Annotated in this window: 56 protein-coding genes, 1 tRNA gene, 2 pseudogenes and 1 riboswitch (2 of these 60 only partly in view); of the genes and pseudogenes, 30 read left to right on the top strand and 29 right to left on the bottom strand. The window is 59.6% G+C overall.

Going from position 1 to position 55,630, the window contains the following annotated elements; genetic code table 11:
* The 5 genes in view from HB780_RS16300 to HB780_RS16280 are tightly spaced (at most 7 nt apart) and all read left to right on the top strand, a layout consistent with a single transcriptional unit that may run on beyond the window.
* Positions 1 to 343, top strand: the 3' portion of a protein-coding gene (locus HB780_RS16300) for a vWA domain-containing protein (protein ID WP_183693612.1). 905 nt of this gene lie to the left of the window's left edge; the window shows 343 of its 1,248 coding nt (coding positions 906-1,248); the start codon falls outside the window, past its left edge; it ends in the stop codon at positions 341 to 343.
* A 7-nt stretch (positions 344 to 350) separates the two neighbouring features.
* On the top strand, positions 351 to 680 hold the full coding sequence (locus HB780_RS16295; protein WP_183693609.1) for an XdhC family protein: 330 nt from the start codon (positions 351 to 353) through the stop codon (positions 678 to 680).
* Complete coding sequence (locus HB780_RS16290; RefSeq protein ID WP_183693607.1) at positions 680 to 1,387, top strand: XdhC family protein; 708 nt, start codon at positions 680 to 682, stop codon at positions 1,385 to 1,387. The genes HB780_RS16295 and HB780_RS16290 overlap by 1 nt, the downstream gene beginning before the upstream one ends.
* A complete protein-coding gene (locus HB780_RS16285; RefSeq protein ID WP_183693604.1) occupies positions 1,384 to 3,021 on the top strand; it encodes an NTP transferase domain-containing protein in 1,638 nt (545 codons plus the stop codon). The genes HB780_RS16290 and HB780_RS16285 overlap by 4 nt, the downstream gene beginning before the upstream one ends.
* Before the next feature lie 3 nt (positions 3,022 to 3,024).
* Positions 3,025 to 3,345 carry a TfoX/Sxy family protein gene (locus HB780_RS16280; protein ID WP_183693601.1) on the top strand — a complete coding sequence of 107 codons (321 nt, stop codon included), beginning with the start codon at positions 3,025 to 3,027 and terminating at the stop codon, positions 3,343 to 3,345.
* Positions 3,346 to 3,351: 6 nt separating this feature from the next.
* Here the strand turns inward: HB780_RS16280 and HB780_RS16275 are convergent, their stop codons facing one another.
* From HB780_RS16275 to HB780_RS16255, 5 genes and pseudogenes are all read right to left on the bottom strand, one after another.
* The gene (locus HB780_RS16275; RefSeq protein ID WP_183693598.1) at positions 3,352 to 3,771 is read right to left on the bottom strand and encodes an NUDIX domain-containing protein; all 420 of its coding nucleotides are present in this window, start codon (positions 3,769 to 3,771) and stop codon (positions 3,352 to 3,354) included.
* Positions 3,772 to 3,785: 14 nt separating this feature from the next.
* Positions 3,786 to 5,309: a DEAD/DEAH box helicase gene (locus tag HB780_RS16270; RefSeq protein ID WP_183693595.1), complete on the bottom strand. Its 1,524-nt coding sequence runs from the start codon at positions 5,307 to 5,309 to the stop codon at positions 3,786 to 3,788.
* Positions 5,310 to 5,492: 183 nt separating this feature from the next.
* Positions 5,493 to 6,831, bottom strand: a pseudogene (locus HB780_RS16265) (peptidoglycan DD-metalloendopeptidase family protein).
* A gap of 117 nt (positions 6,832 to 6,948) precedes the next feature.
* Positions 6,949 to 7,791 carry a ferritin-like domain-containing protein gene (locus HB780_RS16260; RefSeq protein ID WP_183693593.1) on the bottom strand — a complete coding sequence of 281 codons (843 nt, stop codon included), beginning with the start codon at positions 7,789 to 7,791 and terminating at the stop codon, positions 6,949 to 6,951.
* Positions 7,791 to 8,273 (bottom strand): peroxiredoxin, encoded by a 483-nt coding sequence (locus tag HB780_RS16255; protein ID WP_183693590.1) that lies wholly within the window; start codon positions 8,271 to 8,273, stop codon positions 7,791 to 7,793. Before HB780_RS16255 ends, HB780_RS16260 begins: the two co-directional genes overlap by 1 nt.
* 131 nt (positions 8,274 to 8,404) lie before the next feature.
* Here HB780_RS16255 and HB780_RS16250 point away from each other — a divergent pair, with 131 nt between their 5' ends.
* Both HB780_RS16250 and HB780_RS16245 read left to right on the top strand, forming a co-directional pair.
* Positions 8,405 to 11,824 (top strand): YhdP family protein, encoded by a 3,420-nt coding sequence (locus tag HB780_RS16250; RefSeq protein ID WP_183693587.1) that lies wholly within the window; start codon positions 8,405 to 8,407, stop codon positions 11,822 to 11,824.
* Between the two features lie 43 nt (positions 11,825 to 11,867).
* Positions 11,868 to 12,272 carry a VOC family protein gene (locus tag HB780_RS16245; protein WP_183693584.1) on the top strand — a complete coding sequence of 135 codons (405 nt, stop codon included), beginning with the start codon at positions 11,868 to 11,870 and terminating at the stop codon, positions 12,270 to 12,272.
* Between the two features lie 79 nt (positions 12,273 to 12,351).
* Here HB780_RS16245 and tyrS read toward each other — a convergent pair whose 3' ends face one another.
* Entirely contained in the window at positions 12,352 to 13,608 is a 1,257-nt protein-coding gene (gene tyrS, locus HB780_RS16240) for a tyrosine--tRNA ligase (protein WP_183693580.1), read from the bottom strand.
* A gap of 155 nt (positions 13,609 to 13,763) precedes the next feature.
* On the opposite strand from tyrS, the gene HB780_RS16235 reads away from it, so the two are divergent.
* Positions 13,764 to 14,282 (top strand): GNAT family N-acetyltransferase, encoded by a 519-nt coding sequence (locus HB780_RS16235; RefSeq protein ID WP_183693577.1) that lies wholly within the window; start codon positions 13,764 to 13,766, stop codon positions 14,280 to 14,282.
* 12 nt (positions 14,283 to 14,294) lie between these two features.
* Here HB780_RS16235 and HB780_RS16230 read toward each other — a convergent pair whose 3' ends face one another.
* Entirely contained in the window at positions 14,295 to 14,972 is a 678-nt protein-coding gene (locus HB780_RS16230) for an alpha/beta hydrolase (RefSeq protein ID WP_007696254.1), read from the bottom strand.
* 233 nt (positions 14,973 to 15,205) lie between these two features.
* On the opposite strand from HB780_RS16230, the gene HB780_RS16225 reads away from it, so the two are divergent.
* The 8 genes from HB780_RS16225 to sufA all read left to right on the top strand — a co-directional run bounded on the left by HB780_RS16225 (position 15,206) and on the right by sufA (position 22,589).
* Positions 15,206 to 16,372 (top strand): cysteine desulfurase family protein, encoded by a 1,167-nt coding sequence (locus tag HB780_RS16225; RefSeq protein WP_183693574.1) that lies wholly within the window; start codon positions 15,206 to 15,208, stop codon positions 16,370 to 16,372.
* 147 nt (positions 16,373 to 16,519) lie between these two features.
* The gene (sufB, locus tag HB780_RS16220; RefSeq protein WP_183693571.1) at positions 16,520 to 17,989 is read left to right on the top strand and encodes a Fe-S cluster assembly protein SufB; all 1,470 of its coding nucleotides are present in this window, start codon (positions 16,520 to 16,522) and stop codon (positions 17,987 to 17,989) included.
* Entirely contained in the window at positions 17,989 to 18,357 is a 369-nt protein-coding gene (locus HB780_RS16215; RefSeq protein ID WP_183693568.1) for an ADP-ribosylation/crystallin J1, read from the top strand. Before sufB ends, HB780_RS16215 begins: the two co-directional genes overlap by 1 nt.
* Positions 18,358 to 18,422: 65 nt before the next feature.
* Positions 18,423 to 19,178: a Fe-S cluster assembly ATPase SufC gene (gene sufC, locus HB780_RS16210; protein WP_047455042.1), complete on the top strand. Its 756-nt coding sequence runs from the start codon at positions 18,423 to 18,425 to the stop codon at positions 19,176 to 19,178.
* Positions 19,179 to 19,200: 22 nt separating this feature from the next.
* On the top strand, positions 19,201 to 20,475 hold the full coding sequence (gene sufD, locus HB780_RS16205; RefSeq protein WP_183693565.1) for a Fe-S cluster assembly protein SufD: 1,275 nt from the start codon (positions 19,201 to 19,203) through the stop codon (positions 20,473 to 20,475).
* 14 nt (positions 20,476 to 20,489) lie between these two features.
* A complete protein-coding gene (locus HB780_RS16200) occupies positions 20,490 to 21,731 on the top strand; it encodes a cysteine desulfurase (protein ID WP_183693562.1) in 1,242 nt (413 codons plus the stop codon).
* 11 nt (positions 21,732 to 21,742) lie between these two features.
* A complete protein-coding gene (locus tag HB780_RS16195; RefSeq protein WP_183693559.1) occupies positions 21,743 to 22,123 on the top strand; it encodes an SUF system Fe-S cluster assembly protein in 381 nt (126 codons plus the stop codon).
* 76 nt (positions 22,124 to 22,199) lie between these two features.
* Positions 22,200 to 22,589, top strand: coding sequence for a Fe-S cluster assembly scaffold SufA (gene sufA / locus HB780_RS16190; protein ID WP_183693556.1), 390 nt, complete (start codon positions 22,200 to 22,202; stop codon positions 22,587 to 22,589).
* 2 nt (positions 22,590 to 22,591) lie between these two features.
* Here sufA and HB780_RS16185 read toward each other — a convergent pair whose 3' ends face one another.
* From HB780_RS16185 to gcvT, 5 genes are all read right to left on the bottom strand, one after another.
* On the bottom strand, positions 22,592 to 22,876 hold the full coding sequence (locus HB780_RS16185) for an addiction module antidote protein (protein WP_183693553.1): 285 nt from the start codon (positions 22,874 to 22,876) through the stop codon (positions 22,592 to 22,594).
* A 1-nt stretch (position 22,877) separates the two neighbouring features.
* Entirely contained in the window at positions 22,878 to 23,498 is a 621-nt protein-coding gene (locus tag HB780_RS16180) for an alpha/beta hydrolase (protein WP_183693549.1), read from the bottom strand.
* 151 nt (positions 23,499 to 23,649) lie between these two features.
* Positions 23,650 to 26,514, bottom strand: coding sequence for an aminomethyl-transferring glycine dehydrogenase (gcvP, locus tag HB780_RS16175; RefSeq protein ID WP_183693546.1), 2,865 nt, complete (start codon positions 26,512 to 26,514; stop codon positions 23,650 to 23,652).
* Positions 26,514 to 26,876 carry a glycine cleavage system protein GcvH gene (gene gcvH / locus HB780_RS16170; protein WP_183693543.1) on the bottom strand — a complete coding sequence of 121 codons (363 nt, stop codon included), beginning with the start codon at positions 26,874 to 26,876 and terminating at the stop codon, positions 26,514 to 26,516. Before gcvH ends, gcvP begins: the two co-directional genes overlap by 1 nt.
* Before the next feature lie 27 nt (positions 26,877 to 26,903).
* Positions 26,904 to 28,040, bottom strand: coding sequence for a glycine cleavage system aminomethyltransferase GcvT (gene gcvT, locus HB780_RS16165; RefSeq protein ID WP_183693540.1), 1,137 nt, complete (start codon positions 28,038 to 28,040; stop codon positions 26,904 to 26,906).
* 148 nt (positions 28,041 to 28,188) lie between these two features.
* Positions 28,189 to 28,276: riboswitch (glycine riboswitch) on the bottom strand.
* A gap of 180 nt (positions 28,277 to 28,456) precedes the next feature.
* Here gcvT and HB780_RS16160 point away from each other — a divergent pair.
* The 7 genes from HB780_RS16160 to HB780_RS16130 all read left to right on the top strand — a co-directional run bounded on the left by HB780_RS16160 (position 28,457) and on the right by HB780_RS16130 (position 34,318).
* The gene (locus HB780_RS16160) at positions 28,457 to 28,993 is read left to right on the top strand and encodes a copper chaperone PCu(A)C (RefSeq protein WP_286203121.1); all 537 of its coding nucleotides are present in this window, start codon (positions 28,457 to 28,459) and stop codon (positions 28,991 to 28,993) included.
* A gap of 218 nt (positions 28,994 to 29,211) precedes the next feature.
* Complete coding sequence (locus HB780_RS16155) at positions 29,212 to 30,210, top strand: RluA family pseudouridine synthase (protein ID WP_183693537.1); 999 nt, start codon at positions 29,212 to 29,214, stop codon at positions 30,208 to 30,210.
* Positions 30,207 to 30,860, top strand: a complete 654-nt coding sequence (locus tag HB780_RS16150) for an HAD-IA family hydrolase (protein WP_183693533.1) — start codon at positions 30,207 to 30,209, stop codon at positions 30,858 to 30,860. Before HB780_RS16155 ends, HB780_RS16150 begins: the two co-directional genes overlap by 4 nt.
* Before the next feature lie 9 nt (positions 30,861 to 30,869).
* Entirely contained in the window at positions 30,870 to 31,655 is a 786-nt protein-coding gene (locus HB780_RS16145) for an ATP12 family chaperone protein (protein ID WP_183693531.1), read from the top strand.
* Between the two features lie 70 nt (positions 31,656 to 31,725).
* A complete protein-coding gene (locus HB780_RS16140) occupies positions 31,726 to 32,202 on the top strand; it encodes a hypothetical protein (RefSeq protein ID WP_183693528.1) in 477 nt (158 codons plus the stop codon).
* A gap of 67 nt (positions 32,203 to 32,269) precedes the next feature.
* The gene (locus HB780_RS16135; protein ID WP_183693525.1) at positions 32,270 to 33,802 is read left to right on the top strand and encodes an acyl-CoA carboxylase subunit beta; all 1,533 of its coding nucleotides are present in this window, start codon (positions 32,270 to 32,272) and stop codon (positions 33,800 to 33,802) included.
* Between the two features lie 123 nt (positions 33,803 to 33,925).
* Positions 33,926 to 34,318 (top strand): DoxX family protein, encoded by a 393-nt coding sequence (locus HB780_RS16130; protein WP_047455013.1) that lies wholly within the window; start codon positions 33,926 to 33,928, stop codon positions 34,316 to 34,318.
* 147 nt (positions 34,319 to 34,465) lie between these two features.
* Here the strand turns inward: HB780_RS16130 and sugE are convergent, their stop codons facing one another.
* The 6 genes from sugE to HB780_RS16100 all read right to left on the bottom strand — a co-directional run bounded on the left by sugE (position 34,466) and on the right by HB780_RS16100 (position 40,555).
* Entirely contained in the window at positions 34,466 to 34,780 is a 315-nt protein-coding gene (sugE, locus tag HB780_RS16125) for a quaternary ammonium compound efflux SMR transporter SugE (protein ID WP_183693521.1), read from the bottom strand.
* 154 nt (positions 34,781 to 34,934) lie between these two features.
* A complete protein-coding gene (fghA, locus tag HB780_RS16120) occupies positions 34,935 to 35,768 on the bottom strand; it encodes an S-formylglutathione hydrolase (protein WP_183693518.1) in 834 nt (277 codons plus the stop codon).
* Positions 35,765 to 36,229 (bottom strand): YaiI/YqxD family protein, encoded by a 465-nt coding sequence (locus tag HB780_RS16115; protein WP_183693516.1) that lies wholly within the window; start codon positions 36,227 to 36,229, stop codon positions 35,765 to 35,767. The genes fghA and HB780_RS16115 overlap by 4 nt, the downstream gene beginning before the upstream one ends.
* A gap of 69 nt (positions 36,230 to 36,298) precedes the next feature.
* A complete protein-coding gene (locus tag HB780_RS16110; protein WP_183693513.1) occupies positions 36,299 to 37,426 on the bottom strand; it encodes an S-(hydroxymethyl)glutathione dehydrogenase/class III alcohol dehydrogenase in 1,128 nt (375 codons plus the stop codon).
* A gap of 102 nt (positions 37,427 to 37,528) precedes the next feature.
* On the bottom strand, positions 37,529 to 39,538 hold the full coding sequence (locus HB780_RS16105; RefSeq protein ID WP_183693510.1) for an acetyl-CoA carboxylase biotin carboxylase subunit: 2,010 nt from the start codon (positions 39,536 to 39,538) through the stop codon (positions 37,529 to 37,531).
* Between the two features lie 81 nt (positions 39,539 to 39,619).
* On the bottom strand, positions 39,620 to 40,555 hold the full coding sequence (locus HB780_RS16100) for a DMT family transporter (RefSeq protein ID WP_183693507.1): 936 nt from the start codon (positions 40,553 to 40,555) through the stop codon (positions 39,620 to 39,622).
* A 226-nt stretch (positions 40,556 to 40,781) separates the two neighbouring features.
* Here HB780_RS16100 and HB780_RS16095 point away from each other — a divergent pair, with 226 nt between their 5' ends.
* Positions 40,782 to 41,204: a helix-turn-helix domain-containing protein gene (locus HB780_RS16095; protein ID WP_183693504.1), complete on the top strand. Its 423-nt coding sequence runs from the start codon at positions 40,782 to 40,784 to the stop codon at positions 41,202 to 41,204.
* On the opposite strand, the gene lipB is transcribed toward HB780_RS16095, so the two are convergent.
* Positions 41,201 to 41,917, bottom strand: coding sequence for a lipoyl(octanoyl) transferase LipB (gene lipB / locus HB780_RS16090; RefSeq protein WP_183693501.1), 717 nt, complete (start codon positions 41,915 to 41,917; stop codon positions 41,201 to 41,203). The genes HB780_RS16095 and lipB overlap by 4 nt on opposite strands.
* Before the next feature lie 201 nt (positions 41,918 to 42,118).
* On the opposite strand from lipB, the gene HB780_RS16085 reads away from it, so the two are divergent.
* Together HB780_RS16085 and HB780_RS16080 are read left to right on the top strand one after the other, a co-directional pair.
* Positions 42,119 to 42,203, top strand: a tRNA-Leu gene (locus tag HB780_RS16085).
* Between the two features lie 241 nt (positions 42,204 to 42,444).
* On the top strand, positions 42,445 to 42,957 hold the full coding sequence (locus HB780_RS16080; RefSeq protein ID WP_183693498.1) for a hypothetical protein: 513 nt from the start codon (positions 42,445 to 42,447) through the stop codon (positions 42,955 to 42,957).
* A 69-nt stretch (positions 42,958 to 43,026) separates the two neighbouring features.
* Here the strand turns inward: HB780_RS16080 and HB780_RS16075 are convergent, their stop codons facing one another.
* The gene (locus tag HB780_RS16075) at positions 43,027 to 43,521 is read right to left on the bottom strand and encodes a peptide deformylase (protein WP_183693496.1); all 495 of its coding nucleotides are present in this window, start codon (positions 43,519 to 43,521) and stop codon (positions 43,027 to 43,029) included.
* A gap of 194 nt (positions 43,522 to 43,715) precedes the next feature.
* On the opposite strand from HB780_RS16075, the gene mgtE reads away from it, so the two are divergent.
* Positions 43,716 to 45,140, top strand: coding sequence for a magnesium transporter (mgtE, locus tag HB780_RS16070; protein WP_183693493.1), 1,425 nt, complete (start codon positions 43,716 to 43,718; stop codon positions 45,138 to 45,140).
* A gap of 93 nt (positions 45,141 to 45,233) precedes the next feature.
* The gene (locus HB780_RS16065) at positions 45,234 to 45,620 is read left to right on the top strand and encodes a MerR family transcriptional regulator (protein WP_047454991.1); all 387 of its coding nucleotides are present in this window, start codon (positions 45,234 to 45,236) and stop codon (positions 45,618 to 45,620) included.
* 5 nt (positions 45,621 to 45,625) lie between these two features.
* On the opposite strand, the gene HB780_RS16060 is transcribed toward HB780_RS16065, so the two are convergent.
* The 3 genes and pseudogenes from HB780_RS16060 to HB780_RS16050 all read right to left on the bottom strand — a co-directional run bounded on the left by HB780_RS16060 (position 45,626) and on the right by HB780_RS16050 (position 47,860).
* Positions 45,626 to 46,099, bottom strand: a complete 474-nt coding sequence (locus tag HB780_RS16060) for a methyltransferase family protein (protein WP_183693490.1) — start codon at positions 46,097 to 46,099, stop codon at positions 45,626 to 45,628.
* 12 nt (positions 46,100 to 46,111) lie between these two features.
* Positions 46,112 to 47,100: pseudogene (locus HB780_RS16055) on the bottom strand (DUF1624 domain-containing protein).
* A gap of 67 nt (positions 47,101 to 47,167) precedes the next feature.
* On the bottom strand, positions 47,168 to 47,860 hold the full coding sequence (locus HB780_RS16050) for a DUF599 domain-containing protein (RefSeq protein ID WP_183693487.1): 693 nt from the start codon (positions 47,858 to 47,860) through the stop codon (positions 47,168 to 47,170).
* Between the two features lie 199 nt (positions 47,861 to 48,059).
* On the opposite strand from HB780_RS16050, the gene HB780_RS16045 reads away from it, so the two are divergent.
* Positions 48,060 to 49,466: an L-serine ammonia-lyase gene (locus tag HB780_RS16045; protein WP_183693484.1), complete on the top strand. Its 1,407-nt coding sequence runs from the start codon at positions 48,060 to 48,062 to the stop codon at positions 49,464 to 49,466.
* Between the two features lie 59 nt (positions 49,467 to 49,525).
* Positions 49,526 to 49,960: a DUF1489 family protein gene (locus HB780_RS16040; RefSeq protein ID WP_183693481.1), complete on the top strand. Its 435-nt coding sequence runs from the start codon at positions 49,526 to 49,528 to the stop codon at positions 49,958 to 49,960.
* Between the two features lie 9 nt (positions 49,961 to 49,969).
* Here HB780_RS16040 and HB780_RS16035 read toward each other — a convergent pair whose 3' ends face one another.
* From HB780_RS16035 to HB780_RS16010, 6 genes are all read right to left on the bottom strand, one after another.
* Complete coding sequence (locus HB780_RS16035) at positions 49,970 to 50,245, bottom strand: hypothetical protein (protein ID WP_183693478.1); 276 nt, start codon at positions 50,243 to 50,245, stop codon at positions 49,970 to 49,972.
* A gap of 129 nt (positions 50,246 to 50,374) precedes the next feature.
* Entirely contained in the window at positions 50,375 to 51,889 is a 1,515-nt protein-coding gene (locus HB780_RS16030) for an SPOR domain-containing protein (RefSeq protein ID WP_183693475.1), read from the bottom strand.
* A 117-nt stretch (positions 51,890 to 52,006) separates the two neighbouring features.
* Entirely contained in the window at positions 52,007 to 52,813 is an 807-nt protein-coding gene (locus tag HB780_RS16025) for a hypothetical protein (RefSeq protein WP_183697163.1), read from the bottom strand.
* 302 nt (positions 52,814 to 53,115) lie between these two features.
* The gene (locus tag HB780_RS16020; protein WP_183693472.1) at positions 53,116 to 53,727 is read right to left on the bottom strand and encodes a transglutaminase-like cysteine peptidase; all 612 of its coding nucleotides are present in this window, start codon (positions 53,725 to 53,727) and stop codon (positions 53,116 to 53,118) included.
* Positions 53,728 to 54,134: 407 nt separating this feature from the next.
* Entirely contained in the window at positions 54,135 to 55,097 is a 963-nt protein-coding gene (gene pip, locus HB780_RS16015; RefSeq protein WP_183693469.1) for a prolyl aminopeptidase, read from the bottom strand.
* A gap of 69 nt (positions 55,098 to 55,166) precedes the next feature.
* Positions 55,167 to 55,630, bottom strand: the 3' portion of a protein-coding gene (locus HB780_RS16010) for a PilZ domain-containing protein (protein WP_183693465.1). It continues 166 nt past the right edge of the window; only the last 464 of its 630 coding nucleotides appear in the window; the start codon falls outside the window, past its right edge; it ends in the stop codon at positions 55,167 to 55,169.

Raw genomic sequence — 55,630 nt, 5'->3', positions numbered from 1 at the left:
CGGTGAAACGCTGAAGGAGTTCAATCGGCTCTGGGCGCGTCGCGTGCTCGGGCAGGGCGCGATCGTGCTTCTCATCACCGATGGATTGGAGCGGGACGGCGTCGAGCTTCTGGAAACCGAGATGGATCGGCTGCATCGCTCTTGCCGGCGGCTGATCTGGCTCAACCCGCTGCTGCGCTTCGAAGGGTTTGAACCTCGTGCCCGAGGTGTGCGAACCATGCTGCCGCATGTTGACGAATTCCGTCCGGTTCACAATCTATTATCTCTTGCCGATCTCGTGTCGGCCCTCAGCGCCGGTCGCGCCGGCGCCTATGATCCACGCCGTTTTCTCGCCAAGCTGTGAGGCACTGATGACGAACACATCCGAAAGCCTGGATCCACTTGTGATCGCGGAGGAATGGGCAGCTGCCGGCCGCAGCGTGGCGCTGGCGACCGTCATCGATACCTGGGGCTCCGCACCTCGCCCGACCGGCAGCCATCTCGTCATCGACGGCGATGGCAATTTTCATGGCTCGGTGTCCGGTGGCTGCGTCGAGGGCGCCGTGATTACAGAGGCGCTGGATGTGATCGAAAGCGGCAAGGCTCGCATGCTGGACTTCGGGGTGGCCGATGAAACCGCCTGGCGGGTCGGCCTGTCTTGCGGTGGCCGCATTCGCGTCTATGTCGAGAGGCTCATTTGATGGACCGTCAGATACTGACGAAGCTGAATGCATTGAGGCGGGCGCGGCAGGCGGTGATCTTGGTCAGCGATCTTTCCGGTGGCGCGGATCGGCTGATTGTGGAGGGGGATCCGGTTGATGGTCCGCTTGCCGATGCCGTCGCTTTCGCCCTCCGCTCGGGAAAGTCTTCCGCAGTGGATATTGAGGGCCAGAGCCTCTTTCTCAACGTTCACTTGCCGCCAGCGCAGATCGTCGTCATCGGCGCCGTGCATATCAGCCAGGCCTTGGCGCAGATGGCTGTGCTTGCCGGTTTCGATATTCGTATTATCGACCCGCGCACCGCCTTTGCGACGCCGGAGCGCTTCGATGGCGTCGACCTCGTTGCCGACTGGCCGGTGGAAGCGCTGAAGGAGCGTCCGCTCGATGCCTATACGGCGCTGGTGGCGGTGACCCATGATCCGAAGATCGACGATTTTGCGATTGGCGAAGCGTTGAAAGCTGGCTGTTTCTATGTGGGCGCTCTTGGCAGTCGTAAGACACATGCGGGCCGGCTAGAACGATTAACGCGGGAAGGGCAGACGGAAGGCGATCTCGCCAGGATTCGCGCGCCCATTGGTTTGCCTATCGGCGCGTCCAGCCCGGCGGAAATTGCTGTTGCCATTCTGGCCGAGATTATCGGAGCATTGCACGGCCGCGATATCTTGTCGCCGAAGGGTGACAAGCAATGATCTTCGGCGATTTTCCGACGAGAGAGGCGGTTGGCGCGGTCCTGGCGCATTCCATTCGCTTGCCCGATGGCAGCTTTGCCAAGGGGCATGTTCTTGAGCTGGCAGATATTCATCGTCTCGCCGCTGCCGGGATCGATCGGGTCATCGCCGCGCGGATCGAACCGGGCGATCTGATGGAGGACGAGGCTGCGGAGCGGTTGGCGCGGGCGATTGCGCCGGATCATCTAACCTTTTCCGAGGCGGCCACGGGGCGCGTCAATGTTCATAGCGCGGTCGACGGCCTGTTCGTTGCAAACCGTGCCGTCGTGGACAGCCTCAACAGCGTCGATCCGGCCATCACGCTTGCCTGCCTTGCCGACCACATCCCGGTGCGTCGCGGCGATATGGTGGCGACATTCAAGATCATACCGCTCGCGGTCTCTGTCACGAAAATTGCCGCCGGTGTCGATATCCTGCGGCGGATGACGACGGCGTTCGAGGTCAAGCCGTTCCTGCCGCATGCGATATCGCTGGTCGCCACCGAACTGCCATCCCTGAAGACCTCCGTGATGGACAAGACGGCGCGCATCCTGTCGCAACGGCTGCAGCTCGCTGGCAGTGCGCTGGCGCGTGAGGAGCGCGTGGCGCATCAGGCGCCTGCGGTTGCGGAGGCGATCAATGAGGCGTTACGGGCCGGCGACCAATCGCCAAAGCTGGTGATCGTCTTTGGAGCATCCGCCGTGATCGACGCTGGCGATGTCATCCCGGAAGCGATCCGGCTGGCGGGTGGCGACGTCATTCAGGTCGGTATGCCGGTCGATCCCGGCAATCTGCTGGTGCTCGGCAAGGTGGGTGATGTCTATGTCGTCGGCGCCCCCGGCTGCGCCCGCAGTCCGAAGGAAAATGGTTTCGACTGGGTGCTGGACCGCATTCTTGCCGGCGAACAGCCGACACCGCAGGAAATCAGCGGCATGGGCGTCGGAGGGCTCCTCATGGAAATACAATCGCGGCCACGGCCGCGCGATATCGCAACCAAGCCGGAAGCGCAGATTTCGGTTGCCGTCATTCTGCTTGCAGCCGGCAAGGCGAGCCGCATGGGCGAGGGTGGACCACACAAGCTGTTGGCTGAGTTCGACGGTATCCCGCTGGCGCGGCGTTCTGCGCTGACGGCCTTCTCAAGCGGCGTTGTCTCCGTGATTGCGGTCACCGGTCATCGTCGTAGAGAGATCGAGAGTGCACTTACCGGGCTGGCGGTCGAACTGGTGCACAATCCAGACTATGCCTCCGGCATGGCAAGCTCACTGGTCGCTGGCATCGGTACGCCGGCGGCGCAACGGTCTGATGGCGTGCTGGTCATGCTGGCCGATATGCCGGGCGTCACGAGTGACGACCTGAAGGTGCTGATTGCTGCCTTTCGCAAGGCGGCCGGTCAGGCTATCGTGCGTGCCGTGTCGCGCGGCAAGCGTGGCAATCCGGTCATCCTGCCGCGAGCGGTCTACGACGCCGTGATGCGTCTGGAGGGGGATGTCGGCGCCAGACATATCATCGAGACTTCGGGGCTTGCCGTCGTCGATGTGGATATCGGCGATGCCGCCCATCTCGATGTCGATACGCCCGAAGCCGTGCTTGCAGCCGGCGGAATTTTGAAAGGGTAGGGAATGGATAATATCGAGATCGAAGAGATGTTTCAGGGGCTCGGCCCGGTGACGATCAAGCGCATGTTCGGCGGCAAGGGCATCTATCATATGGGCCGCATCCTTGCCATCGAGCTGGATAGCGAGATGCTGCTGAAGGCTGATCAAATCAGCGCCCCGGAATTCGAGGAGGCGGGCGCCAGGCGCTGGGCTTACGAGGGCAAGAAGGGCAAACCCGTCAACATGCCCTACTGGTCGATCCCCGACGATGCGTTCGACGATCCGGACATCATGGCGCACTGGGTGAGGCTCGCCTACGAGGCGGCTGTGCGGGCGGATAAATAGTTTTAGCTAAAAATCGTCTTCGCTCAGATGGGCGATTGTCGCCTTTGCAAAAGCGGAAAGTGGCTGCGGCAACTCGTTGCGGCCGAACCAGCCGAAATCGGAGAGCTTGTCCGGCTCTACCAGACTTGCTTCGCCGGAAAAATCCTTGGTGACATAGATCAGCGAGATCCAGTGCTGCTGGTCGGCTTCTACGAGGACTTCGATGGCGCAGAGATAGTCGATTTGTCCGATGGAGAGGCCGCTCTCCTCTTCGGCCTCGCGGATGGTGGCATTTGCCGCCGGCTCCATATGGTCGACCTTGCCGCCGACGATGCTCCAGAAACCGGCTTCCGGCGCCTTGAGGCGCTTATAGAGCAACAGTTTCCGATCCCGCAAAATTGCGAGACCGGTTCCTAATCCTGGGAAATCGATGCCGGGTTTCCCCATGCCGCGCGACCCTGTTAGCCCTTGGCGTTAGCAACGATCAGCATGAAAGCGGGGATGTCGTCGCCGAAGCCGACCGGAGTCGGGCCGTCATCATGGTCGCGGTAACGATTGCGACGTTCGCGACTATCGTCGTTGGCAGCGGGGAGGGGGCGATTGTTGTTACGAGAACCGTTGTGGGACTTGTTGTTGTTGTTCTCAGACTTGCGCTCGTTTCTCACGCTCTCGGCCTTTACTGGTGCTGCTTCGATCACTTCAACCACGACATTATCTGTGACGTCGATATCAGATTTATGACTCGAGGCACTCCGGCCTCTGGGGCTGCGATCACGCTCGCGGCCTCTGCCTTTCGGCTCGCGGCGGCGCGGGGAACGAGTGTCGTCTCCACCTTCTTCTGCTGGCGGCAGCGCGGACAGGTCACCGTTCAGCCACTGCACATCTTCGCCGATCAGCTTTTCGATCGAGTCGATATGCTTGGTGTCGCGCTTGGTCACCAGGGTGAAGGCGGCGCCGGAACGGCCAGCACGACCGGTACGGCCGATGCGGTGGACATAATCTTCCGAATGGATCGGAACATCGAAATTGAAGACGTGACCGACATCGGGAAGGTCGAGACCGCGAGCTGCGACGTCGGAGGCGACCAGAAGCTGGATCTGGCCGTCACGGAAGTTCTGCAACATCGTCGTGCGCGAGCGCTGGTCCATGTCACCATGCAACGCGCCGACCGAGAAACCGTGGCGTTCGAGCGAACGGAAGAGGTCGGCCACATCTACCTTGCGATTGCAGAAGATGATGGCGTTCTTCAGGTCGGTCTGGGCGCGGATGAGATCACGCAGCGTGGCACGCTTCTCGTAATCCTTGCCATGCGAGGCGACGAAACGCTGTGTGACGGTCTTCGCCGTTGACGCAGGCGCCGAGACTTCAACACGTTCCGGGTTCTGCAGGAAGCGGTCGGCCAGCTTCTGGATTTCCGCCGGCATGGTAGCCGAGAAGAACAGCGTCTGGCGGGTAAAGGGAATAAGCTTGGCGATGCGCTCGATATCCGGGATGAAGCCCATGTCGAGCATGCGGTCGGCTTCGTCGATGACGAAGATTTCGACGGCGCTCATCAGGAGCTTGCCGCGCTCAAAATGGTCAAGCAGGCGACCGGGCGTGCAGATCAGCACATCGGCGCCGCGCTCCAGCTTGCGGTCCTGCTCGTCGAACGATACGCCGCCGATCAGCAGCGCGATGTTCAAGCGATGATTCTTACCGTACTTTTCGAAATTCTCGGCGACCTGCGCAGCGAGTTCGCGCGTTGGTTCGAGGATAAGCGTGCGCGGCATGCGAGCGCGGGCGCGGCCCTTTTCAAGGAGGGTCAGCATCGGCAGAACGAAGGAGGCGGTCTTGCCGGTGCCCGTCTGGGCGATGCCGCAGATGTCGCGGCGCTGCAGCGCAAGAGGAATAGCGCCGGCCTGGATCGGGGTCGGCGTGGTGTAACCAGCGTCTGTTACAGCGGATAGGACTTTTTGGCTCAAGCCAAGGTCAGCAAATGTTGTCAAAGGGAAAACTATTTCCGTTCCGGTTCGGTCGAACACTCATGAGTCGACACGTACTAGCGTGCCGCAATGCTGGGCGACATAGAACCAAATACCCGCGAAGTCAAGGAAAGCGGGCGCTTCAGAAAGCTTGATGGCCATTGATAACGCAATTTTTAGATTAGCGCCATCTTTGTTGCCAGTTTGTCACAATTCTCGCGCGGAAATTGTCCCGATCCCATTGATATAACTTGCCAGCTTCATGCCGGCATTGATGAAATACATCGGGTCGATGGCGTGGCCATTCTCGCGGACTTCGTAGTGGAGATGTGTACCGGTCGAGCGCCCTGTACTACCGGCGAGACCAATGGCGTCGCCGCTCTTCACCATATCGCCGGCCTTGACCAGCAGCTCCTCCATATGGCCATAGCGCGTCGAGATGCCATCGCCGTGATCGATCTCCACCATGTTGCCGTAGCCACCCGTCCAGCCGGCGGAAACGACCTTGCCTGGTGCCGTTGCCCTGACCCTCTCGCCTGGGCTGAAATGGAAATCCGTACCGGTGTGCAGCGCCAGCTTGCCGAAGAAAGGATCCTTGCGGTTGCCGAAAGGGCTGGTGATCAGCTTGCCCGGCGCGGGATTGCGGAATGGCAGGCTCTCGACCGCGCCGCGCACCGTCTCAAGACGCGTCAGGGCCGTATCGAGATCTACCATGGACTGTTCGAACTGATCGACATTTTCAGGTGCGACATAGGGGCCACCTACGCCTTCATCATCCTTGTTCGCCACACTGGCCGTTACAGTCGGAACCTTGATGCCGACATTCTGCATGATCGACTGGATGTTGTCGGCGGTATCGGCGGCTCCGGTTGTCAGGCGCTGCACGCGAGTCAATTGATCCTGCTCGATATGCTTTAGCGACAGCGTCACCCTGGAAAACACGCGATCGGCGCGATCAGCGACGGTTTCGGGGGGCGGGAACGTAGGCGAGGGTGGAATTGTCGGGAGTGGCATCGGCGGGCTTGCTGCTCGACAGAAGCGTCTCGATCGTCTTGAGGCCGCCGGTCAATTCCGCGCGATCGCCTCTGCCGCCGTGATTGCTGGTCGTCGTCGGCGCATCTGCGCTCTTGTCCGTCAGGCCGGAATTCTCGGCCCGGTCGAGCAGTGCATCGAGCTTGCCGTGGCGCGAGGACAGAGCCTGCTGCTGCTCCATCAGCTTGTCGACCTTCTTCTCGACGACCTGCTGGTCGAGAAGCTGGCGCGAGGTGACCCGGTCGACCTGTGAGCGCAACGCAGCGATGCGGTCCTCATAATCATATTGCATGCGCGCCTGCCGGGCCATGGTAGCACCGATCAGGTCGTCGCGCAGCACCAGATAGGAGGTCGCCAGAAGATAGCCGATCGAAAAAATGCCGATGACACACACGGCAAGCGCTGCCATCCATGGGCGCACGGTCATGTGACGCACGGTATCGCCGCTTGCCACGATGATGGTGTGACACCGCTTCTGCTTGCCGAAAACCCGGTTCTGAGGTTTGGCTGTCACCGAGAATCTCCCAATCGATGCATTCTCGCATCCATTGAGGAAGTAGACGGACTTATGGTTAATAATTGCTTTATGTCGAACTATTAAAAAATAGAAAAACTCTTGTATTTTAGTATGTTATGCATTGCTTGTGGATGTAAGTGAGCGATAAAACGAGGGCGTCAGGCCAGCCTCGGCGCGGGCGATGTCATTGAACGGCGCCTTCAGCGAACCACGAAAATTTGAGCGCACCAGCTCCTGGAATGTACGGGCGGGATCGCGCTTTTCGCGAGCGCAGAGAAAACGAAACCATTTGGCGCCAACGGCCACATGGCCTTTCTCGTCATTGTAGATGACATCGAGCACAGCGGCACTTTCCAAGTCGCCGGTCTCGCGCATCTTCGCCTGCAGCGCCGGCGTCACGTCGAGGCCGCGAGCCTCCAGAATGAGCGGCACGACGGCGAGGCGGGCGGTGAGATCGGTGCGGGTCGCGTGCGCGGCCTGCCACAGGCCGTCATGGGCGGGCAGGTCGCCATAATCGGCACCAAGATCGCGCAGCCGGGCGCGCACCATCTTGAAATGCTTGGCTTCCTCGAATGCGACCTGCATCCAGCCATCGAAAAAGGAACTGGGCACCGGTCCGGTGGCAAAGCGCGCGACAATATCGAGCGCCAGGTCGACAGCATTTAGCTCGATATGCGCAATGGCGTGCAGCAACGCGATTCGGCCCTGAAGCGTGTGCAGCGACCGCTTTTTCATGTGCTTCGGCGGCACCAGCTCCGGCTTTTCCGGCCGGCCGGGACGATCGGCAAGCGGTGGATCGAGCGGTGAGCGCAGCGACAGGGTGCGCGCGAACCAGCGGGTGGCCGTCTCCTGGGCAAGAGTCGTCTTGCGGTCGAGATCGACTGCGCGGATGGCGGCGATTGCGCCGCCGCGCAGCGACGTGATCGTCTCGATTTCCACCGGCCCTGGTATTGTCATCAAAGCTCCTTGACGGCGGCGAGGACATCTTCGACGTGGCCGGCCACTTTGACCTTATCCCAGATACGCGCGATTCGGCCGTCCGCTCCGATCAGAAAGGTCGAACGGACGACGCCCATGTAGCTCCGGCCATACATGCTCTTCTCCCGCCAGACGCCATAGGCCTCGGCCGCCGTCTTCTCTTCATCGGCGGCAAGGGGAACGGACAGGTCGTATTTTTTTACGAACTTATCATGGCTCTTGACTGAATCCGGCGACATGCCGAGGATCAAGGCGCCAGCCTTTTCGAACTCGGCTTTGAAAGCGGTGAAGGCTATCGATTCGGCGGTGCAGGCGCTCGTGCTGTCCTTGGGATAAAAGAAGATTACAAGCGCCTTGCCGGCAAAGTCCGCAAGGCGCACGCGGCCGCCGCCGTCGCGCGGAAGATCGAAATCCGGTGCTTTGTCGCCGATTGCTAATTCAACCACTGGGATTTTGGTCAAGGGAAAACCTTTCTTTCGCCGGTATTTTGGATGACACTCAGCCTCAGCCATATATACTGCAACGGTATGCCGTCCACATCGGACGCAACGTCACCAACAAAATTGCAAAAAAACGAAAGGGACGCAGGGGAGTGATCCGAGGCGAAAAGATTATATTCCGCAAGAAGGATCTCGTCTCGCTGGACCACTTGCCTTCCGCCCAGGTCGACGATCCCATGATCGTGCATGTGCCGGAGCCTGCCCGCCGTAACCGCTCGCATGTCTGGCATGTCTGCCGCATCACTCTCGTCTTCGTAGCTTTCCTCGTTCTGATCGGTGGCGCGCTTGTCGCCACCATCGAGAGCGGCATCTTCGACCAGCCTCTCTCGCAGAAGGCACAGTCGGCACTCGATGAGGCGATCGGGCCGCGCTATAAGGCGGAGGTCGGCTCGACCGTCGTCCGTTTCACGCCGAGCCTGCGGCTCGCGCTCGAGGCTCACGACGTCAATGTGATCGACAAGGAAAGCGGCAAGCACCTGTCGACCATGTCCTCGGTCAGCATGGAGCTGGATCCCCTGGCGCTTGTCGAAGGTCGCGTCGCGGTAGCCAATGTTTCGGCCGAAGGCATTGCGCTCGATACCTCGTTGCTGCCGCAAGGCGATCCCGTCGATCTGACAGCGCTGCGTGTCGACGCTCTGCCGCAGGCGCTGAACTCAGCCTTCGACAATCTCGATTTCCTGGAGCGTTTCGTTCAGCGCGGCGGCACGAACTCGGTGCGCATTTCCGGCTTTGCCGTCAAGCTTGCGCGTCAGGAAGGAGAGCCGATCTCGCTCGTGGTGGATAATCTCACCTTCGAACGCAGCGGGCCGACGGCGTTGCACCTCTATGGAGAGGTCGCCGTCAACGGCTCCCTCGCGACGCTGGATGTGATCGCCGATCAACAGGAGACCGGCCATAGCTCTTCGCTGACGGCCAAACTCGCCAATGTCGACCTGAAACCGTTGACCATGGCCTATGATCAGAACGGCACGCCGCGCCAGGGCCTCATGAGCTTCGCCGGCATGACGGTCACTGCGGTGCGCGGCGGCGAGGGCGTCGATCCGAAGCTCAGCGCTTCCATCGATGTCCAGCCCGGCACGCTGTATATGGACCGCGACAAGCAGGACCTGACGCAGGCCAATATCAATCTTGCTTACGACTTCACGCGCCAGACGCTTGAGATCGTGCAGTCGAAAGCCCAGTTCGTCGGCACCATCGTACCCTTCTCCGGCGCTCTTATCGATCTTGACCGCATTGATGCCAATGCCGGCAAGGGCTTCGGCATCGATTTCCTGATCCGCGGCGGTACCGCGGCGTCCTCGATTTCCGGCGAACAGCCGGTCAGCTTCGACGGGCAGGCGACCGGGCGCTTCCTGGCGGCGACCAAGGAACTTCAATTCGAGAATATCGGCATCTCGACACCGCTCGGCGCGTTGTTCGGCTCGCTGCATATGAAGCTCGGCGACAGCTCGCCGGAAATCAGCTTCGGCGGCCGCGCCGACAAGCTCGATACCACCGCGATCAAGCAGCTCTGGCCGTTCTGGATGGCTTCCAAGCCGCGCGTCTGGGTGGAGAGCAATCTCTTCGGCGGCACGGTGACCAACGCGGTCATCTCGGTTTTCATTCCCGCCGGACGGCTGAGGGAGGCTGCGCAAACGGGCAAGCTGCAACTCGGAAAGGACGAGCTGCATATCGCCTTCGATATCGACAACACCCGTCTCGACGTGCCCGGCGAAATTCCGCCGCTACGCGATACCAAGGCGCATTTCGACCTGACGGGTCCAACGATGAACGTCGACATCGCGCGCGCGACCTCCTATTTCTCCAGCGGCCGGTCGGTGACGCTGAACGACAGCAATTTCTCGATCCCGTCAGCCTATGACAAGCCGCTGATGGCGGAGCTTAATCTCGCAATATCGGGCACGGGCGATTCCATTGGAGAACTGCTGACCTATAAGCCGCTGGAAGTGCTGCAGAGAACCGAATTCAAGCCGGAGAACTTCAACGGCAAGATCGTCGCCAATGTCGATGCGACCATCGGTCTGCTCAGCGACCAGAAGCCGCCACCGCCCGTCTGGAAGGCGAATCTGCAGCTTAGCAATGTCGACGTGCTGAAACCGATGAACAATCGTAAGGTCACCAATCTTACCGGTAGCATTGATGCCGATCCTCAGTCCGTGCATCTGAATGCCCAGGCCCAGATAGATGGCATTCCCGCACAGATCGACATGGTCGAGCCCACGGACAGCAAATCGCCGGCCAAACGCAGCCGCGTGATCACGGCCACGCTCACGGATGCGCAACGTAATTCCGTCGTCCCGGGCCTAAGCGACATCATAGACGGCCCGATCAAGCTGGAGCTCACACGCATCGATGAGGATCGCCAGGCCGTCAAGATCGATCTCGGCAAGGCGGCCCTGACGGTGCCGTGGGTCGGCTGGTCGAAGGGTAGCGGCATTCCGGCCACCGCCCAGTTCGAGGCCTCCGGACCGGACAACCAGACGTCGCTGAAGAGTTTTGTCCTCAAGGGCGATGGTTTCGGAGCCAGTGGTGATCTCGTTGTCAGCAAGGGCGGTCTGTCGTCGGCCAATTTCAGCAGTGTCAAGCTTTCGGCGCTCGACGACTTCGCGCTATCGGTCAAGCATGGCAAGAGCGGTGCCTATGACATATCCGTTTCTGGCAACTCAGCAGACCTGCGCCCGGTTCTCTCGCGGCTGAAAGCATCGTCGAGCGGAGGAAATGGCGGCGGCGCTGACGATTCATCCAGCGCGACGGTCCGTGCCAATATCGACAAGGTTATCGGTTTCAACGACGAATCGATCCGTAATCTCAAGGGCGTCTATTCGGTCTCCGGCGGACACATCGTGGCGGCGGATTTTTCCGGGCTCACCGATAGCGGCGAAGCCGTGGTCAGCCAGATGAGCAAGGGGAGCGGCAGCGGCACCATTCGCATCACCAGCGGCGATGCCGGCGCGGTGGCGCGCTTTAGTGACCTCTATAAACACCTGAAGGGCGGCCTTCTCAATCTGTCGCTGCGCTCCACAGGCCCCGATGCGTGGGATGGTTCTCTGGATATCCGCAGCTTCGCCATCATCGATGAAAAGAAACTCTCGACCATCGTTTCGACCCCGAGCGGTAGGAATGGGCAGAGCCTGAATTCTGCTGTCAAACAGAATATCGACACGCGTTCGCAGAGTTTCGAGCGCGGTTTCGCGCGGCTGGTGTTCCGCAATGGTGCGCTTGCTGTGGAAAACGGCGTCGTGCGCGGCTCGCAGGTGGGTGCGACCTTCCAGGGGACGGTCAAGGACGCCAAGGGCAACATGGACCTGACAGGTACCTTCATGCCGGCCTATGGCCTCAACCGGCTGTTCGCGGAAGTTCCGATCGTCGGTTTCATCCTCGGCAACGGCAGCGACCGAGGCCTGATCGGCATCACCTTCCGAGTGACCGGCACGATCGAAAAATCGAGCATGCAGATCAACCCGCTATCGATCATCGCGCCGGGTGTTTTCAGGCAGATTTTTGAGTTTTGACGATGTCGGCGTCAACGCCGAAAGGGCCTGCAGGGGGAAGGGCATGAACCAGAACATTGCTCATATCGCCATCGTCGTTCGAGACTATGACGACGCGATCGACTTCTATGTGAGCAAGCTCGGGTTCATTCTGGTTGAGGACAGCTATCAGGCGGAGCAGGACAAGCGTTGGGTTGTGGTCAAGCCAAAGGGAGATGGAGCGGCCTCCCTGCTTCTGGCGCGCGCCTCGTCGTCCCATCAGGAGAGTTACATCGGCGATCAGGCCGGAGGGCGGGTATTCCTGTTTCTCCAGACCGATGATTTCTGGCGTGACTATGCTGTCTACCTTGAAAAAGGCATCGAATTCACGCGGGAACCGAAGCAGGCCGACTACGGAATTGTCGCGGTCTTCAAGGATCTTTACGGCAATCTATGGGATCTGGTGCAGTTCACGGATGGCCGGTCGTAAGCTCCCACCTCTACGGATATAGAACGAAAAAAGCCGGCTAATCGCGCCGGCTTTTTTCATGTTTTTGATGTTTGACTACTCAGCTAGCCGGGCGAACCAGGATGTGCTTCTTCTTGCCGAGCGACAGCTTGATGACGCCATCGGCGGTGATCTCGCCGCTGCCGATCAGCTTGCGTTCGTCGCTAACAGGCTGGTCGTTGATGCGCACGGCGCCGCCCTGTACATGGCGGCGAGCTTCGCCGTTCGATGCGGCCAGGCCGGCGCGCACGATCAGCGACAGCAGGCCGATGCCGGCATCGAGTTCGGAAGCGGGGACATCGACGGACGGCAGGTTCTCGGAAAGGCCGCCTTCCTCGAAGGTCTTGCGCGCGGTTTCTGCGGCAAGCTCCGCGGCCTCGCGGCCGTGCAAGATGGCGGTGACTTCCGTCGCCAGGATCTTCTTCACCTCGTTGAGCTCCGAGCCGGCAAGTGCTGAGAGGCGAGCGATCTCGGCCATCGGCAGCGTGGTGTAGAGTTTCAGGAAGCGGGAGACGTCCGCATCCTCGGTGTTGCGCCAGTACTGCCAAAAGTCATAGGCCGAGAGCAGATCAGAATTCAGCCAGACCGCGCCGTTGGCCGACTTGCCCATCTTGGCGCCCGACGATGTGGTCAGTAGCGGTGAGGTGAGGGCATAGAGCTGCGATGTCCCCATGCGGTGACCGAGGTCGATGCCGTTGATGATATTGCCCCACTGATCCGAACCGCCGATCTGCAGGCGGCAATCGTAGCGCTTGGCCAGCTCGACGAAATCGTAGGCTTGCAGGATCATGTAGTTGAATTCGAGGAAGGACAGCGACTGCTCACGGTCGAGCCGCGTCTTGACGCTGTCGAAGGACAGCATGCGGTTGACCGAGAAATGCCGGCCGACATCGCGCAGGAATTCGAGGTAGTTCAGCGAACGCAGCCATTCGGCGTTGTTGATCATCAACGCGTCCTTCGGGCCATCGCCATACGTCAGGTAGTTGGAGAAGCAGCGCTTGATCGAGGCGATGTTGCTTTCGATCGTATCCACCGTCATCAACTGGCGCGCCTCGTCCTTGAACGAGGGGTCGCCGACCATGCCTGTGCCGCCGCCCATCAGCGAGACGGCACGATGGCCGGTCGCCTGTAGCCAGTGCAGCATCATGATCTGCATCAGCGAGCCAACATGCAGGCTCGGCGCCGTTGGATCGAAACCGATATAGGCGGTCACGGTTTCCTTGGCGAAAAGGTCATCAAGGCCAGCTTCATCGGAAATCTGGTGGATGAAACCGCGCTCTTGCAGGGTGCGCAGGAAATCGGATTTGAACTCAGCCATGATCTTGGTCTCTCGGGCGCCACATCTCGATGCTCTGTGGCGAAATCGCTGTTGTTGAACTATCGCGGCGCGTTTAGCACTGATTTCGCGGCTCGTCACCAATTGGTTGGACGACGTACGGGACGTTCGCGCAATATCGAGAAGGCATCAGGCCAATGAGCGACACAATCATATTGGAAACACCTCGTCTTGTTCTAACGATGTGGGACAAAGGCGACGCAGCGCTGATTCGGCAGTTGCATTCGACCATCGACACGACCCGTTATCTCTCAGGCGCCGCGCCATGGACGCTGGAGAAGGCGGAGGAACGGCTGAAGAGCTGGTTCGGCGAGCAAGCGCGTGATGGCGTGACCAAATACAAGATGCTCAGGCGCGACGACGGCCGCTTTATCGGCCGGGCAGGCTTCTCACGCTTTCAGGAAGAGCGGGGGCGCGGTGAATTCGAGCTTGGTTATTCGCTCAGCCGGGAGGTCTGGGGCAATGGCTATGCGACCGAAATTGCGGGCGCCTTGGCGGACTGGTTTTTCACGCGCGGAATTGCCAAGCGGTTTATCGCGTTCACCCATCCGGAAAACGCCGCCTCGCAGCGGGTTCTGCGTAAAATCGGAATGCAAGAAAGCCCGTCGATTGTGATCGACGGGCTTTCTTGTCCAAGTTTTGGGATGTCGCGGTAAGAGGCGAACCTCTTACCTGATCCGCTTGGCCGCCGGTTCCGGCACCAGTTCGCCGTTCAGGCGACGATCGAGGTAGTCCTCGCATTCGCCCATGAGCGTGTCGACCTGGCCATTGAAGAAGTGGTTGGCGCCGGAGACGAGCTTATGGGTGATGAGAATGCCCTTTTGCGTCTTCAGCTTCTCGACGAGGCCGTTGACGTCCTTTTCCGGTGCGACCTTGTCGGCATCGCCGTTGATGATCAGGCCGGAGGACGGGCAGGGCGCCAGGAACGAGAAGTCGTAGATGTTCGGCTGCGGCGCGATCGACATGAAGCCTTCGATCTCGGGGCGGCGCATCAAAAGCTGCATGCCGATCCAGGCGCCGAAGGAATAGCCGGCAACCCAACAGCTCTTCGAATCGGGATGCAGGCTCTGCACCCAGTCGAGCGCCGAGGCGGCGTCGGAAAGCTCGCCGGCGCCATGGTCGAATTCGCCCTGGCTGCGGCCGATGCTGCGGAAGTTGAAGCGAAGCGTGGTGAAGCCGCGCTTCTGGAACATGTAGAAAAGCTGGTAGACGACCTGATTGTTCATCGTGCCGCCGAACTGCGGATGGGGGTGCAGGATGATCGCGATCGGGGCGCTCTTTTCCTTGGAGGGCTGATAGCGGCCTTCAAGGCGGCCTGCGGGGCCGTTGAAAATAACTTCGGGCATCGATACTCCGGCTCTTCTTTTTCTGCGTTCAAACCAGGTGGGACGCAGCAAGTTGACTTGACGAATGCGCTCATCTTTTCTAGAACGCAGTTTAGAACAATTCGAAACTTGGTACGGTCTTCCACGCGTTGCTTGTTCAACGGTTTGTGGAACGTGTCATAAGGCATGCCCGGTCGAAAATTCAAGGAAAATGAGCCGGGCGCTGCAAGGCTTCGTCAGGTAGGAAGAAGATTATGGCCGCAACGCGCCTTTATCTCGACTGGAATGCCACCGCTCCGCTCCATCCGGCGGCGCGCGATGCTATGTTGCATGCCTTGGATCTTTATGGAAACCCTAATTCCGTGCATGGCGAGGGCAGGGCAACGCGGGCGGCGATCGAGGCTGCGCGCCGGCAGGTTGCAAGCCTGACGGGTGCCGAGCCGGCGCATGTCGTTTTTACCAGCGGCGCGACCGAAGCCGCCAACATGGTGCTGACGCCGGAATTTCGCATGGGCCGCACGCCACTTGCGATTGGCCGTCTCTATATATCGGCGATCGAGCATCCGGCCGTTCGCGAAGGCGGTCGCTTTGCGAAGGATAAGATCAGCGAAATTCCGGTGACTCCGGAAGGGACTGTCGATCTGGCCGCGCTGGAAACGATGCTTGCCGCGCATGACAAGGCCGACGGCCTACCGATGGTGGCGATTATGCTTGCCAACAACGAGACCGGCATTCTTCAGCCTGTGTCCGAAGCGGCAAAAATCGTGCAGGCGTTCGGCGGCGTGTTTGTCGTCGATGCTGTACAGGCGGCGGGGCGTGTTCCGCTCGATATCAATGCGATCGGCGCGGATTTCCTCATCGTCTCGTCGCATAAGATCGGCGGGCCGAAGGGGGCTGGTGCATTGATCTCTCGCGGCGAAGTGCTGATGCCGAAGCCGTTGATCCACGGTGGCGGACAGGAGAAGGGCCATCGCTCCGGCACGGAAAACGCGCTTGGTGTCATCGGCTTTGGTGCTGCCGCCACTGCGGCGATCGCCGAACTCGACAGCCGCAATGCGGATGTGGCAAAGCTCCGCGACCAGTTGGAGCAGGGCATGAAGCTTGCCGCGCCCGACGTCATCATTCATGGCGAGGACGGTGCACGCGTGCCGAATACCAGCTTCTTCACCCTGCCTGGGCTGAAGTCCGAAACCGGGCAGATCGCTTTCGATCTTGAAGGTGTGGCGATCTCGGCAGGCTCGGCCTGCTCCTCCGGCAAAGTTGGCGAAAGCCATGTGCTGTCGGCGATGGGCTGCGATCCGAAGCTCGGGGCGCTGCGCATTTCACTCGGATTTACGACGACTGAAGAAGATGTCGAGCGCGCGATTGTGGCCTTCGCCAGAATTGCCGGACGACGCAAACCTGCGGGCGCTGCTGCCTGACGACTTACAATTTCGCGGAAACATAAATTTCCGCTTGCCAAGCGGGCTGAAAAGTCCCTTTTGGCCGACTACATAGAGGGTAGGCGAAAGTCTACTGAAACGTTGACAAGCTGCCGGACCTTGGATCCGGCGAGATTGGAGAACGACATGGCTGCCGTCCAAGAAACAATCGATCAGGTTCGTCTGATCGACGTGGACCAGTACAAGTATGGTTTTGAGACCATCATCGAAATGGACAAGGCTCCGAAAGGCCTGTCCGAGGATATTGTTCGCTTTATTTCCGCCAAGAAGCAGGAACCGGAGTGGATGCTGGAATGGCGCCTGGAGGCTTACCGCCGCTGGCTGACGCTGGACGAGCCTACCTGGGCGCGCGTCGATTATCCGAAGATCGACTTCAACGACATCTATTACTACGCCGCGCCGAAGACGACGCCCGGTCCGACCTCGCTTGAGGACGTCGACCCGGAACTGTTGAAGGTCTATGAGAAGCTCGGCATTCCCTTGCGCGAGCAGGAAATTCTCGCTGGTGTAGAACGGCCGAAGATCGCCGTCGATGCGGTGTTCGATTCGGTCTCTGTGGTCACCACCTTCAAGGAAGAGCTGAAGAAGGCCGGCGTGATCTTCATGTCGATCTCGGAAGCGGTCCGCGAACATCCCGATCTCGTGCGCAAATATCTCGGCACCGTCGTTCCGACATCAGACAATTACTATGCGACGCTGAATTCGGCCGTGTTCACCGACGGTTCCTTCGTCTTCGTGCCGAAGGGCGTTCGTTGCCCGATGGAACTGTCGACCTATTTCCGCATCAACGAGAAGAACACCGGCCAGTTCGAGCGCACGCTGATCATCGCCGAAGAGGGAGCCTATGTCTCCTATCTCGAAGGCTGCACGGCGCCGCAGCGCGACGAAAACCAGCTGCACGCGGCCGTGGTCGAGCTGGTTGCGCTGGATGATGCTCAGATCAAGTATTCGACGGTTCAGAACTGGTATCCGGGCGACAAGAACGGCAAGGGCGGCATCTACAACTTCGTCACCAAGCGTGGCGATTGCCGTGGCCATCGTTCCAAGATCTCCTGGACGCAGGTCGAGACCGGTTCCGCAATCACCTGGAAGTATCCGTCCTGCATCCTGCGCGGCGACGACAGCCGTGGCGAGTTCTACTCGATCGCCGTTTCCAACGGCCATCAGCAGGTCGACAGCGGCACCAAGATGATCCATCTCGGCAAGAACACGTCGAGCCGCATCGTGTCCAAGGGCATCGCTGCCGGCGTCTCGCAGAACACCTATCGCGGCCAGGTCTCGGCTCACCGCAAGGCGTCGAACGCGCGTAACTTCACGCAGTGCGATTCGCTGCTGATCGGCGACAAGTGCGGCGCGCATACGGTGCCTTACATCGAGGCGAAGAACTCGACGGCGCAGTTCGAGCATGAAGCCACGACGTCGAAGATCTCCGAAGATCAGCTGTTCTACTGCCTGCAACGCGGCATTCCGACCGAAGCGGCGATCGCGCTGATCGTCAATGGCTTCGTCAAGGAAGTCCTGCAGGAGCTGCCGATGGAATTTGCCGTTGAAGCGCAGAAGCTGATCGGCATCTCGCTGGAAGGCAGTGTGGGGTAATGGTGGCAGTAGAAACAGTCACACTTTTCCGTCCAGTTGGACTTGAAGAGTTGAAGCTGATCGAAGAGAGCGGCTGGAAAGCCTTTCCACCGCGACTTCCGGATCAGCCGATTTTCTACCCTGTGACGAACGAAGGTTACGCAGCTCAGATTGCAAGAGACTGGAATACCAAGGTCGGATCACAGCGCGGTTACGTGACACGTTTTGATGTAAATGCCGCTTATGCATCGCGTTTTGAACGCAAGATCGTTGGCGGACGGGAACATGAAGAGCTTTGGGTGCCAGCGGAAGAACTCGACGAATTCAATCGCAATATCATTGGCGCGATTGTTGTAACGCAGAGATTCATGCCGGCAGACGACCGCTAAACCTATAGAGACAAGCACCGTTGGTTCGATAACCAATCGCCAAGGGTGGGATGAAGGAAACGAATATGCTTGAAATCAAGAACCTGCATGCCCGCATCGCCGAAGATGGCACCGAGATCATCCGTGGTCTGAACCTGACGGTGAAGGCCGGCGAAGTTGCCGCCATCATGGGCCCGAACGGCTCCGGCAAGTCGACGCTCTCCTATATCCTGGCTGGCCGCGACGACTACGAAGTGACGGAGGGCGAGATCCTCTATAACGGCGAGAGCATTCTCGAGCTTGATGCTGCCGAGCGCGCCGCCAAGGGTATCTTCCTCGCCTTCCAGTACCCGGTCGAAATTCCGGGCGTTGCCACCATGCAGTTCCTGAAGGTGGCAATGAACGAGCAGCGCAAGGCGCGCGGCGAAGTTGAACTGACGACGCCGGACTTCATGCGTCGCGTCAAGGAAGCCGCTGGCAAGCTGCAGATCAACACCGAGATGCTGAAGCGTCCGCTGAACGTTGGTTTCTCCGGCGGCGAGAAGAAGCGCGCCGAGATCCTGCAGATGGCGTTGCTGGAGCCGCAGCTTTGCGTGCTTGATGAAACCGACTCCGGTCTCGACATCGACGCGTTGAAGATCGTCGCCGACGGCGTCAACGCCCTGCGTTCGCCAGACCGCGCCGTGATTGTCATCACTCACTATCAGCGCTTGCTCGACTACATCGTTCCGGACACCGTTCACGTCCTCTACAAGGGCCAGGTAATCAAGTCCGGCGACAAGACGCTGGCGCATGAACTCGAAGCCAACGGCTATGCCGACATCATCGGGGCTGCGGCCTGATCGGGGCGGAAAGGATACGTCGATGAACGTTCAGACGACGAACCGCCTGACTGCCGCGGAAACCGCGTTGATCGAGGCTTACAACAACCAGCTGGGCGATTTGCCGGGTGACGGCGAAGTCTTCGCCGTCCGCGACCGCCTGCTCGATGATCTCAAGACCGCCGGCCTGCCGACGCGACGCGTCGAAGCTTGGCACTATACCGATTTCAAGAACCTGCTGCGCACGGTTCCGACCGATCTCGGCAGTGGCAGCGTCGAGCCGCTGTCGCCGACCGCTGCCGGTTCGTCCGTTCTTTCGGTTCTGCAAGGTCACGCCGTCGGCAAGACCTCGGTCGATGGCCTGGTCGTCAGCCGTTATGTCGATAGCCTGACCGACGGCACGGCTGCTGCCGGTCTGGAGGCGCTCGACAAGGATGACGCGATCGGCCGCATCAATGCCAGCTTCGTGCGTGATGGCTATGTCATCGAATTTCCCGATGGCACAGAACTCGATGCACCGCTGGAAATTCAGTTCATCCATGCCGGTGGCCAGATCCATAGCCGTCTGCCTGTTACGTTCGGCGCTGACACCAAGGCAACTGTGATCGAACGCCACGAGGCTGTTCCGGGCGCTGCGGCGCTGGTGTCCTCGATCAGCGATATCACGGTCGGCAAGGGCGCCGAAGTGACCTGGATCATCCTGCAGGAGCAGGGTTCCGAGGACACGCATCTCGGCCAGATCCGCATCGATCTTGGTGCGGACGCCAAGCTGAAGCTGTTCGTGATCAATGCCGGCGGCAAATTGGTGCGCCAGGAACTGCATATCAAGGTTTCGGGCGAGGGCGCGGAGCTGGCGCTGCGCGGTGTCAACCTCCTCGGCGGCGATACGCATACCGACGTGACGATGGTGCTTGGCCATGACGTGCCGCACACCAGCTCGACGGAAGTCATCCGCAACGTGGTTTTCGACCGCGCCCGCGGTGTCTTCCAGGGCATGATCCGCGTCGCTCCGGATGCACAGAAGACCGACGCCAAAATGGCCTGCAACACGCTGCTGATGTCGGACGATGCCGAGTTCTCCGTCAAGCCGGAACTCGAAATCTTCGCCGACGACGTTCAGTGCGGCCATGGTGCTACCGTTGCCGATATCGACAGCAACCATCTCTACTACCTGATGGCGCGCGGCATCCCGAAGAACAAGGCCCGCGCCATGCTGGTCAATGCCTTCGTGGCCGAGATTGTCGAAGAGCTGGAAGACGAAGCACTGGTCGAGGCGCTGGAAGGCGTTATCTCTGCCTGGCTCGAAAAGCACGCCTGATTGGAGCAATGCTCGTGGACAAGATCGTACCAGCCACCGCCTATGACGTCGAAGCGATCCGCCGGGATTTTCCGATCCTGTCGACGACCGTTCACGGCAAGCCGCTGGTCTATCTCGACAACGGCGCATCGGCGCAGAAGCCGCAGGTTGTGATCGACGCCATATCGCATGCCTATTCGAGCGAATATGCCAATGTGCATCGTGGCTTGCATTTCCTCTCCAATGCCGCCACCGAGGCCTATGAAGCTGCGCGCGAAAAGGTGCGCCGCTTCCTGAATGCGCCCTCGGTGGACAATATCGTCTTCACCAAGAACTCGACCGAGGCGATCAATACGGTCGCCTATGGTTGGGGCATGCCGAAGATCGGCGAAGGCGACGAGATCGTCATCTCGATCCTGGAGCATCACTCCAATATCGTGCCTTGGCATTTCATCCGCGAACGGCAGGGTGCCAAGCTGGTCTGGGTGCCGGTGGACGACGAGGGCGCGTTCCATATCGAGGACTTCGAAAAGAGCCTGACGGAACGGACCAAGCTCGTCGCCATCACGCACATGTCGAATGCGCTCGGCACCGTCGTTCCGGTCAAGGAAATCTGCCGTATCGCGCATGAACGCGGTATTCCGGTGCTGATCGACGGTTCGCAGGGGGCAGTGCATATGCCCGTCGACGTGCAGGATATCGATTGCGACTGGTACGTCATGACCGGTCACAAGCTCTACGGCCCCTCGGGGATCGGCGTGCTCTACGGCAAGAAGGACAGGCTTGCCGAGATGCGGCCGTTCCAGGGCGGCGGCGAGATGATCTTCGACGTCACCGAGGAGAATGTCACCTACAACGATCCACCACATCGTTTTGAGGCCGGCACGCCGCCGATCGTCCAGGCAATTGGGCTCGGCTATGCGCTCGATTATATGGAGAGCGTTGGTCGTGAGGCGATTGCCCGGCACGAAGCCGATCTTTCGGCTTATGCGGCGGAGCGGCTCAGAGACATCAACTCGCTGCGGGTTTTCGGCACAGCGCCCGGTAAAGGTGGTATATTCTCCTTTGAACTCGCCGGCATTCATGCTCATGACGTGTCGATGGTGATCGATCGTCAGGGCGTTGCGGTGCGGGCGGGCACGCATTGCGCCCAGCCGCTCTTGAAACGCTTCGGCGTCACCTCCACATGCCGGGCATCGTTCGGCATGTACAATACCCGAGCCGAGGTAGACGCCCTGGCCGATGCGCTGGAATATGCGCGCAAATTCTTTGCTTAAGGAGGCACGCGATGTCACTCGACGAAACCGAACAGAAGATCGACGTGCGCGAAGGAATCGTGCATTCGAGCATCCCTGAGGACGAACTGGCGCGCCTCAGCGACGACGTCATCAGCGCACTGAAAACGGTTTATGACCCTGAAATTCCTGCCGATATCTTCGAACTCGGCCTGATCTATAAGATCGACATCGAAGACGACCGCATGGTGAAGATCGTCATGACGCTGACCGCGCCCGGTTGCCCAGTCGCCGGCGAGATGCCGGGCTGGGTCGAAAACGCTGTCAGCGCCGTCGAAGGCGTGTCGGGCGTCGAGGTCAGCATGACCTTCGACCCACCTTGGTCAGCAGACCGCATGTCGGAAGAAGCGCAGGTGGCGATCGGCTGGTATTGAAGCTTTAAGCCGCTCGCTTTACATTATGACTCGAAGCACCGGATCTTGACCCCGGTTGTGGAAGGAGAATAGGCCCATGGGCTTTGCTGTAATGACCATGACCGAGACCGCCGCAGCGCGCGTCAAGGCGATCGTCGAGAATTCCGGTCCCGATGCCAAGGGCGTTCGCGTCGGCATCAAGAAGGGCGGCTGCGCCGGGATGGAATATACCATCGATATGGTGACCGAGCCGAATGCCAAGGATGATCTGATCGAGCATGATGGTGCCAAGGTCTGGGTCGAGCCGTCAGCCGTGCTTTATCTGCTCGGCACCCAAATGGGCTTCGAGACCACGACGCTGCGCTCGGGCTTTACCTTCACCAATCCCAACCAGACATCGGCCTGCGGCTGCGGCGAATCCGTCGAGCTGAAGCCGGCTGATCTTGCTGCCTTGGCAGCACAGCGTCAGGCAGCGCCTGCCGCCTGATATCAGGCGGCGTCGGATTGACGGTCGTCCATTGAAACGGGCGTCAATTTCAGACCGAGCGCCTTGACGACCTTGAGGATCGTTGCAAATTCCGGATTTCCCTCGCCGCTGAGGGCGCGATAGAGCGCCGAGCGGTTCATGCCGACATCCTTGGCGAGTTTGCTCATATTGCGTGTGCGAGCCACATCACCCAACGCCCTGGCGATCGATGCTGGATCATCAGTCGCAAAAGCGGCTGCGATATAGCCGTCCAGATTGTCCGTGCCAAAGGGGTTCTCCCGATCCATTTTATAGGCCTTTCCGTATAAGCCAGTCGTGAATGAGCCCGGCTTCGCTTTCGTGCAAGCCATGGCCCCAGGGCAGTACATGCATGCTGACATCCGCGTGGCAGTTCTCGAATTGTCGTTTGATCAGCAGCGCATCGCCCGGTTCGCGGCGTTGGTCGTTTTCGCCAGCCGTAATCAATATGGGCAGGCCGGTCATCGATGGGAAGCTTGCGTCGGGAGCCGGAGACAAAGGGCGCATCAGAATTGCACCTGCTGCGAGGTCTGATCGGGCGCGCAGGACCGAGGCGGCCATGATGGCGCCATTGGAAAAGCCAAGGAGGATCGGAGGCTGTTTCAATATGCCTCGTTCGATCGCGTCCGCAATGAACCGACAGAGTAGATCAGTCTGCTCGTCGAGATCATCATAGTCGAGGCTGCGATTGGCATTACGACGGAAGAAGGCGAAGCCGCCTTCCCATTTCACACCGCCGCGCAAGGACATATAGGGCCGTTGCGGTGCTGTCTCATCTGCAAGGGAAATGAGATCAATCTCGCTTCCACCACTGCCATGCAACAGAAGAAGCGGTGGAGGGGAGCAGTCCTCCCGTCCAGCGATGAAATGAAATTCTGACAGTCCCGGCATGATATCCAGCTTCCAGTGCCGTCCTTCGCCGCGCTGTGAAAAGCGCCGCGCATCCGATCGGACACGCGGCGCAGTGATAGACATTTTTGACGATAGATTTATGTCGGGCAGGAGTGAAGCGGCTGAACCGTTTCACTTTTTCAGAGAAACCTTACTCAGCTGCCTCGGCATAGGATTCGACTGGCGGGCAGGAGCACACCAGATTTCGGTCGCCGTAGACGTTGTCGACGCGGTTGACGGGCGACCAATATTTATCCACACGGAAGGCACCGGGCGGGTAGCAGGCCTGTTCGCGGGAATAAGGACGATCCCATTCGCCGACAAGGTCCTCCACCGTATGCGGTGCGTTCTTGAGAGGATTGTTGGTTTTGTCCATCCGGCCTTCTTCGATGGCGCGGGCTTCCTCGCGGATCGCCAGCATCGCCTCGCAGAAACGGTCTAGTTCGGCCTTGGTTTCCGATTCGGTCGGCTCGATCATCAGCGTGCCGGCGACGGGCCAGCTCATGGTCGGTGCATGGAAGCCGCAATCGATCAGGCGCTTGGCGACGTCATCGACGGTGACGCCGGCGCTGTCGACCAGAGGGCGCGTATCGATGATGCATTCATGCGCCACACGCCCGGTCTTCGACTTGTAGAGCACGTCGTAAGCGCCCTTCAGCCGTGCCGCAATGTAGTTGGCGTTGAGGATCGCGACTTTGGTCGCCTGCGTCAGCCCTTCGCCGCCCATCATCAGGCAATAGCTCCAGGAGATCGGCAGGATGGACGCCGAGCCGAAGGCAGCTGCCGAGACCGCACCTGGACGTCCGTCCGTTTGCGGGTGGCCGGGCAGGTGTTCAGCCAGATGCGCCTTGACGCCGATCGGTCCCATGCCAGGACCGCCGCCGCCATGCGGGATGCAGAAGGTCTTGTGCAAATTCAGGTGGCTGACGTCGGAGCCGATGTCGCCGGGACGGGAAAGACCGACCATGGCGTTCATGTTGGCGCCGTCGAGATAGACCTGGCCGCCATGCTGATGAACGAGATCGCAAATCTCCTTCACCGTCTCCTCGAAGACGCCGTGCGTCGACGGGTAGGTGATCATGCAGCAGGAGAGGTTGGCCGCGTATTGCTCCGCCTTGGCGCGGAAATCGACCATGTCGATATCGCCGTCGTCGCTGACCTTGATGACGACCACTTTCATGCCTGCCATCTGCGCCGAGGCCGGGTTGGTGCCATGCGCCGAGGTCGGGATCAGGCAGATATCGCGGTGACCTTCGCCATTGGCGATATGGTAGTTGCGGATGGTCAGCAGGCCGGCATACTCGCCCTGCGCGCCGGAATTGGGCTGCATGGAAAAGGCGTCGTAGCCGGTGACTGCACAGAGCTTTTCCGTCAGATCGTCGATCATCTCGCGATAGCCGAGCGCCTGGTCGGCCGGTACGAAAGGATGAATATCCGAGAATTCAGGCCAACTTATCGGCAACATCTCAGCTGTTGCATTAAGTTTCATCGTGCAGGAACCGAGCGGGATCATCGAACGGTCGAGCGCTAGATCACGGTCCGAGAGTCGGCGGATATAGCGGGTCATCTCGCTTTCGGCACGGTTCATGTGGAAGATTGGATGCGTCAGATATTCGCTGGTGCGCAGCAGGGTCTTCGGCAGGCGATAGCCGGGCTCGAAATCGGCGAGACGGAAATTGCCGCCGAAGGCACGCCAGACGGCTTCCAGCGTTGCCGGGCGCGTGCGCTCGTCAAGGCTCATGCCGATCCTGGTTTCGCCAACCTTGCGGAGGTTGACACCCTCGGCGACGGCGGCGCGCAGGATCAGACCCTGCATATGGCCAACCTCGACCGTGATGGTATCGAAGAAGGTCTCCTGCTCGATGGTGTAGCCGAGCTTCTCCAGGCCCTTGGCCATCAGCACGGCCTTCTGGTGCACCTGCTGGGCGATTGCCTTCAGGCCCTGCGGGCCGTGGAAGACGGCATACATGGAGGCCATGACGGCGAGGAGAACCTGCGCGGTGCAGATGTTCGACGTCGCCTTTTCGCGGCGGATATGCTGTTCGCGGGTCTGCAATGACAGGCGATAGGCGCGGTTGCCGCGCGCATCGACCGAGACGCCGACCAGACGGCCCGGCATGGAGCGCTTGTAGGCATCCTTGACGGCCATATAGGCCGCGTGCGGACCGCCATAGCCGACCGGCACACCGAAGCGCTGCGAGCAGCCGACGGCAATATCCGCGCCCATTTCGCCGGGCGACTTCAGTAGCGTCAGCGCCAGCGGGTCGGCGGCGACGACGGCAATGGCGCCAGTCTGATGCAGCCTTGAGATCAGGCCGGTGAAATCATGGATGTGACCATGCGTGCCTGGATACTGGAAGATGGCGCCGAAGACATCGACCGGATCGAGATCGGTGAAGGGATTGCCGACGATGACCGTCCAGCCAAGCGGCTCTGCGCGGGTCTCGATCAGTGCAATCGTCTGCGGATGGCAATCGGCATCGACGAAGAAAGCCTTGGCCTTGGATTTTGCCACGCGCTCGGCCATCGCCATGCCTTCGGCGGCGGCGGTTGCTTCATCCAGCAGTGAGGCGTTGGCGACATCGAGGCCGGTGAGGTCACAGATCATCGTCTGGTAGTTCAGCAGCGCCTCAAGACGGCCTTGGCTGATTTCCGGTTGGTAGGGCGTATAGGCGGTATACCAGGCCGGGTTTTCCAGAATGGTGCGTTGGATGACCGGCGGCGTGATCGTGCCGTAATAGCCCTGGCCGATCAGCGAGACGAAAACCTTGTTCTTGTTGGCGGTCTCGCGCAGCTTGTCGAGCGCCTCGCGCTCCGTCATCGGCGCGCCCCAAACCAGCGGCGCCTTCTGGCGGATCGAGGGTGGGAGCGTCGCGTCGATCAGCTTGTCGAGGCTGCCGTAACCGATCACCTTCAGCATGTCGGTCATCTCGGAGGGGGACGGGCCGATGTGGCGGCGATTGGCGAAATCGTAAGGCTGGTAGTCGGTGAAGGTGAATTCGGTCGGTGTACTCATTATCCGATCAACTCCTTGTAACCGGATTCATCAAGTAAACCATCGGCATCGGCGACATTCTTCAATTTCAGTTTGAAGAACCAGCCGGCACCCGTCGGGTCGGAATTGACGAGCTCCGGGTCGGCGGTGATGGCTTCGTTGATTTCGGTGATCTCGCCATCAAGTGGACAATAGACTTCGGAAGCCGCCTTGACGGATTCGACGGTTGCCGCATCGTCGCCCTTCGAAAAGACGGCGCCGACGTCGGGCAGTTCCACAAATACGAGATCGCCGAGTTGTCCGGCAGCATGTGCTGTGATCCCGACAGTCGCGACGTCGCCTTCGATGTTCAGCCACTCATGTTCTTCGGTAAATTTCAGCATGGATAATCCTCTCTGGGCTATGACGTCTTAGCGTTTGTAGGTCGGGGTGATGAAAGGCAGGGCAGAAACCGTGACGGGCAGGAACTTGCCGCGCACTTCTGCGTAGACCGGCGTACCGGGCGCGGCGCAGCTGACGGGCACGTAGCCCATGGCCACAGGGCTCTCGACACTCGGGCCGAAGCCACCAGAGGTGACTTCGCCGATCTCGGTCTTGCCCTCGGCATCGGCATAAAGCTTTGCGTGACCGCGAACCGGGGCCTTGCCTTCCGGCTTCAGGCCGACGCGGCGGCGCGACGCGCCATTATCGAGTTCGTCAAGGATGCGCGCGCTGCCAGGAAAACCGCCGGCACGGACGCCACCGGTTTTGCGGGCTTTCTGCATACCCCATTCCAGGGCGGCTTCGACCGGTGTCGTCGTCTGGTCGATGTCGTTGCCGTACAGGCAGAGCCCGGCTTCGAGACGCAGGGAATCGCGGGCGCCCAGGCCAATCGGCTGGACATCGGGGTGCTCGAGCAGCCGTTTGGCAATGTCCTCGGCCTTGTCGGCCGGTACTGAAATTTCAAAACCATCTTCGCCGCTGTAGCCTGAGCGCGAGACCAGACAGGAAACGTCGTGCAGGCGGCAATGGCGCACATCCATGAATTTCATATAGGCGAGATCGGCCCATAGTTCGGCGAGGACGGAGACGGCACGCGGTCCCTGCAAGGCGATCAGGGCGCGATCCAATAAAGTGATTTCACAGGTATCGCCGATATGATCTTGAAGATGCTTGATATCTTCATCTTTGCAAGAAGCATTGACGACGACGAAGAGATAGTCGTCCATATGGGTGATCATCAGGTCGTCGAGGATGCCGCCATTGTCGTCGGTGAAGAAACCGTAGCGCTGACGGCCCTCGGCAAGGCCAAGAATATCGACCGGCACGAGGCTTTCCAGCGCCAGCGCCGCATCCTCATATTTGCCGGAGCGGGCGCGGATCGTCACCTGGCCCATATGCGAAACGTCGAACAGGCCAGCGGACGCGCGGGTCCAGAGATGCTCCTTCATCACGCCGGCGGGATATTGCACCGGCATGTCATAGCCGGCGAACGGCACCATGCGGGCTCCGAGCGACAGATGCAGGGCGTGAAGCGGGGTCTTCTTGGTGGCAGCGGTCTCGTCCAAATGACGCCTCCGGGGTTTGCGCTCGATTAAAAGCGCAGGGCTCAAAATTTCGGCGCGGCTGCGCCTTACGATGAGCCCCCTCTGTCCGTTTGCCTGAGATTGTTATCCCTTCGGCGAGTGCTTGCGCACTTCTCTCCAGAGTTCCGTCTGCCCCTTGCTGGTCCTTTGGCCTGAGAGTTTCCGGGGCGGTTGCTCCTTCGGCACCGGCTTTCACCGGATTCTCCCAACAAGGTTGAGTGCCATTATCTGGTAGTCGCGAGAGATGGCAAGGGGCAAATGTCGCCCTTGAACAAATTTTTGTCGTGCGGCCCGTTTAAGCACACGCGGAATTGCGCGCCCCGCGGATGCCGGGGACTTTGCAACGGCGTCTTCAGAGGCTATCGCATGAAGCCGTTAGAGGAGCAGGGCAGGAGACAATGATGAACCGTAATTATGCCGCCACATTGCTGATGTCGGCGTGTGTGCTTTCGTTTTCGGCTACGGCCGTCATGGCACAACAAAGCAACGATACCAATAGCATGCACGGGATGCACATGGATGCGGGCAAAGCGCCAGCCGGGTCGGCGACGGCCAAGCTCGGCGATCTGGACATCAGCGGCGGCTATGTCCGCGCTATGTTGCCGGGCCAGCCTGTCGGCGGCGGTTACATCACCATCCACAATGGCGGCAAGAGCGACGACAAGCTTACCTCCGTCACATCGCCGCAAGCAGGCAAGGTCGAATTGCATCAGATGAAGATGGAGGGCGAGATCATGAAGATGCGCGAAATGAAGGAAGGTATAGCCATCCCCGCCGGCGCAACCGTGACCCTCTCACCAAGCGGCATGCATATGATGTTCAAGCAGGTGAAGACGCCGTTCAAGCAGGGCGGCACAGTGCCGGTCATGCTGATGTTCGAAAATGCCGGGATGGTCGATATCAGCTTGCCCGTCGTTGCGCCGAACGCAAACTGAGGTTTGCGCAACCTCTAAAGTGCAATGACGTCATAAAATTCCCGCCCATAGACAATTCCGGTTTCCACTTTCCCTCGAAATGCTCTAAAGCCACGTCAAAAGGCCGGGATTGCCCGGCCCTGGGGCGGGATCGTCCCCAGTTCCCTGATTTGGCATGAAGTTGCCCGAAACCGTTTCATACCTTTCGGGACCACGCCGCGATTTTTGAAAGAAGAAGAATGGCCGGGATTGAGCATATAGAGGTCGAGCCTGACGAGGCCGGCATGCGCCTCGACCGCTGGTTCAAGGTGCACTTCCCTGGGCTAGGCTTCGGGCAGTTGCAGAAGTTGATGCGTTCCGGTCAGGTGCGTGTCGACGGCGGTCGCGTGAAGACAGATGCGCGCGTGCAGCCAGGACAGGTTGTGCGGGTGCCGCCGCTGGACGTCGATGCAAAGGGACCGAAGAGCGGTCCCATCGCCAGCAAGGATCTGAAGCATTCAAGCGATTCCGATCTTCTATCGCGCATGCTGCTGCATGAAGACGAGAAGGTCTTCGTCCTGAACAAGCCGGCCGGCCTTGCAGTGCAGGGCGGCTCCGGTCTCAATCGTCATCTCGACAAGATGCTTGAGGCATGGACGAGCAAGAAGGGCGAGAAGCCGCGCCTGGTGCATCGTCTCGACCGCGACACGTCCGGCGTCCTCGTTGTTGCCCGCACGCGCGGCGCAGCACAGAAGCTGGCGACCGCCTTCCGCGAACGCGACACCAAGAAGACCTATTGGGCGCTGGTGAAGGGCGTGCCGCGTAAGCACGAAGACAAGATCTCGACCTGGCTGGTCAAGGAAGCCACCCCCGATGGTGACCGCATGCGCATCGCCAAGCATGGCGAAGATGGCGCCGATCACGCGATTACCTACTATCGCGTGCTCGAAATGGCAGCGCAGAGCCTCGCCTGGCTGGAGATGGAGCCCTATACCGGTCGTACGCACCAGCTGCGCGTTCACGCGCTGCACATGGGCCATCCGATCATCGGCGACCCAAAATATTTCGACGACGATCATAACTGGGATTTTCCGGGCGGTGTTCAGAAGCGGCTGCATCTGCACGCCCGCCATATCGATATTCCGCATCCGGATGGCGGCCGCCTGCGCGTCACCGCGCCAATGCCGCCGCATATGGTGCAGACCTGGAACCTTCTCGGCCTTGACATGGCATCCGCAGGGGAGCCGGACGACGAATGAGCCTCGTTCTTTTCGATTGCGACGGGACGCTGGTGGACAGCGCGCGGCTGATCCATGAGGTCATGGCGCGCACCTTTGTCGACTTTGGTCATAAGCGCCCGGATGTTGCCTCGACCAAATCGATCATCGGCTTGACGCTCGACATCGCGATTGCCCGCATGCAGGGCAAGCCGCATGTCGACGACGAGGCGATCGCCATGACGGCGCATTACAAGGCAATCTATCCCGGCGTGCGCGACGAGGCGGATATGCAGACGCCGCTATTTGACGGTATCAAGCCGCTGATCGAGACGCTGGCCGCCCGCGATGGACTGCTGCTCGGTGCGGTCACGGGCAAGTCGCGCCGCGGGCTGACTTACATTCTCGAGGTGAATGGTTTTACGCCTTATTTCGTCGTCTCGCGCACGGCCGACGATTGCCCTTCGAAGCCGCATCCGGCAATGGTGACGGAATGCTGCGAAGAGACGGGCACGGATCCGCATGATACCATTGTCATCGGCGATGCTATCTATGACATGCAGATGGCGAAGGCGGCGGGTGCGACCGCGATCGGGGTCGCCTGGGGTTATGCCTCGGTGGAGGAGCTGCTGGCCGCCGGTGCCGATGCAATTGCCCATCATCCGAACGACCTGTTGAGCCATATTCTCTGAGGTGACGTCATGCGCGACCTGTTGAACGACCTTTCCGAAGGCCTGAGCCATCCCGACCCGATCCGCCGGGCGCAGATCCAGATGAGCAAGCCTTTGCCCAAGCGCTTCTACAAGGATGTAGGCATCCGCGAGGGCGAGGACGGCCATGTGATCGAACTCGACGGCAAGGTGGTGAAGACGCCCGCGCGCCGGTCGCTTGCTGTGCCGACCGAGGCACTGGCGAAGCTGGTGGCGGCCGAATGGGCACGGCAGGTAGATGTTATAAACCCTACCGTCATGCCGGTGACGCGCTTGGTCAATACCGCGCTGGATGGCGTGGCGACCGATCCGCAGGCGGTGTTCGAGGACATCCTGCGCTTTTCCTCCAGCGACCTGCTCTGCTATCGGGCCGATCAGCCGGAATTGCTGGTGGAGCGGCAATCGGAGCGGTGGGATCCGCTGATCGATTGGGCAGCGAATGAACTTGGTGCCCGCTTCATCCTGGCGGAAGGCGTCATGCATCAGGAGCAGCCGCGCGAGGCGATCGCCGCCTTCGCCGTGACGCTGCGCAAATACGATACGCCGCTGGAACTCGCCAGCCTACACACGATCACCACGCTAACCGGTTCGGCAATCCTGGCGCTTGCCTTTGCCGAGGGACAGCTGCCTCTCGCCGACATATGGTCGCTGGCTCATCTCGATGAAGACTGGACGATCGAACAGTGGGGGCATGACGAAGAGGCCGACAAGCGCCGCGCACAGCGCTTCGAAGAATTTCAGGCGGCAACGGATGTATTTTCTGCGCTTCGCAATTGAATGTTGTTGATTTCCAGTCCGTTATATCGAACTCTACATATCACGAGGTTGGGAGTTCGGGACGCGAATCATGCTGCAATTGAGGTCGGGTACGGTATCGGTGCTCGTGGGATGCTTGGCACTGGCTGCGTGCTCAAGCTGGTCGCTGACGGAGCCGCCGGCACCTCCGGCCTATAATGTGCGTAGCGCCACTGTTGTTGCCGATCAGGCCGTTCCACCTGTTCCGCCGACCTTGCTGTCAGCCATCAACGATCACGTCAACGCCGCCATTGCCGCCACGACGCGCGATACGGCATTGCCGACGGTGGCATTGACCATCCGCGTGACGGATCTCCGCAGGGGGCGCAGCTTCAACCATGATCGCAATTCGGTGAAGATCAACATCGACGCCGCTTCGCTGGATAACGGTGCAGTGCTCGCAATCGCCTCCTTCGATATCGTCAACTATACGCCGGACCCGACTGCGTCTAATGATCTGATGGCCGAGGATATCGCCGCGCGGATTCGCTCGATCTTCGTACTGAATGCGCCGCCACTGGTGAACTGAGCGTACGGCTTCAAACTATTCCTGCGCCATGCTAAGCCGGATAAGCGTAGAAGAGGGCCATCATGAAATGAAAGAGATCCTGCAGGAACTGGAACGTCGCCGGGATGTCGCAAGGCTCGGAGGCGGGCAGGTGCGTATCGACGCGCAGCATGCACGTGGCAAGCTGACGGCGCGCGAACGGATCGACATCTTTCTCGATGAAGGCTCCTTCGAGGAATTCGACATGTTCGTCGAGCATCGCTCGACCGATTTCGGCATGGACAAGACGAAGATCGCCGGCGACGGCGTCGTCACCGGCTGGGGTACGGTCAATGGCCGCACCGTTTTCCTCTTCGCCAAGGATTTCACGGTTTTCGGCGGCTCGCTATCGCAGGCGCACGCCGAGAAGATCATGAAGGTCCAGGATATGGCGCTGAAGAACCGCGCGCCGATCATCGGTATCTATGATGCTGGCGGCGCGCGCATCCAGGAGGGCGTGGCGGCGCTTGGCGGCTATGCCGAGGTGTTCCAGCGCAATGTGCTCGCCTCCGGCGTCATCCCGCAGATTTCTGTCATCATGGGGCCTTGCGCGGGCGGCGACGTCTATTCGCCGGCGATGACCGACTTCATCTTCATGGTGCGCGACACCTCCTATATGTTCGTGACCGGCCCGGATGTGGTGAAGACTGTCACCAACGAGACCGTGACATCAGAGCAGCTGGGTGGTGCCTCGGTGCATACGACCAAATCCTCGATTGCCGACGCCGCCTACGACAACGACATCGATACTCTGATGCAGGTACGCCGGCTTATCGATTTTCTGCCGCAGTCAAATACTGCCGCTCTCCCGGAGATCGAGTGCTACCAATCGGTCACCGATCCAGACACGTCGCTCGACACGCTGATTCCCGCCAACGCCAACAAGCCCTATGACATCAAGGAGCTGATCCTGAAGGTGGCGGACGAGGGGGATTTCTTCGAGATTCAGGCGAGCTTTGCCAAGAACATCGTCTGCGGCTTTGGCCGGATCGAGGGGGCGACGGTCGGTTTCGTCGCAAACCAGCCGATGGTGCTTGCCGGTGTGCTTGATAGCGACGCCTCGCGCAAGGCGGCGCGTTTCGTGCGCTTCTGCGATTGCTTCAATATCCCGATTGTTACCTTCGTCGACGTCCCCGGCTTCCTGCCGGGCACCGCGCAGGAATATGGCGGGCTGATCAAGCACGGCGCCAAACTGCTCTTTGCCTATGCCGAGGCCACCGTACCGAAGCTTACCGTCATCACCCGCAAGGCCTACGGCGGCGCCTACGACGTCATGGCCTCGAAACATCTGCGAGGCGATCTCAACTATGCCTGGCCGACGGCCCAGATCGCCGTCATGGGCGCCAAGGGCGCGGTGGAGATCATCTTCCGCAAGGATATAGCCGATCCGGAGAAGATTGCGGCGCATACGAAGATGTACGAAGACCGTTTCCTGTCACCCTTCGTCGCCGCAGAGCGCGGCTATATCGACGAGGTGATCAAGCCACACTCGACGCGGCGCCGGCTGGCACAGGGGCTGCGAATGCTGCGGAACAAAGATCTGACCAATCCATGGAAGAAGCACGACAACATTCCACTTTAGGCATGTGACAACAAGCCACAGATTTTACACGGTAAATTGATTGGACGTCAGAAGCCGTGTTTTCACGTTCGCAACCGACCTCTCTAATGCTTTCATTTGGGGGAGTTAGAATTGGAGTTTAAAATGGCGCTTTCCGATCGGCTGAATCAATATCAGCCTTATGCACTCACAGCACTACGCATCATGACCGGGCTCTTGTTTACGGCACATGGCACGCAGAAGCTTCTCGGCTTTCCGGCCGGCGGTCAATTCTCAAGCCCACTACCGACCTTGATCTTGATTCAAGGCATTCTCGAACTCGTCGGTGGATTGGCAATCGTCGTTGGCTTCCTTACCCGTCCTGTCGCATTCATTCTCTGCGGCAACATGGCTGTCGCCTATTTCATGGCGCATTATCCAAAGGACTTTTTCCCGGTCAACAATGGCGGCGACGGAGCCATCCTTTACTGCTTCGTCTTCCTGTTCCTGATCTTCGCGGGTCCCGGCCTCCTGGCCATCGACAATCGCAAGAAGTAATCGATCTCAACGTCTGGCTCGGCCAATCTCCGGGTCCGACACATCATCATAACCCCCATCTGCATCGGGCGCGGCGCGCAAAAGCTCTTCAGCTTTTCGCCCGCGCCCTTTGCAGTTGCGATATTGTTTTTCGCGTCAGGGTGATGGTTAGGCAGCGAACTTGAGCCCGGCAATGCCAGCTACGATCAGGCCGATGCAGAACAGGCGAACGAGGGTTGCGGGATCGCCCAGCAACCAGATGCCGAGCAGGACGGTGCCGACCGTACCGATGCCGGTCCAGACGGCGTAAGCCGTGCCCATCGGCAAAGTCTTCACCGCCAGACCCAGTAATACAATGCTGATGACCATCGAGATGACAGTGAGGATTGTCGGCATCGGTCGGGTGAAGCCATCCGTGTATTTCAGGCCGACGGCCCAACCGATTTCAAACAGACCTGCGAGGAAAAGCAGAAACCAAGCCATTTTACGCTCCTTTGTGAGAGCGAGGCCGTCCCCGCGGTGTCTTACGGTCGTCAATGCAATGCCAACCGCCGCAGTCGTCTGCGCGAGATAATATATGCCGTCGCTAAATTGGCTTTTCAAGATGGCGAGTGGCATAGCTGCTATGCCATCTGTTTCATGCAAGCCGTTCAGCATGCCACTTCAGATGATCGTCCATGAAGCTGGAAATGAAGTAGTAGGAGTGATCGTAGCGCTCGCGCATGCGCAGCGTGAGATCGATGCCGGTGCCCTTGATCGCCTCTTCGAACAGCCAGGGGCGCAGGCCGGTTTCCAGGAAACTATCGGCCTTACCCTGGTCGATCAGGAATTCCGGGAATCGGGCACCGTCCTCGACAAGCGCGCAAGCATCGTATTTCCGCCAAGCGGCCTTGTCGGCTCCAAGATACTTCTCCAGGGCCGGTGCCGACCAATCGGCGGTCGAGGGTTGGACGATCGGTGCGAAGGCGGAGCAGCTCTTGAAGCGATCCGGATTCTTCAGTGCGATGGTCATGGCGCCGTGACCGCCCATGGAGTGGCCGAAAATGCCCTGCCTGCTCATGTCGGCTCGGAATTGTTCGCTGACCAAGGCGGGCAATTCCTCGGTGATGTATGTGTACATCTTGTAGTTCTCGGACCACGGCTCCTCGGTGGCGTCGAGATAGAAGCCGGCACCTTTGCCCATCTGCCAGTTGGTCAGCTCATCGGGCACGTCGTTGCCGCGCGGGCTGGTGTCCGGGCAGACGATAATCAAGCCAAGCTCGGCCGCCATGCGGCGATATTCGCCTTTTTCCATGACGTTGGCATGGGTGCAGGTAAGACCGGAGAGATACCAGACGACCGGGCAGGGCTGTGTGATCGCCTGCGGCGGCACGAAGACCGCGAAGGTCATCTCGCTCTGGCAGGCCTCGGATTCATGCATGAAGACGCCCTGCATGCCGCCAAAGGCGGTGTTCTGGGAAATGATATTCAAGACTGGTCTCCAGACGAATTGTGGGCTTTTGCCCGCCGGCAGAGCCGGTCGAATGTTTCAAGAAAGGCCGAGCGGTCGCGCGGCGAAAAGGCGGCGTTGTAGCCCTTGCTTTCGCCGGTTTCGCGCAGATGCGCGCCGAGATCGCGCATCGCGGTGGCCATGCCGATATTGGCGACATCGAAGATGCGGCCGGTCGGCCCGGTCACCAGCGCGCCGGTGGCGACACAGCGCCCAGCGAGCGGCACATCGGCGGTTATGACGATATCGCCGGGACCGGCGTGCTCGGCAATCCAATTGTCGGCGGCGTCAAAAGCGCTAGAGACGATGATATTCTTCACCATCGGATCCCGCGACGGCCTGAGACCGGAATTGGCGACAAGCGTCACCTCGATGCCGTGGCGCTCGGCAACTTTCAGAATCTCCGGCTTGACCGGGCAGGCATCGGCATCGACGTAAATCATGGGATATTCAATATTTCCAATGGCATGCGGTGTTTAACTCATCCACCGCATGCCATTTGCTATCAGCGATTAGTAAACCACCACGCCCCGAATGCTTTCACCGGAATGCATCAGCTCAAAGCCTTTGTTGATGTCTTCGAGCGGCATGGTGTGGGTGATCATCGGATCGATCTGGATCTTGCCTTCCATGTACCAGTCGACAATCTTCGGCACATCGGTGCGGCCACGCGCGCCGCCGAAGGCAGTACCCATCCAGTTGCGACCGGTGACCAGCTGGAACGGACGGGTGGAGATTTCCTGGCCAGCACCGGCGACGCCGATGATAACGGACTTGCCCCAGCCGCGATGCGAGGCTTCCAGCGCCTGACGCATGACCTTGGTGTTGCCCGTGCAGTCGAACGTGTAGTCGGCGCCGCCGATTAGGTCACCGTTGCGCTTCGTCAGGTTGACGAGGTAAGGCACGATGTCGTCACCGACATCCTTCGGATTGACGAAATGCGTCATGCCGAATTTCTCGCCCCATTCCTTGCGATCATTGTTGATATCGACGCCGATAATCATGTCGGCCCCGGCAAGGCGCAGGCCCTGAAGCACGTTGAGACCGATGCCGCCGAGACCGAAGACGATCGCGGTCGAGCCAATTTCGACCTTGGCGGTGTTGATGACCGCGCCGATGCCCGTGGTGACGCCGCAGCCGATGTAGCAGATCTTGTCGAAGGGCGCGTCAGGATTGACCTTGGCAAGCGCGATCTCGGGCAGGACCGTGTAGTTGGCGAAGGTCGAGCAGCCCATATAATGGTGAATCTTGTCCTTGCCGATGGAGAAGCGCGAGGTGCCATCGGGCATCAGACCCTGGCCCTGGGTGGCGCGGATCGAGGTGCAGAGGTTGGTCTTGCGCGACAGGCAGGAATAGCACTCGCGGCACTCCGGCGTGTAAAGCGGAATGACGTGATCGCCCTTCTTCACCGAGGTCACGCCCGGGCCAACGTCAACGACAATGCCCGCACCCTCGTGACCGAGGATCGCCGGGAACAGGCCCTCCGGATCGGCACCCGACAGCGTGAAGTCGTCGGTATGGCAAATGCCGGTTGCCTTGACTTCGATCAGCACTTCGCCGGCTCTTGGGCCCTCGAGCTGCACGGTCATGACTTCGAGCGGTTTACCTGCCTGAACGGCTACGGCGGCGCGTACGTCCATCGTTTCATTCCCTTCTCAATAAAGATTTTTGTCGGCGCGACATTCGCATGGGCGCGCAGTACGGCTCAAGCTAAAAATCAGACACTTAACGCCGTATTTTGATCAGGCGAACTCCATGATCACCGCATCGACGGCAAGACTTTCGCCGGGTTTGGCGTTGATCTTGCCGACGGTCAGGTCACGTTCGGCGCGCAACACGTTCTCCATCTTCATCGCCTCGACGATCGCCAGTGTCTCACCCGCCTTGACCTCCTGTCCCTCGGTAACCGCGATGGCGACGACGAGGCCCGGCATGGGGCAGAGCAGCAGCTTGGAGGTATCTGGCGGCAGTTTCACCGGCATGAGCTTGTCGAGTTCTGCCTGGCGCGGAGTGAAGACCCTGGTGTGGACGGAGAGCCCCTGCCAATCGATGCGCAAGCCGTTGAGGAAAGGGCGGATCTGCGCCGTCACCTTGCGCCCGCCGACCGAGCCGGACCAAACGGCATCGCCCGGACGCCAGTCGGTCTTAACCGTCAGGCTATCGCCGGCGATCTGCACATCCATCTCGAACGGGATGGTGACAAGGCCATCGAGCAGCGTGATTGGAATATAATCCGCACCCAGCTTGACCACCCATTCCTCGCGCAATGGTCCCGTGGCCGGCCGCAGCCTGTCGGCGTAGCGCTCGCGACGGTTCGCATCGACTAGGCCGCAGGAGAGCGCTATGGCCGCCAACAGGGCCCCTTCGTCACCACCTGGCGTCATCGGGGCAAAGCCATCCGGATATTCCTCCGCGATGAAGCCGGTCGACAGGCGCCCTTCGCGCCAGCGCGGATGCTTCATCAGCGCCGAGAGGAACGGCATGTTGTGTTCGATGCCATCGACGACGAAACCATCGAGCGCATCGCCCATGGCATCGATCGCTTCAAGCCGCGTCGGTGCCCAGGTGCAGAGCTTGGCGATCATCGGGTCGTAATACATCGAGATTTCAGCGCCTTCGAAGACGCCAGTATCGTTGCGGACGATCGTCTTGCCGTTCTTGCCTTCGCGCGGTGGGCGATAGCGCGTCAAGCGGCCGATCGATGGCAGGAAATTGCGATAGGGGTCCTCGGCATAGAGGCGGCTTTCGATCGCCCAACCGTTCAGCTTGATGTCTTCCTGCTTGAAAGGCAGCGTTTCGCCGGCGGCAACACGAATCATCTGCTCGACAAGATCGATGCCGGTGATGAGTTCGGTCACGGGATGCTCGACCTGCAGGCGGGTGTTCATTTCGAGGAAATAGAACTTGCGGTCACGATCGACGATGAACTCGACGGTGCCGGCGCTCTGGTAGTCGACCGCTTTGGCGAGCGCTACGGACTGCTCGCCCATGGCCTTGCGGGTGGCCTCATCAAGGAACGGCGAGGGCGCTTCCTCGGCGACCTTCTGATTGCGGCGCTGGATCGAACATTCGCGTTCGCCGAGATAGACGACATTGCCGTGGCCGTCAGCCAGCACCTGAATTTCGATGTGCCTGGGATCGACCACGAATTTTTCAATGAAGACGCGGTCGTCGCCGAAAGAGCTTCTCGCCTCGGAACGGGCGCGATCAAAACCATCACGCACTTCATCCTTGCTCCAGGCGATACGCATGCCCTTGCCGCCGCCGCCCGCCGATGCCTTGATCATCACGGGGTAGCCGATCTCGCCCGCGATCTTTTCAGCATGATCGGCATCCTCGATGACGCCGAGATAGCCGGGAACGGTGGAAACCTTGGCGGCATTGGCGAATTTCTTCGATTCGATCTTGTCGCCCATCGCCTTGATCGCCTTCGGCTTCGGGCCGATGAAGACGATTCCTTCCTTCTCCAGCGCCTCGCAGAAGGATGCACGCTCGGAGAGGAAGCCATAGCCGGGATGCACCGCTTCGGCTCCTGTTTCCTTGCAGGCGGCGATGATTTTTTCGGCGACGAGATAGCTCTCGGCGGCGGGGGCCGCACCGATATGCACGGCCTCGTCGGCCATTTCGACATGCAGGGCGTCGCGATCCGCGTCTGAATAAACTGCGACAGTCAGGATCCCCATCCGGCGCGCGGTCTTGATCACACGGCAAGCGATCTCGCCGCGGTTGGCGATCAGGATTTTCTTGAACATGGAAACTCCACCCAATGCATATGCCCTGCTAGCGTTTTAGCCACAAATCGTCCCGGCGGTCCATGCGGAAGATATGAGTGCTTAGGCCGACGCTGCGGATCGCGACTGCACCCGCTCGCGCCAGATGATGAACAGGCCCGATCCAACGATGATCAGGATGCCGATCCATTTGGAAAAATTGGGAAAATCACCAAACAGCGCATAACCGAGAACGGTAGCGGAGATGATTTCGAAATATTGAAAGGGCGCCAGCAGCGATAGCGGCGCCAGCCGAAAAGCACGGACGACCAGCAGATGGACATAGCCGGACACCGCACCGAGAATCAGCAGCAGTACGAGACCGAGCCAGGAAGCGGGCAGGGACAGTGCGAAATCGGTAGCGCCGGCCGAGGCTCCGATCCACAGCGCGCCTGTCATGAAGATCGTGCCGCCGATGCCGGCCATGGTCTGCATGGTCAAAGGTGAATCGGCGTCGCCGACGGCTCGGTTCATGAAGAGGTAGAGCGCGAAGAGAAAGGCGCAGGCGACTGGCAGCAGCGCCTTCAGGCCAAAAATCTCGAAGCTCGGCTGAATGACGATCATCGCACCGCCGAAGCCGACAACGATCGCCAGCCAGCGCCGCCAGCCGACCTTGTCGCCGAGAAACAGTGCCGAGAGCGCGGTGAGAATGAAGGGCTCGACGAAATAGATGGCGAAGACGTCGGCAAGCGGCATGTACTTGACCGCTGCAAAGAACAGCAGGCTCGCCGCGCCGTGCAATGCGCCGCGCAACAGGTTCATCCATGGCCGCTTGGCCGAAAGCGCTCCCCAGCCGAACGCAAAGAAGAGCAGCGGCAGGGTGCAGACGAGCTGAAAGAAGAAACGATAAAAAGTCACCTGTCCCGGCGACATCGCCTCGAAGGTCGCCATATATTTGGCGATGGCATCCATCACCGGCAACACGATCATGGCGCCGGCCATGATAGCCATGCCTTGCAGAGGATTTTGTTGGGCGGGAGCGGTGGCGATGGCGGACATGACCGGACATCAATCACAGGAACGCCATTCGATCAAGGTATTGGCTACAGCCTGTCCTTTTCGATTGGTTACACCATTTGACGTAGAGTGCCGGACTTTCCCAATTCGGACACATCGAGGTGGCCTGATGACGCCCCTAGACCTATTTCTACCGAGTTAATCCGCTAAAAATTAAGCGCGCCGCTTAGAAATTCACCGGCGCGACCAAAAACGGAGGATCGCACCGATGTTGAAGACGGAACAAGAAACGACCGTTTTTTCGGATGAAAGCGACGATACCCTGGGTGGACGCATCTCCATGGCCCGCGATGCCGCCGGCATCAGCGTCGAATCATTGGCAGGCCAGCTTGGGGTGAACCAGGAGACGATGCTTGCCTGGGAATCGGACCGTTCGGAACCGAAGCCGACTGCCTTGGCGACGATGGCCGGCCTGTTCGGCGTTTCGCCGGCGTGGCTGATGACAGGCACGGGAGACGGACCACGCGAGGATAGCGAAGAACGGGCACTGGAAGCGGTCAGGAGCGAATTGTCGCGACTACGGTCCGCCTACCAGGATATCGGCCGGTTGATCGAGACGACGACGTGCCAGATCGAGAGGCTCGACCATCAGATTCGCTTACGCAACGTCAGCAAGGACGTCGCGCATTAGACGTCATTGGCTGTTTCGCCGAAGACTTGCTCGAAAGCCTCGCGCAGGCGCACATCTACATCTGTCATCATCACCGGTAGACCGAGATCGACAAGGCTGGTGACGCCATAGGATGATATTCCGCAAGGAACGATGCCGGAGAAATGGCTGAGGTCGGGGTCGACGTTCAGCGACAGGCCGTGAAACGTCACCCACTTGCGCACGCGAATGCCAAGCGCCGCGATCTTGTCCTCTGTCATCGTCCCATCCGGCAGCGGCGGTTTTTCCGGACGGCGCACCCAGACGCCGACGCGATCCTCGCGGCGTTCGCCGCGAACATTCATCCAATCGAGTGTACGGATGATGACTTCTTCCAGAGCGGCCACGAAGGCACGGACATCCTGACGCCGGCGCTTCAGATCCAGCATGACATAGGCTACGCGTTGGCCGGGGCCATGATAGGTGTATTCGCCGCCGCGACCGGTGGCGAAGACCGGAAACCGATCGGGCTCAATCAAATCGGCGGCGTCGGCGCTTGTGCCTGCCGTATATAAAGGAGGGTGCTCGACCAGCCAGACGAGCTCCGGCACCTGACCATCGGCAATGGCGGCGACTTCCGCCTCCATAGTGGCCACAGCCTCGTCATAGGGCACGGGACAGTCGGCGATACGCCAACGCACCGGTGGTGAATCAATCAGCGGAAACATTTGGTGTTCGAGATCGGTGCGTAGCATCCTGCCAGTCCTTTGCGCGCCTGCGTCCGCGCATCTCCTACAAGAAGAATGAGCCGGCAAGCACCGCCTATATGGAGGCTTTTCCGGGGTTATTCAAACAGTTGTGAAAACTCTTCAAAAAAACTGACACATATCTCTTGTGCCCCCGGAATGCTTTTGCTACATGCAGCCGCGCCGGAGCAATTCGGCACCTACCACGATGCGGTCGTGGCGGAATTGGTAGACGCGCAGCGTTGAGGTCGCTGTGGGGCAACCCGTGGAAGTTCGAGTCTTCTCGACCGCACCAAAACAAGAAACCCGCTTCGGCGGGTTTTTTTGTTTTTCTACTCCGCCGGAGTTTTCGACAATTCTTTTAAGTTGCGTAGTATGTGATATACTCGCCGTGGTCGCTGTTTCTGTACAGTTACCGTTCATGTTCGCCATCATATGGTGTCGCTCATCGAACCCTGATGCTGCGTCGATTGACAAATCAAATGGGTGAGATGATTAATAGTTTCGACATTCGTCATAGAGCGGAGGATTTGCCAATGACTAGTCGTGCCATCCTGTTGATGTCTTTTGCGTCTTTTGCAGTTTTGGGCTCGATGGCCCTCTCATCGCCGGCCTCTGCGCTAACGATGAAAGAGTGCAGCACCAAATACCAAGCCGCCAAGGATGCGGGTACTCTGAACGGCCAGAAGTGGAATGATTTCCGCGCCGCTCAGTGCGGTGCAGATACTTCTGCAACCACCACAACGGCACCGGCCACAACGGCACCTGCCAAGCCGACCACGACTGCCAAGGTCGATACCAGCGAGCCTGATGTCACCAAGCCGCCGGCTAAGGAACCAGCGAAGCCGACGACAGTCGCTCCGTCGGGCGTGACCTTCCCGGCCGCAGTCGATACCAAGTATTCGAGCGAAACGCCCGGCAAGGGCCGCTTCCACACTTGCGTCGATTCCTATAACGCCAACAAGGCCAAGAACAGCCTCGGCGGCCTTAAGTGGATCCAGAAGGGCGGCGGCTACTACAGCCTCTGCAACACCAAGCTGAAGAGCTAATCTGTCTCTTCAGTTGATAATCAAGCGGGCGCCCTACGGGCGCCCGTATTCTTTGGTGGGGAGGTTGGATCAGGCCTTGGCCTTTTCCCATTTCTTCACCAGCCGATCGCGCTTCAACTTTGAAAGGCGCTGCAGCCAGAACAGGCCGTCGAGCTGATCGATCTCATGCTGGATGCAAATCGCCAGGAAATCTTCGGCCGCAGCTTCATAGGCTTCGCCGGTAATATCCTGATAGCGGAAACGGATGGCTTTCGGCCTGACGACCTCGTCGGTGAAGCCGGGCATGGATACGCTACCTTCCATGTGCCGTATCGTCTCCTCGGAAAACCATGTGATCTCCGGATTGATATAGGTGTGCACGCCGTCCTCGCGGCTGAGTTCTATTACCGTGATGCGCTGGAGAACACCGATATGAGCGGCAGTAATGCCGACGCCGGGAGCTGCGCGCATGGTGTCCAGGAGATCGATGGCAAGACTACGCAAACCGTCGTCGAAGATGGTCACCGGCGCGCAGGCGGTTTTCAACAACGGGTCCGGGAAGCGGATGATGGGACGGACTGGCATGGTATTCCCTCTTAACGGGTCGACATGTTTCTTGCGCAAAAATGAGGGCAAGGCGAGGCTGGCGCCATTGTCTTACAGATCCGATACAAATTGTCAGCTTTCTCGTCTATCCAATTGTTGACAATAAGCTTTTCGCCGTCATTCTCCATGGCGAAATCCTAGATCTCCATGAATTGAATCGGGAGGAGGCAGCAATGACCACGACCGACGAAGACGAGCGCGTTCGCAAGACCTCCGCGGAGACCGATCCCGACATCTATAATGAGGACGGCGTCGTCCGCTCCGATTTCCTGACCAGGGTCAGTGACGCGATCGAGCGGCGCGATCTTCCATTCCTGCAGCAGAATGTCGTGAGGCTGCACGAATCCGAACTCGGCGACCTCCTGGAGTCGCTGCCTCCGCATGAACGTCTGGCACTGGTGCGATTGCTCGGCGACGACTTCGACATGACGGCGCTGACGCAGGTTGACGAAGCGATCCGTATGGAGATCGTCGACCAGATGCCGAACGCGCAGATCGCCGCCGGCATCGGCGAGCTCGATTCGGACGACGCCGTCTACATTCTTGAGGATCTCGACCAGGAAGACCGTGACGAGATCCTGTCGCAACTGCCGTTTACCGAGCGGGTCCGCCTGCGGCGGGCGCTTGATTATCCGGAGCGGTCAGCCGGCCGCCGCATGCAGACGGAGTTCGTCGCAGTGCCGCCATTCTGGACGGTCGGCCAGACGATCGACTACATGCGCGACGAAGAGGGGTTGCCGGAAGCCTTCACCCAGATCTTTGTCATCGATCCGACCTTCAAGCTGCTTGGCAGTATCGATCTCGACCGCATCCTCAGGGCCAAACGACAGGCAAAGGTCGAGGGCATCATGCGCGAGACCTCGCATCCTGTCCCAGCCGAGATGGACCAGGAAGAGGCGGCTCAGCTCTTCGAGCAATACGACTTGCTGTCGGCCGCCGTCGTCGATGAGAATCAGCGGCTTGTCGGCGTGCTGACCATCGACGACGTCGTCGACGTCATCAACGAAGAAGCCGACGAGGATATCAAGCGCCTCGGCGGCGTCGGCGACGAAGAATTGTCTGACAATGTCGTCTCGACCGTGCGCTCACGCTTCGTCTGGCTTGCGGTCAACCTGATTACGGCAATCCTCGCGTCCAGCATTATCGATGTCTTCGACGGCGCGATCGAGAAGATGGTGGCGCTTGCCGTGCTGATGCCGATCGTCGCTTCGATGGGCGGCAATGCCGGCACCCAGACGATGACCGTCACCGTGCGGGCGCTCGCCACCGGCGACATCGACATCTACAACGCCTTCCGCGTCATTCGCAGGGAGGCAAGCGTTGGTCTGATCAACGGCATCCTCTTCGCCGTCATCATGGGCGCCGTCGCCACGTTCTGGTTCCATGACTTTCAACTCGGCATCGTCGTCGGCGCGGCGATGATCATCAATCTGGTCGCTGCAGCCCTTGGCGGCATCCTTCTGCCGCTGATTTTGCATCGCTTCGGCGCCGACCCGGCCATCGCCTCGTCGGCCTTCGTCACCACGGTCACGGATTGCACGGGGTATTTCGCATTTCTGGGACTTGCGACGTGGTGGTTCTCCATCCACATCCACTAGGCTGGAATTGCTGGGTGGACAGCCGCCCTGCATAAATTGACTATTACGTAAAAGTCAATATTATGATCGCTGCAAGACAGGGGCGGATGGCTGGTGGATAGATACTATAGCATAACGGAGCTGACGCGGGAATTCGGGGTTTCCACCCGGACACTGCGTTTCTACGAGGACGAAGGCCTTATCCACCCAGAGCGCAGGGGCCGCACGCGCTTGTTCCGCACGGCCGACCGCCGTTTGATCATGGAAATCCTGCGCGGCCGCCGCATCGGTTTCACCATCGCCGAGATCCGCGAAATCATTCAGGTCTACAAGGAGCCGCCGGGCGAAATGGGCCAGCTGAAACTGCTGATGAAGCGCGTCGATGAGAAACGCAATGAGCTGCGCCAGAAGCGCAAGGATATCGAAGACACGCTGACCGAACTCGACAATGTCGAAGAAGCCTGTCTCGGCCGTCTGGCCGACATCGGCGTGGGGACGTAAGCTCCTCAAATCCAGCGACGCGTATGCCTGCAGTAAAACTCGAATTCGCAGCCGAAGCGGGAGAGCAGGTGCATTTCCTCGCAGCGAATGACCAATAGCGTGGTCAGCGCCGCTGCCACCGCTGCCATGGCGACGAACCAGACATTGCCTATCATCAGGCCGAGGCTTGCCGTCAGCAGCGTATAGCCGAGATAGGTCGGGTTGCGGGTAAAGCTGAACGGGCCTTTGGTCACCAGATGTGCCGTGCATCGCTGGGTCAGCACGGTGGTGCGGCTCTCGATGAGCGTCTTGACCGCCCAGACATTCAGCGTCACCGCGATGATGGTCAAAAGCGCGCCGATGCCCCAGCAGACAACGATCCACGGGTAGGACAGACGCACCGGATAATCCTGGTTCAGGTACAGCGCCGTTATGACTGCGAGACTATATAATAAAGGCGGCCATGGGAAACTCAGCGACTTGGAACGATAGGCATTCATCGAATAACCCTGTCATTGCGCTTGTTCCGTGCATTGTAGCGCGATTCGGCTGATCCGTTCATCGCTATCTGCCTTAATTGCTCCCGATTCCAGGGGCGAGAAGAGGTTCTGCGCCTGTAATTGATCGAGCGTGCACTTGCAGAAGCTGCGGCACATGGCTTCGCTGCCCGATTGTGTACAGGACACCTCGCACTGCCTGATATAGCCGACCGTAGGGTCCGGCGCCGGAGCGGGTGCGATCAGAGACAGAAGATAGACCAGACCGAAGAGCAGCGGCTGGTGGACGAGATAGAAGATCAGGCTGTGACGGCCCGCGCGGGCGATCAAGTTGCGGCCGGGACCGAGCTTCGCCAATGGCCGAAGCCAGCCGCGCGAAATCGCCAGCTGCGCAATGCCGAGGCCGAAAAGGAATGGCGTCAGCCAGGGAAAGACCGGCACGTAATCGTTCGATCGCGGCAGGTTTTCGGATAAACCGACCCAATAGAGCCAGGGCGCGTCGAAGACGGCGGAGTGCAGCGAAAAAGGTGCGATGACATTGTCGACGACGATACCGGCCAAAAGTAGCACGGCTATCAGCAGGGTCGCGAAGGCTGGCAGGCGCAGGAAGAGCAGGCCTATGATGCTGGCGGCGGCGATGCTGTGCAGGATGCCGAAGAAGATCCACTCCTCGCGCATGCCGATGAAGGTGACGATGGAGATTGCGCGGCCGCGGCCACGATCATGCCGAGGCGCTTGAAATAGGACCGCCAGCGGATCGCTGGTAAGTTGGCAAGCACCAGGCTGACGCCGGCAAGAAACAGGAAGGTGCTGGCAATGGCGCGAGCATAGAATTTCAGCCAGCCGGTCTCCGCCGTACCGGAGTCGAGATAGCCGAAGAACTCGAAATCCCAGGTGCAGTGATAGCTCGCCATCGCCAGAAGTGCGATGCCACGGGCCGTATCCAGAATGCCGATGCGGGGCGTTTTCTGCGGCGCATCGATACTCTCGGCGATAACGGCCATTGGCAGGTCCTTCCACGCATGAATTCAGATCGTCAGCGCCAGCTTAATCATCGCCAACGCGGCGATGTCATGGCACATCGATATCCATGATGGCCAGACGGGCATCGGAAAAAAACTGCCGGCGGACCAGAACGATGATGATGAACATCGTCGTGACCATGAAGACGTAAGGGCTGAGGAACCAGCCGAGATAGCCGATCGACAAGAAGATGGCTCTGAGACCGGCATTGAAATTGCGCGCGGCGATGACGTTCATGCGGATGACACGCTCCGCGGCGCGCTCGGCCCGCGCGGGATCAAGCTCAGCATCCTGCCGCATCGGCAAGGCGCCGAAGAGGATGGTGCAATAGTTGAACAGGCGATAGGCCCAGCCGAACTTGAAGAAAGCGTAGCCGAACAGACAGGCAAGCCCCGCCACCTTGATCTCGAAGGCGGCCCGGCCGCCATTGAGGATGAAAGGCAGATCGGAGAAGAAGGCGTTGACCTTGTCGGTGGCACCGAGCAGGGCAAAGCAGCTACCGATGGCGAAGATCGATGTGGAGGCGAAAAAGCCTGTGCCGTTCTGCAAGCCGGATAAGATTTGCGTATCGATCATCTTCAGGTCACGGCGCAACGAGTTGTGGATCCATTCGCGTCGGCGCTCATTCATCGCCAGCGTCAGGCTGGTGCGATTGAAGAAGCTGGCGCTGCTGGTGATCCAGTTCAGCGCGATCCAGAGAAAAATGAAGAGGGCAAGGGCGACATAGTCGGCGGTCGTCATGAAGGCAGATTCTCCAAGTCTTTCTGTTCCCGACTGTAACGCACGCCTGTTCGCACGCAATGGCCTTATGTTTGCGCCGCTCAAAGCCTATATGTTATGTCGCAGGCATGAAATCCGATGTCGGTCGATCGCCGTGCAGGGCTGCCCTGATAGCGTAGCCTTGTTATTGCGTGATTTGCCGAGGAGGCACCAAAGGTCCATGTTTCTTTCAGTTTTCGATGTTTTCAAGATCGGCGTCGGACCTTCCAGTTCGCACACGATGGGACCCATGTCGGCCGCGAATCGGTTTCTTGAGCTCGTGCTTTCAAGCGAGTGGCCGCGACCGTCCTCGAATGTGCATGTCGCCTCGATCAAGGTGAGCCTGCACGGATCGCTCGCTCATACAGGCATCGGCCATGGCACGGGCAGGGCGGTGATTCTCGGTCTGATGGGCGAACGCCCGGATCAGGTCGATCCCGACCGGATGGATGCTGTCATCGACGAGGTCGAGCGTAGCGGTCGCATTACGCCGCCCGATCACCCGACCTATCAATTCCAACCGAAGACGGACCTGATTTTCGACAAGAAGGTGCCGCTGCCGGGTCATGCCAACGGCATGAGCTTTTCCGCCTTCGACAAGGACGAGCGGCTGCTCGTCAAGCGCATCTATTACTCCGTCGGCGGCGGCTTCGTCGTCACCGACACCGAGCTCGAACAAATGCGCGCCGACAAAAAGAAGGCATCTTCCGGCGAACGCATTCCGTTCCCCTTCGCTACCGCCAAGCAGATGCTGGAGATGGCCGAACGTTCCGGCCTGTCGATCGCGCAGATGAAGCGCGCCAACGAAGAGACGCGCATGAGCAGCGACGATCTCGACGCCGGGCTCGATCGCATCTGGACGGCGATGAGCACTTGCATCGATCGCGGCTTGAAGGTCGACGGCATCATGCCTGGCGGCCTGAAGGTGCGCCGCCGCGCCCGCGCCATCCACGACAAGCTGCAGGAGGAATGGCGCAGTAACCGCATCAACCCTCTGCTCGCCAACGATTGGCTGAGCGTCTACGCCATGGCCGTCAACGAGGAAAACGCCGCCGGCGGCCGTGTCGTCACCGCGCCGACCAATGGCGCGGCCGGCGTCATCCCGGCGACGATCCGCTATTACCAGCACTTCCATGAGGACTGGGACCAGGACGGTATCCGCAATTATCTGCTGACGGCCGCAGCCGTCGGTGGCATCATCAAGCACAATGCCTCGATCTCCGGCGCTGAAGTCGGCTGTCAGGGCGAGGTGGGTTCGGCGGCCGCGATGGCGGCTGCGGGACTTGCCGCCGTTATGGGCGCCTCGCCCGAGCAGATCGAGAACGCCGCCGAAATCGCCCTGGAACACCATCTTGGCATGACCTGCGACCCGGTCGCCGGCCTCGTGCAGGTACCCTGCATCGAGCGCAACGCGCTTGGCGCCGTCAAGGCGGTAACGGCCGCTTCATTGGCCCTCAAGGGCGACGGCCAGCATTTCGTGCCGCTTGACGCCTGCATCGAAACCATGCGCCAGACCGGCTACGACATGAGCGAGAAATACAAAGAGACGTCGACAGGCGGTCTCGCTGTAAATGTTGTCGAATGTTGAGTGTGGACGCTTCCCTGTAAAAGCTTGACGCTGCCGGTCAAAAGGATTTCAACGGCGTCATGGCTTTGCATCTGATCAAATTATGCGTGGGCGCGGACTCGCTTGAGGATCTGCGCGAATGGGTTTCTGAGCGGGCGATGAGCGCGATTGCCGCCGGCCTGGAGCCGCATACCACCCATACGACGCGCATGGTGCCGAAGCGGATGGAGGAACTGCTGGATGGCGGCTCGCTCTATTGGGTGATCAAGGGGCAGGTGCAGGCGAGGCAGAAGCTGCTCGGCGTTGAAACCTTCACCGACGTCGACGGCATCCATCGCTGCCGGCTGATTCTCGATCCGAGTGTCGTTGAAACCGCCGGCCAGCCGCGTCGGGCTTTTCAGGGATGGCGCTACCTGCCTCAGGATGATGTGCCGCGTGACCTCGATAGTCTCGGCGGTGTCGCTGAATTGCCCGCGGATTTGCGGCGCGAGCTTTCGGAGCTGGGATTGCTGTAAAGCTGGGGCTCAGCGCAGCCGCAGCTGCACCGGTGCCTGACCATTCGGTGCGGTGATGTGCACCCGAATATTGGCTTCCGGTTGCGAATAGCGCCAGGCGCGTGCGCCGTGGCATAGCAGGATGCCGATCAGGTCTTTCGTCTTGCTGCGCGAACGCGAACGGTTGAGGCCGAGATCGGCCAGCCGCAATGCCGCTTCATGCAGCGGATGAAGGGCAAAGCCCTTCGGTTTGGTCTTTCCCGCGCCATCGAGCGAGAAACCTGGAAAGTTCTCGTTCATCGCCATCTTATATCCCCGCAACACATTACAAACTCAGGGCCGGCCCCATACACATCCGGGACCGGAAAACCGGGTGTCGCCATGCGAAACCCGGCAATCTCTTGAGAATGCGGCCCGAAACCCGTGGTCACATTCCTATTCCAAACTCGCCCAGCACTTCACGCCGGCCTTTTTGAGCGCCTTGCAGGCGTTGACCGCCGCATTCTGGTCTCCAAAGCCGCCGAAGCGGGCGCGATAGCCGCTGTCATAGGCAACTGCGTAAGCCTTGGCCGAGCGCAATGCCTTGCCACCCTTGCTCTTGGCTCTGTCGAGCAGATCGTCGGCGCCGTCCTTGCTGGAGGAAACACCGATCTGGACGACCCAGCCGGTCGGGCCTTTATCAGCCTTGGCAAGCTTTTCAGGCTTTTCCGCCTTCGCGGCTTTTTCGACCTTCTGAGGCTTGATGACCTTCGTATCGGACTTGGAAGTAGAGGCGGTCGTCAGTGTATCGACGTCATCCTCGCCGCTCTCGTCCGACGCTGTCGGAGCAATGGAGGCGACTTCGTCAGATGCTGCACGCTGCTTCTGCTTGGACGCAAGCAGCGGATTGCTCGATTTGGGTGCTACTGCGGCAAATGCAGCAGCGCTGGACGGCTGCTGGTCGTCTTCAGCCTCCGCGCTCTCGACCTTGCTCGCTTTCACACTACCGGCCGCCGCCATGCGGGCGCTCGCAGCCTGAATGTTTGGTGTTTCCGCCACGGTCTGGGCAACCACGTTGGAAGAAATATGCTTCGTCGACGCGACCGGCAGATAGGTAGCGATCAGCTTGCGCATCTGGTTGTCGCGGGCAGGCGTAGAGGCACCACCGAGCACGACGCCGACGATCGAGCGGCCGTCGACCTTGACGGATGTCGCAAGATTGTAGCCAGCGGCGCGCGTATAACCGGTCTTGATGCCGTCGACGCCACGGACCGAGCCGAGCAGATGGTTATGGCCCGGAATCACCCTATTGCCGAGACGAAAGCTCGTCGTGGAGAAGAGGCCGTAATATTGCGGAAAGTGTTCGCGCAGGGCGATGCCGAGGCGGGCCTGGTCGCGCGCCGTGGTCATCTGCGCTGTGTTCGGCAGGCCATTCGGGTTGCGATAGGTGGTGCGCGTCATGCCAAGCATGCGAGCCTTGTCGTTCATCATGCGAGCGAAGTTGTCTTCCGAGCCGCCAAGCGTTTCGCCAAGCGCCATGGCGGCGTCATTGGCGGACTTGGTAACAATGCCGAGGATCGCTTCGCGAACAGTGACCGACCGGCCCGTGCCGATGCCAAGCTTCGTCGGCGCCTGCATGGCGGCATTCTTTGAAAAGATCACCGGCGTATCGAGGGTAAGCCGACCGGATTCGAGCGCCTCGAAGGTTAGATACACCGTCATCATCTTGGTCAGGGATGCGGGATAATGGAGCGTGTCGGCATTCTCACTGTAAAGCACATTGCCGGTATTTGCGTCGATAACGATGCCCGCATATTTCGTGCCACCGGCTGCGTTCGACGCATCAACGCTCATCGTTATCGTCGCCGTCGAAACTGCGAAACCAAACAGCATCTTCGCCAGAAACTTGCCGGACTGCGATGAGGATGCGGAAAAACTTGATCTGGACACTACTTCACTCTCTGCTTGCATTTACGGTCTCAATTATCCGGCCGCCGCCTCCATGAACGTCCGTTGGGGTCCAACGTAGGGGCTTAGCGTTACCAATCGGTTTATGATGAACAGTTGGTTTCAAATTTAGGCGCCAATTTAGCCGTCGCTTGCGGAAATGCCGCCGACGTTTGGTGCGTTGACGAGGTGGGATCTGACGAAACCCTGGACGGCCGCATCCATCACGCGCCAGTCTCCGAGCTGATTGGCGGAAAAGCGATAGAGGACGCTGAGATCCTTGCCGACCTTGACGTCCCTTTGACAATCGCCGCTGGTTGCGAGGTCGGGAGAGGCGGGCAGGATGCAGCGAACGACATAATCAGGCTCACCAGCGCGGGGCGCGGTCAGAAGCATTTCGCCGCTATAGCCGGCTTCGGCGCGGAGTGGATGCGCGGTCAGGCCGTGCGGACCTGCAAAGGCCTGCCCCTCCATCAAATGCGAATAGATCGGCTCCAGCCGGCCCGACATGTCACGAGACATGGTGCTCTGGCTGAGCTGGAGGAAAATCAGCGAGGAAGATTGGGAAATATCGTCGAAACGCAGCCGGTCGGCATCGCTGTAGCCCTGCATCTGCGGCCAGGTCAAATAAAGATCGACGCGTTCGGCAACACCGTTTGCCCGTTCGCTCGGAAAGCGGATCGTATTGGCCCCAAGGTGCAACGTGTCTTCGCCGATCGTCACGGCAATCGGTGTTATGCTGTCGGTGTGGCCCGCAAGTGAAATTTTCTCGCCGAGCCAGCGACCTCCGATGGTGATTGCGACGGTCAGCGCTGCGAGCACGCCTATCCCCGCCGTCAGACGGTAAACCAGCCCGCTCGAGATTAGCGGCTGTTCGTCGATCATGGAGGTGGACGACAGAGGAGGGGCCATGCTCTTGCCTTCGGTTCCAGCCCGCATCACGAACATCATCATCGGCGATGTATCCGCTGCGGCAAGAGACCCTTGATGAGTCCCAATGTGGAATGATTGCCGCCCTCATGGTTAACGAGCAATTAAGAATACATCGGCTTGCATATTTAATCGGGGATGTGTTCTCGCGATTACCCGGATGAGTTTTCGTTGGAACGCGCCCGGAAACGAAAAGAGCCGTTCCCGGGACAGTGGGAACGGCTCTGGGGCGCCGGTCGGGACAGAAATCTGGGGACAGACCGGGCCCTTTACTCACGCCGCCAACGCTAGGCCGCCGGCGGTCGCAAGGAGGGGAATAGTTATTTCAAGCTGCCGACAGCAACGGTGACCGCACGGCCGTCCTGTATCTTGACCCAACGGGCCGGATCGTCGGCAGACTGGCGCTTCAGGAAGGTGTATTCGGTCTCCGACCAGAGCTTCACCTTGTTGCGCATATTGTCGAGTACGAAGTCGCCGCGGTCGGTGCGCACCGTCAGCACTGCATGGCCTTCACCGTTGGGCTGCAGCACGACGGTCATCAGCAGCTCGGAAGGGGAAAAGCCGGCTTCGATCAGGTCCTTACGCTTCAGGAGCGCGAAATCCTCGCAATCGCCCGCGGTGGTCGGGATCGCCCATTTTTCCTCGACGCCGTAGAGATCCATGTCGGTCATTGGCTTGATCGTCGTGTTAACCGCATAATTGATCTTCAGGATCGTCTTCCAGCGATCCTCAGTGAGGATGGCGGGACCAGCGTCACCGCCGGCATAGGCGCATTCCGTCGGGTTTTCCCGGCAAAACTGATAGTGGCCGATCGGCGGCGCTGCATCGCCGGTGATCGTCATATTGGCAGGCGCCGCATGGGCGATGCCGAGACAGCCGAAAGTGAAGAGAGCTATTGCGGCATATCCGCGAAGGAAGAATTGAAAGCTCATGTCCGTGTCCCTGTCCCTTTTTTATTGGGATCAGAATGACATGCAGGCTTTTACCCCACGCAAAATTACGCAGTCAAATTAAGCACTTAGTTTATTCAAACACGCATCGAATTGTCGTAAAATGAGAATAAAATTTGAATCAAATTTGAAGTAATTTCCGTCGGAATGCGAAAATCTTCCGGCATTTGCCATTGTGACTGGATTTCTCATATCCGTTTGTTTTTGAATGACTTTCTTTTTAAGTGCTAAAATTAGCCACGCGGCTTGTTTGCCAATGGCGTTAATGAGGTAGGGCCGACTCCCTGTCTCGGCACACGGCAGAGGCCGTCCGAATGCCGGGAATTTCCGTTTGTTGTGCCATTTTGAGACGGCACATCAGAAAAATATTTTTGAATTTTTTACTGCCTTCAGGCGAGGGCGCGAAATGCGTCCGTTGCTTCGACAATGGCTGCCGCCATCTCTGACGTCCCCGGCGAATGGGCCGCGTTGGGAACCAACACCAATCGTGCCGTGGGCCAAGCCCGCGACAGTTCCCATGCCGTGACAAGAGGCGCCTCGAGATCGAGCCGGCCCTGGATCATTGTGCAGGGGATGCCGGCAAGCCGATCGATGTCTCGCAATATCTGTCCGTCTTCCAGCCAGCCTCGATGGTGGAAGTAGTGCGTGATGATGCGGGCTCTTGCGATGACATAGCTAGAATCGGCCCAGCGATCGGAAAGCGTCGCGCGTGGATCGACCAGGATGGATGCCGATTCCCATTGGTGCCACTCCTTGGCGGCCTTGAGATGGATGGCTGGATCGGGATGACCAAGCAACTGACGATAGGCGGCAACGAGATCGCCATCACGCTCGCTCTCCGGAACGCCTGCGCGAAAGCAGCCCCATTCCTCGGGGAAAAAGCGAGCGAGCCCCCTATAAAGCCAATCGATCTCGGATTGCCGCGTCATGGTCACGCCGGCGACGATCAGGGCCGCAACGCGCTCCGGGTGAGTTTGAGCGTAGACCAGAGCCAGAGTACATCCCCAGGAATTGCCATAAACCAGCCAGCGCTCTATGCCGAGAAAGAGCCTCAGCCGCTCGATATCAGCAACCAGGTGCCATGTGGTATTCGCGGAAAGATCAATCTCCGGCTCGGACGCATGCGGCAGACTGTTGCCACAGCCGCGCTGGTCGAACTGGATGATGCGATAATGCCGCGGATCGAAGAAGCGGCGGGCGCCGGCAGAACTGCCCGATCCCGGACCACCATGCAGGATGACGACGGGAATACCGTTCGGGTTGCCCGACTGCATCCAATGAACGAAGCTGGCGTCGCCAACATCGAGCAGACCCTGATCATGGGGTCCGATTTCCGGATAAAGCGTCTTCATCGGCAACCACGCGGACAGAGGGGCAAACGCCTCTATCTCTACAATCAACGTGACGTCAGAATGAATGGATCAGAGGAATTCGCGCAAGGTCTCGCGGGATTGCAGCGAGAGAAACTCGATCGCAACACCTTCCATGAAGTGGCGTATGACGCGGCCGCGCATGTTGCCGAGTCGCACAGGCGTTCCGATCGGCGGGCGCGCCTCGACGTCGACTGCGGCACCCGACAACGACAGATCCATGATGCGGCAAACATAGAGTGTACCGTCTTCCAAGGTCAATTCGCTGGTGGTGGAGCGCGGCGTCAAGCGGTCATGACGGCGATCTTCGGGAAGACCGAGCTCGTGCTTGTTAGCAAGCCAGGTAAGTTGGGCGGCGAGCTTCTCGCGCTTGCGGTCGGTCGCGTTGATCGACATGCTGAAGCCGCGACCGTCGATGGCGACCACGTTGCCCTCCACCCGGCCAAGATGATCGATATAGGCTACGACGCGCTCATTGGCGCGCGGACGTCCCAGGCAAGTGACATACATGTCGC

The organism is Rhizobium lusitanum (assembly GCF_014189535.1).
Taxonomy (GTDB): Bacteria; Pseudomonadota; Alphaproteobacteria; order Rhizobiales; family Rhizobiaceae; genus Rhizobium; species Rhizobium lusitanum_C.
The sequence above is the reverse complement of the archived record's forward strand: the minus strand, read 5'-3'. Positions and strand labels throughout refer to the sequence as shown.

What these genes read in the sequence shown, in the direction of transcription:
- HB780_RS16295 (WP_183693609.1), top strand. Translation starts at nt 351, where the DNA reads ATGACGAACACATCCGAAAGCCTGGATCCACTTGTGATCGCGGAGGAA.
- HB780_RS16290 (WP_183693607.1), top strand. Translation starts at nt 680, where the DNA reads ATGGACCGTCAGATACTGACGAAGCTGAATGCATTGAGGCGGGCGCGG.
- HB780_RS16285 (WP_183693604.1), top strand. Translation starts at nt 1,384, where the DNA reads ATGATCTTCGGCGATTTTCCGACGAGAGAGGCGGTTGGCGCGGTCCTG.
- HB780_RS16280 (WP_183693601.1), top strand. Translation starts at nt 3,025, where the DNA reads ATGGATAATATCGAGATCGAAGAGATGTTTCAGGGGCTCGGCCCGGTG.
- HB780_RS16275 (WP_183693598.1), bottom strand. Translation starts at nt 3,771, where the DNA reads ATGGGGAAACCCGGCATCGATTTCCCAGGATTAGGAACCGGTCTCGCA.
- HB780_RS16260 (WP_183693593.1), bottom strand. Translation starts at nt 7,791, where the DNA reads ATGACAATACCAGGGCCGGTGGAAATCGAGACGATCACGTCGCTGCGC.
- HB780_RS16245 (WP_183693584.1), top strand. Translation starts at nt 11,868, where the DNA reads ATGAACCAGAACATTGCTCATATCGCCATCGTCGTTCGAGACTATGAC.
- tyrS (WP_183693580.1), bottom strand. Translation starts at nt 13,608, where the DNA reads ATGGCTGAGTTCAAATCCGATTTCCTGCGCACCCTGCAAGAGCGCGGT.
- HB780_RS16235 (WP_183693577.1), top strand. Translation starts at nt 13,764, where the DNA reads ATGAGCGACACAATCATATTGGAAACACCTCGTCTTGTTCTAACGATG.
- HB780_RS16230 (WP_007696254.1), bottom strand. Translation starts at nt 14,972, where the DNA reads ATGCCCGAAGTTATTTTCAACGGCCCCGCAGGCCGCCTTGAAGGCCGC.
- HB780_RS16225 (WP_183693574.1), top strand. Translation starts at nt 15,206, where the DNA reads ATGGCCGCAACGCGCCTTTATCTCGACTGGAATGCCACCGCTCCGCTC.
- sufB (WP_183693571.1), top strand. Translation starts at nt 16,520, where the DNA reads ATGGCTGCCGTCCAAGAAACAATCGATCAGGTTCGTCTGATCGACGTG.
- HB780_RS16215 (WP_183693568.1), top strand. Translation starts at nt 17,989, where the DNA reads ATGGTGGCAGTAGAAACAGTCACACTTTTCCGTCCAGTTGGACTTGAA.
- sufC (WP_047455042.1), top strand. Translation starts at nt 18,423, where the DNA reads ATGCTTGAAATCAAGAACCTGCATGCCCGCATCGCCGAAGATGGCACC.
- sufD (WP_183693565.1), top strand. Translation starts at nt 19,201, where the DNA reads ATGAACGTTCAGACGACGAACCGCCTGACTGCCGCGGAAACCGCGTTG.
- HB780_RS16195 (WP_183693559.1), top strand. Translation starts at nt 21,743, where the DNA reads ATGTCACTCGACGAAACCGAACAGAAGATCGACGTGCGCGAAGGAATC.
- sufA (WP_183693556.1), top strand. Translation starts at nt 22,200, where the DNA reads ATGGGCTTTGCTGTAATGACCATGACCGAGACCGCCGCAGCGCGCGTC.
- HB780_RS16185 (WP_183693553.1), bottom strand. Translation starts at nt 22,876, where the DNA reads ATGGATCGGGAGAACCCCTTTGGCACGGACAATCTGGACGGCTATATC.
- HB780_RS16180 (WP_183693549.1), bottom strand. Translation starts at nt 23,498, where the DNA reads ATGCCGGGACTGTCAGAATTTCATTTCATCGCTGGACGGGAGGACTGC.
- gcvP (WP_183693546.1), bottom strand. Translation starts at nt 26,514, where the DNA reads ATGAGTACACCGACCGAATTCACCTTCACCGACTACCAGCCTTACGAT.
- gcvH (WP_183693543.1), bottom strand. Translation starts at nt 26,876, where the DNA reads ATGCTGAAATTTACCGAAGAACATGAGTGGCTGAACATCGAAGGCGAC.
- HB780_RS16160 (WP_286203121.1), top strand. Translation starts at nt 28,457, where the DNA reads ATGATGAACCGTAATTATGCCGCCACATTGCTGATGTCGGCGTGTGTG.
- HB780_RS16155 (WP_183693537.1), top strand. Translation starts at nt 29,212, where the DNA reads ATGGCCGGGATTGAGCATATAGAGGTCGAGCCTGACGAGGCCGGCATG.
- HB780_RS16150 (WP_183693533.1), top strand. Translation starts at nt 30,207, where the DNA reads ATGAGCCTCGTTCTTTTCGATTGCGACGGGACGCTGGTGGACAGCGCG.
- HB780_RS16145 (WP_183693531.1), top strand. Translation starts at nt 30,870, where the DNA reads ATGCGCGACCTGTTGAACGACCTTTCCGAAGGCCTGAGCCATCCCGAC.
- HB780_RS16140 (WP_183693528.1), top strand. Translation starts at nt 31,726, where the DNA reads ATGCTGCAATTGAGGTCGGGTACGGTATCGGTGCTCGTGGGATGCTTG.
- HB780_RS16135 (WP_183693525.1), top strand. Translation starts at nt 32,270, where the DNA reads ATGAAAGAGATCCTGCAGGAACTGGAACGTCGCCGGGATGTCGCAAGG.
- HB780_RS16130 (WP_047455013.1), top strand. Translation starts at nt 33,926, where the DNA reads ATGGCGCTTTCCGATCGGCTGAATCAATATCAGCCTTATGCACTCACA.
- sugE (WP_183693521.1), bottom strand. Translation starts at nt 34,780, where the DNA reads ATGGCTTGGTTTCTGCTTTTCCTCGCAGGTCTGTTTGAAATCGGTTGG.
- HB780_RS16115 (WP_183693516.1), bottom strand. Translation starts at nt 36,229, where the DNA reads ATGATTTACGTCGATGCCGATGCCTGCCCGGTCAAGCCGGAGATTCTG.
- HB780_RS16110 (WP_183693513.1), bottom strand. Translation starts at nt 37,426, where the DNA reads ATGGACGTACGCGCCGCCGTAGCCGTTCAGGCAGGTAAACCGCTCGAA.
- HB780_RS16105 (WP_183693510.1), bottom strand. Translation starts at nt 39,538, where the DNA reads ATGTTCAAGAAAATCCTGATCGCCAACCGCGGCGAGATCGCTTGCCGT.
- HB780_RS16100 (WP_183693507.1), bottom strand. Translation starts at nt 40,555, where the DNA reads ATGTCCGCCATCGCCACCGCTCCCGCCCAACAAAATCCTCTGCAAGGC.
- HB780_RS16095 (WP_183693504.1), top strand. Translation starts at nt 40,782, where the DNA reads ATGTTGAAGACGGAACAAGAAACGACCGTTTTTTCGGATGAAAGCGAC.
- lipB (WP_183693501.1), bottom strand. Translation starts at nt 41,917, where the DNA reads ATGCTACGCACCGATCTCGAACACCAAATGTTTCCGCTGATTGATTCA.
- HB780_RS16080 (WP_183693498.1), top strand. Translation starts at nt 42,445, where the DNA reads ATGACTAGTCGTGCCATCCTGTTGATGTCTTTTGCGTCTTTTGCAGTT.
- HB780_RS16075 (WP_183693496.1), bottom strand. Translation starts at nt 43,521, where the DNA reads ATGCCAGTCCGTCCCATCATCCGCTTCCCGGACCCGTTGTTGAAAACC.
- mgtE (WP_183693493.1), top strand. Translation starts at nt 43,716, where the DNA reads ATGACCACGACCGACGAAGACGAGCGCGTTCGCAAGACCTCCGCGGAG.
- HB780_RS16060 (WP_183693490.1), bottom strand. Translation starts at nt 46,099, where the DNA reads ATGAATGCCTATCGTTCCAAGTCGCTGAGTTTCCCATGGCCGCCTTTA.
- HB780_RS16050 (WP_183693487.1), bottom strand. Translation starts at nt 47,860, where the DNA reads ATGACGACCGCCGACTATGTCGCCCTTGCCCTCTTCATTTTTCTCTGG.
- HB780_RS16045 (WP_183693484.1), top strand. Translation starts at nt 48,060, where the DNA reads ATGTTTCTTTCAGTTTTCGATGTTTTCAAGATCGGCGTCGGACCTTCC.
- HB780_RS16040 (WP_183693481.1), top strand. Translation starts at nt 49,526, where the DNA reads ATGGCTTTGCATCTGATCAAATTATGCGTGGGCGCGGACTCGCTTGAG.
- HB780_RS16035 (WP_183693478.1), bottom strand. Translation starts at nt 50,245, where the DNA reads ATGGCGATGAACGAGAACTTTCCAGGTTTCTCGCTCGATGGCGCGGGA.
- HB780_RS16030 (WP_183693475.1), bottom strand. Translation starts at nt 51,889, where the DNA reads ATGCAAGCAGAGAGTGAAGTAGTGTCCAGATCAAGTTTTTCCGCATCC.
- HB780_RS16025 (WP_183697163.1), bottom strand. Translation starts at nt 52,813, where the DNA reads ATGTTCGTGATGCGGGCTGGAACCGAAGGCAAGAGCATGGCCCCTCCT.
- HB780_RS16020 (WP_183693472.1), bottom strand. Translation starts at nt 53,727, where the DNA reads ATGAGCTTTCAATTCTTCCTTCGCGGATATGCCGCAATAGCTCTCTTC.
- pip (WP_183693469.1), bottom strand. Translation starts at nt 55,097, where the DNA reads ATGAAGACGCTTTATCCGGAAATCGGACCCCATGATCAGGGTCTGCTC.